This is a genomic window from Pseudomonas sp. NY15372 (assembly GCF_048068215.1).
GTDB classification, from domain to species: Bacteria; Pseudomonadota; Gammaproteobacteria; order Pseudomonadales; family Pseudomonadaceae; genus Aquipseudomonas; species Aquipseudomonas guariconensis_A.
Window position 1 is genome coordinate 1 of the sequence record NZ_JBLUPY010000007.1, and the last position, 55,286, is coordinate 55,286.

The 55,286-nt window shown below is 64.0% G+C and carries 54 protein-coding genes and 1 pseudogene (1 of these 55 running past the window's edge); 31 read left to right on the top strand and 24 right to left on the bottom strand.

Annotation, left to right across the window (positions count from 1 at the left end; translation table 11 throughout):
• Positions 1–373 precede the first annotated feature (373 nt).
• Positions 374–1,576, top strand: a complete 1,203-nt coding sequence (locus ACNFG0_RS07585; RefSeq protein WP_416764384.1) for an ATP-binding protein — start codon at positions 374–376, stop codon at positions 1,574–1,576.
• A 3-nt stretch (positions 1,577–1,579) separates the two neighbouring features.
• On the opposite strand, the gene ACNFG0_RS07590 is transcribed toward ACNFG0_RS07585, so the two are convergent.
• The 7 genes from ACNFG0_RS07590 to ACNFG0_RS07620 all read right to left on the bottom strand — a co-directional run bounded on the left by ACNFG0_RS07590 (position 1,580) and on the right by ACNFG0_RS07620 (position 6,430).
• Positions 1,580–2,449, bottom strand: coding sequence for an efflux RND transporter periplasmic adaptor subunit (locus ACNFG0_RS07590; protein ID WP_416764385.1), 870 nt, complete (start codon positions 2,447–2,449; stop codon positions 1,580–1,582).
• 12 nt (positions 2,450–2,461) lie between these two features.
• Positions 2,462–2,668, bottom strand: coding sequence for a DUF1656 domain-containing protein (locus tag ACNFG0_RS07595; protein ID WP_416764387.1), 207 nt, complete (start codon positions 2,666–2,668; stop codon positions 2,462–2,464).
• The gene (locus ACNFG0_RS07600; RefSeq protein ID WP_196146887.1) at positions 2,655–4,643 is read right to left on the bottom strand and encodes an FUSC family protein; all 1,989 of its coding nucleotides are present in this window, start codon (positions 4,641–4,643) and stop codon (positions 2,655–2,657) included. The genes ACNFG0_RS07595 and ACNFG0_RS07600 overlap by 14 nt, the downstream gene beginning before the upstream one ends.
• 193 nt (positions 4,644–4,836) lie before the next feature.
• Entirely contained in the window at positions 4,837–4,953 is a 117-nt protein-coding gene (gene ccoM, locus ACNFG0_RS07605; RefSeq protein ID WP_301178464.1) for a cytochrome c oxidase subunit CcoM, read from the bottom strand.
• A gap of 135 nt (positions 4,954–5,088) precedes the next feature.
• Positions 5,089–5,247, bottom strand: coding sequence for a hypothetical protein (locus ACNFG0_RS07610; RefSeq protein WP_196146888.1), 159 nt, complete (start codon positions 5,245–5,247; stop codon positions 5,089–5,091).
• A 61-nt stretch (positions 5,248–5,308) separates the two neighbouring features.
• On the bottom strand, positions 5,309–5,635 hold the full coding sequence (locus ACNFG0_RS07615) for an aspartate-semialdehyde dehydrogenase (protein WP_416764388.1): 327 nt from the start codon (positions 5,633–5,635) through the stop codon (positions 5,309–5,311).
• A gap of 99 nt (positions 5,636–5,734) precedes the next feature.
• The gene (locus ACNFG0_RS07620) at positions 5,735–6,430 is read right to left on the bottom strand and encodes a M949_RS01915 family surface polysaccharide biosynthesis protein (protein WP_196146890.1); all 696 of its coding nucleotides are present in this window, start codon (positions 6,428–6,430) and stop codon (positions 5,735–5,737) included.
• 123 nt (positions 6,431–6,553) lie between these two features.
• Between ACNFG0_RS07620 and rapA the strand changes: the two genes are divergently transcribed.
• Positions 6,554–9,400 carry an RNA polymerase-associated protein RapA gene (rapA, locus tag ACNFG0_RS07625; RefSeq protein WP_196156371.1) on the top strand — a complete coding sequence of 949 codons (2,847 nt, stop codon included), beginning with the start codon at positions 6,554–6,556 and terminating at the stop codon, positions 9,398–9,400.
• A gap of 273 nt (positions 9,401–9,673) precedes the next feature.
• Positions 9,674–11,938, top strand: a complete 2,265-nt coding sequence (locus ACNFG0_RS07630; RefSeq protein ID WP_416764389.1) for a putative bifunctional diguanylate cyclase/phosphodiesterase — start codon at positions 9,674–9,676, stop codon at positions 11,936–11,938.
• Here the strand turns inward: ACNFG0_RS07630 and ACNFG0_RS07635 are convergent.
• Both ACNFG0_RS07635 and ACNFG0_RS07640 read right to left on the bottom strand, forming a co-directional pair.
• Positions 11,838–12,725 carry an NAD(P)-dependent oxidoreductase gene (locus ACNFG0_RS07635; protein ID WP_196146893.1) on the bottom strand — a complete coding sequence of 296 codons (888 nt, stop codon included), beginning with the start codon at positions 12,723–12,725 and terminating at the stop codon, positions 11,838–11,840. The two genes, ACNFG0_RS07630 and ACNFG0_RS07635, sit on opposite strands and share 101 nt — an antisense overlap.
• 233 nt (positions 12,726–12,958) lie before the next feature.
• Complete coding sequence (locus ACNFG0_RS07640; protein WP_196146894.1) at positions 12,959–13,264, bottom strand: DUF2288 domain-containing protein; 306 nt, start codon at positions 13,262–13,264, stop codon at positions 12,959–12,961.
• Between the two features lie 356 nt (positions 13,265–13,620).
• On the opposite strand from ACNFG0_RS07640, the gene ACNFG0_RS07645 reads away from it, so the two are divergent.
• The 8 genes from ACNFG0_RS07645 to nhaA all read left to right on the top strand — a co-directional run bounded on the left by ACNFG0_RS07645 (position 13,621) and on the right by nhaA (position 22,951).
• On the top strand, positions 13,621–14,739 hold the full coding sequence (locus ACNFG0_RS07645; protein ID WP_196146895.1) for a branched-chain amino acid ABC transporter substrate-binding protein: 1,119 nt from the start codon (positions 13,621–13,623) through the stop codon (positions 14,737–14,739).
• A gap of 186 nt (positions 14,740–14,925) precedes the next feature.
• A complete protein-coding gene (gene livH, locus ACNFG0_RS07650; protein ID WP_084856094.1) occupies positions 14,926–15,849 on the top strand; it encodes a high-affinity branched-chain amino acid ABC transporter permease LivH in 924 nt (307 codons plus the stop codon).
• Positions 15,846–17,102, top strand: a complete 1,257-nt coding sequence (locus ACNFG0_RS07655) for a high-affinity branched-chain amino acid ABC transporter permease LivM (protein WP_416764390.1) — start codon at positions 15,846–15,848, stop codon at positions 17,100–17,102. The genes livH and ACNFG0_RS07655 overlap by 4 nt, the downstream gene beginning before the upstream one ends.
• Positions 17,099–17,866 carry a high-affinity branched-chain amino acid ABC transporter ATP-binding protein LivG gene (gene livG, locus ACNFG0_RS07660; RefSeq protein ID WP_084856089.1) on the top strand — a complete coding sequence of 256 codons (768 nt, stop codon included), beginning with the start codon at positions 17,099–17,101 and terminating at the stop codon, positions 17,864–17,866. Before ACNFG0_RS07655 ends, livG begins: the two co-directional genes overlap by 4 nt.
• Complete coding sequence (locus tag ACNFG0_RS07665) at positions 17,867–18,568, top strand: ABC transporter ATP-binding protein (RefSeq protein ID WP_416764392.1); 702 nt, start codon at positions 17,867–17,869, stop codon at positions 18,566–18,568.
• A 444-nt stretch (positions 18,569–19,012) separates the two neighbouring features.
• Positions 19,013–19,687, top strand: a complete 675-nt coding sequence (locus ACNFG0_RS07670) for a COG3650 family protein (protein ID WP_196146960.1) — start codon at positions 19,013–19,015, stop codon at positions 19,685–19,687.
• Between the two features lie 103 nt (positions 19,688–19,790).
• A complete protein-coding gene (locus ACNFG0_RS07675) occupies positions 19,791–21,404 on the top strand; it encodes an NAD(P)/FAD-dependent oxidoreductase (RefSeq protein WP_416764393.1) in 1,614 nt (537 codons plus the stop codon).
• 353 nt (positions 21,405–21,757) lie between these two features.
• Positions 21,758–22,951, top strand: a complete 1,194-nt coding sequence (gene nhaA / locus ACNFG0_RS07680; RefSeq protein WP_196146958.1) for a Na+/H+ antiporter NhaA — start codon at positions 21,758–21,760, stop codon at positions 22,949–22,951.
• A 65-nt stretch (positions 22,952–23,016) separates the two neighbouring features.
• On the opposite strand, the gene ACNFG0_RS07685 is transcribed toward nhaA, so the two are convergent.
• Positions 23,017–23,481 carry a glycine zipper 2TM domain-containing protein gene (locus ACNFG0_RS07685; RefSeq protein ID WP_084856081.1) on the bottom strand — a complete coding sequence of 155 codons (465 nt, stop codon included), beginning with the start codon at positions 23,479–23,481 and terminating at the stop codon, positions 23,017–23,019.
• Between the two features lie 146 nt (positions 23,482–23,627).
• On the opposite strand from ACNFG0_RS07685, the gene ACNFG0_RS07690 reads away from it, so the two are divergent.
• Complete coding sequence (locus ACNFG0_RS07690) at positions 23,628–23,861, top strand: hypothetical protein (RefSeq protein ID WP_416764394.1); 234 nt, start codon at positions 23,628–23,630, stop codon at positions 23,859–23,861.
• On the opposite strand, the gene pdxH is transcribed toward ACNFG0_RS07690, so the two are convergent.
• The 5 genes from pdxH to dinG all read right to left on the bottom strand — a co-directional run bounded on the left by pdxH (position 23,858) and on the right by dinG (position 31,398).
• Entirely contained in the window at positions 23,858–24,505 is a 648-nt protein-coding gene (gene pdxH, locus ACNFG0_RS07695; RefSeq protein ID WP_196146956.1) for a pyridoxamine 5'-phosphate oxidase, read from the bottom strand. The two genes, ACNFG0_RS07690 and pdxH, sit on opposite strands and share 4 nt — an antisense overlap.
• Before the next feature lie 19 nt (positions 24,506–24,524).
• On the bottom strand, positions 24,525–25,481 hold the full coding sequence (locus ACNFG0_RS07700) for an OmpA family protein (protein WP_196146955.1): 957 nt from the start codon (positions 25,479–25,481) through the stop codon (positions 24,525–24,527).
• 99 nt (positions 25,482–25,580) lie between these two features.
• The gene (locus ACNFG0_RS07705; protein ID WP_196166140.1) at positions 25,581–26,726 is read right to left on the bottom strand and encodes a serine hydrolase domain-containing protein; all 1,146 of its coding nucleotides are present in this window, start codon (positions 26,724–26,726) and stop codon (positions 25,581–25,583) included.
• 207 nt (positions 26,727–26,933) lie between these two features.
• Positions 26,934–29,174, bottom strand: coding sequence for a beta-galactosidase (locus ACNFG0_RS07710; RefSeq protein ID WP_416764395.1), 2,241 nt, complete (start codon positions 29,172–29,174; stop codon positions 26,934–26,936).
• 79 nt (positions 29,175–29,253) lie between these two features.
• Positions 29,254–31,398: an ATP-dependent DNA helicase DinG gene (gene dinG / locus ACNFG0_RS07715; protein ID WP_416764396.1), complete on the bottom strand. Its 2,145-nt coding sequence runs from the start codon at positions 31,396–31,398 to the stop codon at positions 29,254–29,256.
• Between the two features lie 98 nt (positions 31,399–31,496).
• Here dinG and ACNFG0_RS07720 point away from each other — a divergent pair, with 98 nt between their 5' ends.
• Positions 31,497–31,961, top strand: coding sequence for a CopD family protein (locus tag ACNFG0_RS07720; RefSeq protein ID WP_196156364.1), 465 nt, complete (start codon positions 31,497–31,499; stop codon positions 31,959–31,961).
• 995 nt (positions 31,962–32,956) lie between these two features.
• Here the strand turns inward: ACNFG0_RS07720 and ACNFG0_RS07725 are convergent.
• From ACNFG0_RS07725 to ACNFG0_RS07735, 3 genes are all read right to left on the bottom strand, one after another.
• A complete protein-coding gene (locus tag ACNFG0_RS07725; RefSeq protein ID WP_196144212.1) occupies positions 32,957–33,232 on the bottom strand; it encodes a DUF1145 domain-containing protein in 276 nt (91 codons plus the stop codon).
• A gap of 93 nt (positions 33,233–33,325) precedes the next feature.
• Complete coding sequence (locus ACNFG0_RS07730) at positions 33,326–34,042, bottom strand: OmpA family protein (RefSeq protein ID WP_196155467.1); 717 nt, start codon at positions 34,040–34,042, stop codon at positions 33,326–33,328.
• A gap of 86 nt (positions 34,043–34,128) precedes the next feature.
• On the bottom strand, positions 34,129–34,821 hold the full coding sequence (locus ACNFG0_RS07735) for an OmpA family protein (protein ID WP_416764398.1): 693 nt from the start codon (positions 34,819–34,821) through the stop codon (positions 34,129–34,131).
• A 147-nt stretch (positions 34,822–34,968) separates the two neighbouring features.
• Between ACNFG0_RS07735 and ACNFG0_RS07740 the strand changes: the two genes are divergently transcribed.
• The 7 genes from ACNFG0_RS07740 (at position 34,969) to ACNFG0_RS07770 (ending at position 41,053) form a co-directional block, all read left to right on the top strand.
• Positions 34,969–35,463: a DUF6231 family protein gene (locus tag ACNFG0_RS07740; RefSeq protein ID WP_196144215.1), complete on the top strand. Its 495-nt coding sequence runs from the start codon at positions 34,969–34,971 to the stop codon at positions 35,461–35,463.
• A 4-nt stretch (positions 35,464–35,467) separates the two neighbouring features.
• Positions 35,468–35,944, top strand: coding sequence for a YchJ family protein (locus ACNFG0_RS07745; RefSeq protein WP_196144216.1), 477 nt, complete (start codon positions 35,468–35,470; stop codon positions 35,942–35,944).
• A gap of 2 nt (positions 35,945–35,946) precedes the next feature.
• On the top strand, positions 35,947–36,423 hold the full coding sequence (locus tag ACNFG0_RS07750) for an LEA type 2 family protein (RefSeq protein WP_196144217.1): 477 nt from the start codon (positions 35,947–35,949) through the stop codon (positions 36,421–36,423).
• 7 nt (positions 36,424–36,430) lie between these two features.
• Positions 36,431–36,631 carry an SEC-C metal-binding domain-containing protein gene (locus ACNFG0_RS07755; protein WP_023379046.1) on the top strand — a complete coding sequence of 67 codons (201 nt, stop codon included), beginning with the start codon at positions 36,431–36,433 and terminating at the stop codon, positions 36,629–36,631.
• A gap of 251 nt (positions 36,632–36,882) precedes the next feature.
• Complete coding sequence (locus ACNFG0_RS07760) at positions 36,883–39,324, top strand: penicillin acylase family protein (RefSeq protein WP_416764399.1); 2,442 nt, start codon at positions 36,883–36,885, stop codon at positions 39,322–39,324.
• A 112-nt stretch (positions 39,325–39,436) separates the two neighbouring features.
• Complete coding sequence (locus ACNFG0_RS07765) at positions 39,437–39,778, top strand: hypothetical protein (RefSeq protein ID WP_416764401.1); 342 nt, start codon at positions 39,437–39,439, stop codon at positions 39,776–39,778.
• Between the two features lie 159 nt (positions 39,779–39,937).
• Positions 39,938–41,053: a succinylglutamate desuccinylase/aspartoacylase family protein gene (locus ACNFG0_RS07770; protein WP_416764402.1), complete on the top strand. Its 1,116-nt coding sequence runs from the start codon at positions 39,938–39,940 to the stop codon at positions 41,051–41,053.
• A gap of 13 nt (positions 41,054–41,066) precedes the next feature.
• On the opposite strand, the gene ACNFG0_RS07775 is transcribed toward ACNFG0_RS07770, so the two are convergent.
• Entirely contained in the window at positions 41,067–41,297 is a 231-nt protein-coding gene (locus tag ACNFG0_RS07775) for a hypothetical protein (RefSeq protein ID WP_084856050.1), read from the bottom strand.
• A gap of 97 nt (positions 41,298–41,394) precedes the next feature.
• Entirely contained in the window at positions 41,395–41,961 is a 567-nt protein-coding gene (gene dcd / locus ACNFG0_RS07780; protein WP_043213075.1) for a dCTP deaminase, read from the bottom strand.
• 330 nt (positions 41,962–42,291) lie between these two features.
• Between dcd and ACNFG0_RS07785 the strand changes: the two genes are divergently transcribed.
• Complete coding sequence (locus tag ACNFG0_RS07785) at positions 42,292–42,501, top strand: cold-shock protein (RefSeq protein WP_003254922.1); 210 nt, start codon at positions 42,292–42,294, stop codon at positions 42,499–42,501.
• A gap of 159 nt (positions 42,502–42,660) precedes the next feature.
• On the opposite strand, the gene apbC is transcribed toward ACNFG0_RS07785, so the two are convergent.
• Positions 42,661–43,755: an iron-sulfur cluster carrier protein ApbC gene (gene apbC, locus ACNFG0_RS07790; protein ID WP_084856048.1), complete on the bottom strand. Its 1,095-nt coding sequence runs from the start codon at positions 43,753–43,755 to the stop codon at positions 42,661–42,663.
• A 158-nt stretch (positions 43,756–43,913) separates the two neighbouring features.
• Between apbC and metG the strand changes: the two genes are divergently transcribed.
• From metG to ACNFG0_RS07830, 8 genes and pseudogenes are all read left to right on the top strand, one after another.
• Complete coding sequence (metG, locus tag ACNFG0_RS07795) at positions 43,914–45,953, top strand: methionine--tRNA ligase (RefSeq protein WP_416764403.1); 2,040 nt, start codon at positions 43,914–43,916, stop codon at positions 45,951–45,953.
• Positions 45,954–46,043: 90 nt separating this feature from the next.
• Positions 46,044–46,586: an Rnf-Nqr domain containing protein gene (locus ACNFG0_RS07800; RefSeq protein ID WP_416764404.1), complete on the top strand. Its 543-nt coding sequence runs from the start codon at positions 46,044–46,046 to the stop codon at positions 46,584–46,586.
• Positions 46,583–47,410 (top strand): annotated as a pseudogene (locus tag ACNFG0_RS07805) (RnfABCDGE type electron transport complex subunit B); the annotation flags it as partial. The gene ACNFG0_RS07800 and the pseudogene ACNFG0_RS07805, both read left to right, overlap by 4 nt.
• Before the next feature lie 4 nt (positions 47,411–47,414).
• Positions 47,415–48,386: an RnfABCDGE type electron transport complex subunit D gene (locus tag ACNFG0_RS07810; RefSeq protein ID WP_416764405.1), complete on the top strand. Its 972-nt coding sequence runs from the start codon at positions 47,415–47,417 to the stop codon at positions 48,384–48,386.
• The gene (locus tag ACNFG0_RS07815; RefSeq protein ID WP_416764406.1) at positions 48,383–48,985 is read left to right on the top strand and encodes an RnfABCDGE type electron transport complex subunit G; all 603 of its coding nucleotides are present in this window, start codon (positions 48,383–48,385) and stop codon (positions 48,983–48,985) included. The genes ACNFG0_RS07810 and ACNFG0_RS07815 overlap by 4 nt, the downstream gene beginning before the upstream one ends.
• On the top strand, positions 48,978–49,502 hold the full coding sequence (locus tag ACNFG0_RS07820) for an Rnf-Nqr domain containing protein (RefSeq protein ID WP_416764407.1): 525 nt from the start codon (positions 48,978–48,980) through the stop codon (positions 49,500–49,502). Before ACNFG0_RS07815 ends, ACNFG0_RS07820 begins: the two co-directional genes overlap by 8 nt.
• Positions 49,503–49,506: 4 nt before the next feature.
• Positions 49,507–50,145 (top strand): endonuclease III, encoded by a 639-nt coding sequence (gene nth, locus ACNFG0_RS07825; RefSeq protein ID WP_196144228.1) that lies wholly within the window; start codon positions 49,507–49,509, stop codon positions 50,143–50,145.
• Between the two features lie 104 nt (positions 50,146–50,249).
• On the top strand, positions 50,250–50,426 hold the full coding sequence (locus ACNFG0_RS07830) for a PA3496 family putative envelope integrity protein (protein WP_196144229.1): 177 nt from the start codon (positions 50,250–50,252) through the stop codon (positions 50,424–50,426).
• Between the two features lie 42 nt (positions 50,427–50,468).
• On the opposite strand, the gene ACNFG0_RS07835 is transcribed toward ACNFG0_RS07830, so the two are convergent.
• Positions 50,469–51,101 carry a response regulator transcription factor gene (locus ACNFG0_RS07835; protein WP_196144230.1) on the bottom strand — a complete coding sequence of 211 codons (633 nt, stop codon included), beginning with the start codon at positions 51,099–51,101 and terminating at the stop codon, positions 50,469–50,471.
• Positions 51,102–51,465: 364 nt separating this feature from the next.
• Here ACNFG0_RS07835 and ACNFG0_RS07840 point away from each other — a divergent pair, with 364 nt between their 5' ends.
• The gene (locus tag ACNFG0_RS07840; RefSeq protein WP_416764408.1) at positions 51,466–51,927 is read left to right on the top strand and encodes a hypothetical protein; all 462 of its coding nucleotides are present in this window, start codon (positions 51,466–51,468) and stop codon (positions 51,925–51,927) included.
• A 239-nt stretch (positions 51,928–52,166) separates the two neighbouring features.
• Here ACNFG0_RS07840 and ACNFG0_RS07845 read toward each other — a convergent pair whose 3' ends face one another.
• Positions 52,167–53,384: an argininosuccinate synthase gene (locus tag ACNFG0_RS07845; protein WP_013973956.1), complete on the bottom strand. Its 1,218-nt coding sequence runs from the start codon at positions 53,382–53,384 to the stop codon at positions 52,167–52,169.
• 127 nt (positions 53,385–53,511) lie between these two features.
• Complete coding sequence (locus ACNFG0_RS07850) at positions 53,512–54,477, bottom strand: flagellar protein MotY (protein WP_416764409.1); 966 nt, start codon at positions 54,475–54,477, stop codon at positions 53,512–53,514.
• A gap of 130 nt (positions 54,478–54,607) precedes the next feature.
• On the opposite strand from ACNFG0_RS07850, the gene pyrC reads away from it, so the two are divergent.
• Positions 54,608–55,286, top strand: the 5' portion of a protein-coding gene (pyrC, locus tag ACNFG0_RS07855; protein ID WP_196144234.1) for a dihydroorotase. 368 nt of this gene lie beyond the right edge of the window; only the first 679 of its 1,047 coding nucleotides appear in the window; its start codon is at positions 54,608–54,610; its stop codon lies off the right edge, out of view.

Genomic DNA, 55,286 nt, shown 5'->3' on the forward strand with positions numbered 1-55,286 from the left:
GCTGCGATCTCTCGTAGCGGGAGGCGAATCATACAGCGTTAAAACCTGCTGTCAACTGCCTTTTTCACCGCTGCCGATCTGTGAGACCGAAGCCTTCCGATACTACCTGAAGCGTTCAACTCATTGAATCCCAAGGAGTTTTGCGTTTCGACTGCGTCGGAAGTGGGGCGCATTATAAGGGGATTCAGAAGGGCGTCAACCGTTTATTTCAATTATTTGAAATATTTAGTGTGAGGACCTTAAGGCGAGCAGGCGCTTGCCGGATAGACGCCACAACACTCAGGGCGACCCAAGACCGTTCGCCAACTTTTCGTATCCTGCCTCTGACGCCCCGCTAGACTGATGCTTCTTACCGCCACGGACACTGCATGCCATGGCCAACGCCATCAGCGCCGACATCGCCATCATCGGCCGCATCAGCGCAGTACCCGCCCTCCTCCAGGTCATCTGCGAGACCACCGGCATGCGCTTTGCCGCCGTGGCACGGGTGACCGAGAACAGCTGGACCGCCTGTGCCGTACTGGACAACCTGGGCCTGGGCCTCAAGCCTGGCGACGAACTCGACGTCACCACGACCTTGTGCCAGGAAACCCGCAGCAGCCACCAGACCATCGTGATCGACCAGGCCAGCGAGGACGAACAGTACGCCCGGCACCACGCGCCCCGGCTCTACCGTTTCGAAAGCTATATCTCAGTGCCGGTGCTGCGCACCGATGGCAGTTTCTTCGGCACCATCAGCGCCCTCGACCCCAGGCCCACCTCACTCAAGGGCAGCGCCATCCAACCCATGATGGAGTCATTCGCCCGCCTGCTGTCGATCCAGATAGAAAGCGAGGAAAGCGCCCAGCGCACCGAGCTGGCCCTGCAGAAGGAACGCGCCATGGCGGAGGTACGCGAGCAATTCATCGCGGTGCTCGGCCACGACCTGCGCAACCCATTGTTCGCCATCACTGCCGGGGCGGAGTTGCTCGTCCAGCGCCTTCAGGACGAACGCAACCGCGTCATCGCCCGCCATATCCAGACCTCCGGCAACCGCGCCGCCCAACTGGTGCGCGACATGCTGGACTTCGCCCGTGGCCGCCTGGGCAGCGGCATCCCCATCAACCAGCAACCCTGCCATGACCTGGGCGAGGCCCTGGCCCATGTCGCCTCGGAGCTGCAGCGCGTGCATCCACAGCGGCGGATCCAGCTGAACATCGGCGACATCGGCGGGCTGCACTGCGACCGCGAACGCATCGCCCAATTGCTCTCCAACCTGATCGCCAACGCCCTGGCCCATGGTGCCGCCGAAGAGCCGGTCACCGTCACCGCGACCCTGCACGACGGTATCTTCGTACTCAGCGTGCACAACCTGGGCGAGCCTATCCCGGCGCAGACCCTGGCACAGCTGTTTCAGCCCTTTTCCCGGCCGCTGTCCAGCAGGTCACAGCAAGGACTGGGGCTGGGGCTTTATATAGCCAACCAGATCGCCTTGGCCCACGGCGGTTCCATGGAGGTCGTATCGAACGCCCAGGTGGGGACGTTGTTCAGCTTCCGCCTGCCCGTCGCCTGGTCAACGGCCAGCACGCCCCCATGACGCTCAACGTTCGGCCTGCGCCTCATGCACCTGCACGCTGGCGGTCATCCCGGCACTGAGGATCATGCCCTGGGGAATATGGTCCAGGCGGATACGGACCGGAATGCGCTGGGCCAGGCGCACCCAGTTGAATGTCGGTTCGACCTCGGGCAACAGTTGGCTGTCGGGGTTGCTGTTGCTGTCGGTGATGCCACGGCTGATGCTTTGCACATGGCCGTCGATCGCCGCGCCGGCGCCCATCAGCCAGACTTTCACCGGGTCGCCGACGTGGATACGCGGCAGCTTGGTCTCTTCGAAATACGCCTGGATATAGAAGGTGGCATCATCCACCAGGGCCATGACCGATTGGCCGGTGTTGACGTAGTTGCCCTGGGCCAGGCGTAGGTTGGTAATGTGCCCGCTGCGCGGGGCCCTTACTTCGCTGCGTTCCAGGTTGATCCTGGCCACGTGCAATTGTGCCTGCGCCTCATGCAACTCGCCCCGGGCGACGGCAGCGTTGATCTGAGCGTTCTCGCGCAGTTCGGCGCTGATCGCATCCGGGCCCAAGGCCGTGCGCCGCGCCGCCTCGCGCTCGCGCAGGCGCAACTGATGGGCACGGGTCTCGGCCACGGCGTTGGCCTGGTCGAAAGCGGCCTGGAAACGCTCGCGATCGATGATCATGAGCAGATCGCCGGCCCTTACTTGCTGGTTGTCCTGGACCTTGAGCTCACGCACCCAACCGGACACATCCGGGGCGATCACCACCACATCCGCGCGCACCCGCGCATCGCGGGTCCAGGGCGTGAGCATGTAGTACTGCCACAAGTGATAACCGGCGAACACGGCGATGGCCACCACGCAGAGGGTAACGAAGGCACGTACGGCTGTACGCATGGGTATCACTCCTTACAAAGGCCCCAGGAAATGCACCACCAGGGACAGGACACAAACGAACAATGCCGCATCGAACAGCGCCTCGTGCCAGATCCACCGCCCCAGCGGCGTGGCCTGCACCACCAGGCGCAGCAGGCCGGTAAGCAGCAGCGCCAGCAATGCATAGATCAGAAACGGGCTGAGCAGCACACCGCCCAGCGCCCATTCACGCAAGCCCATGGATTTCCTCCTGGCGACCGCACCACTTGCCCCAGCTGCTACGCAATTGCAACGCCGCGCCAACAGCCAGGCGCAGCGGGTCGCTAGGTGGCTGACGATGCAGCGCCTCGATGAATTGCTCGGTCGCCGCATCCAGGCGCTGGCTACGCCCTGGTGCAGGCCCACTGGCCAGCACGGCTTCCAACTGCTGCAGGTAATGGCGTTCGGCTGGCCCCAACGGCGCCTGGGCCACGGCCAGACACATGCGCAGGTGCACCAGCTCGTCACCGATGTCCAGTGCATGCACACCATCGTCCCAGCGCTTGCGCTCGGCCTCGGGCAATTCGCTGGCGTGCCGGGCCAGTTGCATCAGACGATCGGCCATACGTCCACCGAACCAGCTGTCGGCACCGCGCAGGTCGCGCCGGGTCAGGCGCACCAGGTCGCTCTGGGTCGCCGCCCGCAGGCGACGCCCGAGCCAGGCCGGGTGGCGCAGCACCACCAGACGGAAGGCCATCACCGCGGCCCCGACACCCAGCAGCATGGCCTGGGCGCTGTTGAGCATGGTTGCGACATCGAACTGCATGGTATTGAGCGGCGCCACCAACACGATGAAATGCAGGCAATAGGACGTGGCGGTTGCACCGGTGCGCGGATGCGCCATGCCCAAGGCGCCCAGGAACAGCGGTACGCCCATCCCCAGGCAGAGCATGGCGAAACTGCTCCATTGCGGCAGCAGGATCTGCCCGACCAAAAAGGCCACGGGAATGGCGAGCAGGATGCCGCGCAGGAAACTCAGGCCGATCTGCGCGCCATTCTCGCGGCTGGCGAACAGGCTGCAGACGACGCAAGTCAGCACCAACCCGCCCGGTGCCGCCGGCCACGCGGTGGCCAGCCAGAAACCGGCCATGGTCAGGAACGCCAGGGCGCTGCGTGAGCCGAACAGCAATGCCAGCGGTAAGTCGCGGTGCGCGGCCAGGCCCTGGGGCACGTCTTTCGGCGCCCTGCCCTGTTCGGCGTCCTGCAAGGCCTGGGTCGCGGCCATGGCGATATCCAGCAACAGGGCCATGCGCGCCAGGCAATAGTGTTCGGCCGAGCTGATCTGCTCATCGTGGGCCGCATCCCAGATGCGCTGGCGCAACAACAGCAGGCTGGGCGAGTCGGGCTCGGCCAGTTGTGCGCGCACCTCGTTCAGCCAAGGCGCCAGCCGATCGGCCTCGGCTTCATCGAGCTGACGCCATTGGCGGCGCACCGAGCGTGAAATACGCAACAACACCATGAGCTTCTGGCTCAGCCCACGAATCGCCCTGGCCCGCTGGCGGCCACGGTTGCCTTCGAACCAGGCGTGTTCACGCTGAGCATCGATGGCGACGATCCGCCCGAGGATTTCCAGCAAGCCCTTGCGCGCCTCGTCCTCGCCGCCCAACATGGCGCTGGAGGCCTGCAAGCCGTTGTGCCAGGCCTGGCGCGCTTGGCCTGCAAGCTGTTGCTCGACCCGCATCGGCCAGAGCAAGGCGCTGGTGGCCGTGGCGCAGACAATCCCCAGACAGATCTCGGTGCAGCGTGCCACCGCCTGGTCGAACACCTGCAGAGGGTGGTTGATCGATGGCAAGGCGATGATCGCCACGGTGTAGCCCGCCAGTACGAACGAGTAGGCCCACGCGCTGCGCAATTGGGTGGAGGCCGCTGTACACAGCGCCAACCACAACGCCAGGGTCAACAGGAACAGCCAGGGTGCCTGGGCGAACAGGCCGATGAACACCACCGACATGAACGTGCCCACCAGCGTGCCGGCCAGGCGGGCCAGGCCCTTCTGCACGACCATGCCCGAAAGCGGCTGGGCGACGATGAACGCGGTCATCAACGCCCATGAAGGTTGTTCCAGCCCCCAACGCATGGCCAGCCACAACGCCAGGCCACCCCCAAGCACGGTCTTGATGGCGAACTTGAGGGCGAGGTTGCTGGGTGCGAACAGGGCCTGGAGGGTAATGGGCACGAATCGGACCTTGCGGGCGGTGATGGTTAGAAAGATAGACAACGGCGCAAGGATAAAGAGTGATGAATTAATTAGCTAGCTAAGCATCATTTTGAGCCACACACCCGCCGCCAAGGCGTTGATAATTCCAGGCAAAAAAAATGGGCGACCGAAGTCGCCCTAAATGCCTTGCGTGCTCATGAATCGGGAAGGATCAGCGCGGCTTGCGCTTGCTTGAGTCCTTCCAGATGAAAATGCCCAGACCGGCGAAGAACACCAACATCAACCCGACCGTTACCACACCGGCGATAACCACATTGTCGAAGAACATGTCGGCCTCCCGTTTCGTCTGCCGTTGTCCGATGGGTGCAAGGTAGCGAATACGGGGGAAGAGAAAATTGACCGGAGTCAATGGTGCCCTGGAGCGGGCACGCGAGGCGGGCGCAGGGTTGACCTGCGTCAAGTTTCAGCGCTTCTTCGGCTTGCCCTTGGGCTTTTTCTTCGGCTTGCCCAGCGGCATAGCCTGCTCGAACGCCTGGCGTACTTCGTTCAGGCGTTTTTCCTTGAGGTCATGGATGCGTTTGGTGCGTTCGGCACCGAAATCGATCAGGTTGTCTTGGCTCATGGGCAGGCTCGACTGACAGCAGAGACTTGCATGATGAAGCCTGGCGCCCGTGCTGACCAGCTCAGACTTCGATGTCCACCAACAACCCCTGGCGGGTGCGTTCGCCCAGAGGAGCCACCGGCACGGTGTTGTCGGCGTTGAGCTCGTCGCCGGGCAAGGCGTTGTAGCGCTCGTCCTGGTCCTTCTGCCGACGTTGCTGCTGGCGACGCTGCTCCTCGCGCAGCAACAGGGCCTGCTCCTGAGGGTCGCGCTGGTGCTTGAGGTCCACGGTGCCATCAGTGGAAGCAGGCTGCGCCGGGACCACCGGAGGGATATCCGGAGTCGGTTTGACCGGGTCCTGTTGCGAAGTCACCGGTGCGGCACTGAGCGGGATGATCGGCGGCAGCATGGAAGGGTCTCCTGTGGCCACTGTATCGGCCGGTCATCGCTTGGACTTGAGCACCGGCCGATCGGAGTGTGCGGTGCATCACAACCTGGCGGGCGGGTTTTACTCGAGGTCTTCGCCCAACGGCTCGTCGGGCGGCGGGCTGGCTTCGCTCCAGGGCCGCTTGTAGACCTGCTGCCACACCGCATCCATATGTTCGCGTATCACCTGCGGTGCATTTTTCAACGATGCACTGTCTTCCCGCTCGCCGCCAATCGGCTCTTCGCCGGCCGGGGTGATCAGCGACTGGCCGGTGATGGTGTAGGCCGCCTGGCCTTCGCGCATCTCGATGGCGATGTCGTGCGGGTCGATGCCACCGCCACAGAAGGCATGGCTGGCCACGGTGAGTTCGGCGACACCGTCCTTGTTCAGGTCGCTGGCGTCGCTGACATCGGTGTAGAAGTCCACGTCCAGGTCCAGCCCCGGGCAGCTGGTTTCCTGCTCGATTTGCCAGCGCGGGGTGAACACGTCCGACTCGGCATTGCGCCCATACAGGGTGGCCTTGAGCATGACCTTGTCCACTTCTTGCTCGGTCTCGGCATCGGTGGCCTGGCCATCGACCCGGCTGAGCACCAGCAACCCTTCGCCGTCACGGTCACGGAAGTGCACGCTCTTGAGCGGCGTACGCACACCCAATACCTCCAGCTGTTCAGCCGGGATCGCAGGCAGGGTTTCGAAGTTCTTCTGTTCACAGGCGGCCAACAGCAGCAAGCTGCCCATGGCCAGGGAGGCGTTCAACCAGCGGTGCTTTGCAGCCATGTGGTATGGGCCCTCGTCGCAGCACGTTGTTCGTCGATGAAGCAGCTAGACTCTAGATTCTTTGGTCTACCGGCCCCTATCCGTTAACATAGTCGGCTTTTTCATCGCGGGAGTTCAGGCAGTATGGCGCAGCAGTATCAACCGGGGCAACGCTGGATCAGCGACAGCGAAGCCGAGCTCGGCCTGGGGACCATCCTGGCGCAGGATGGCCGCCTGTTGACCGTGCTCTACCCGGCCACTGGCGACACCCGCCAGTATTCCCTGCGCAATGCGCCGCTGACCCGCGTGCGTTTCTCGCCGGGCGATCAGATCACGCATTTCGAAGGCTGGAAACTGACCGTACGCGAGGTCGAGGATGCCGATGGGCTGCTGGTCTACCACGGCCTCGACGGGCAGAACCAAGCCCGCGTGCTGCCGGAAACCCAGCTTTCCAACTTCATCCAGTTCCGCCTGGCCAGCGACCGCCTGTTCGCCGGGCAGATCGACCCGCTGTCCTGGTTCTCCCTGCGCTACAACACCCTGCAACACACCAGCAAGCAGATGCTGTCGACGCTCTGGGGCCTGGGCGGCTGCCGCGCGCAACCTATCGCCCACCAGTTGCACATCGCCCGCGAAGTCGCCGACCGGATCGCGCCGCGCGTATTGCTGGCCGACGAAGTGGGCCTGGGCAAGACCATCGAAGCCGGCCTGGTGATCCATCGCCAGCTGCTCAATGGCCGCGCCAGCCGCGTGCTGATACTGGTGCCGGAAAACCTCCAGCACCAGTGGTTGGTGGAAATGCGCCGCCGCTTCAACCTGCAGGTGGCGTTGTTCGATGCCGAGCGCTTCATCGAAAGCGACGCCAGCAACCCGTTCGAGGACGCCCAGCTCGCCCTGGTGGCGCTGGAATGGCTGGTGGACGACGAGAAAGCCCAGGACGCCCTGTTCGCGGCGGGCTGGGACCTGATGGTGGTCGACGAAGCCCACCACCTGGTTTGGCATGAAGAACAGGCCAGCCCGGAATATACCCTGGTCGAGCAACTGGCCCAGGTCATACCTGGCGTGCTGCTGCTCACCGCGACCCCCGAGCAGCTGGGCCAGGACAGCCACTTCGCCCGCCTGCGCCTGCTCGACCCCAACCGCTTCCATGACCTGGCCGCCTTCCGCGCCGAGAGCGAGCACTATCGCCCGGTGGCAGAAGCCGTTCAGGAACTGCTCGACGAAGGCCGCCTTTCGCCCAAGGCCCATGCCACCATCGCCGGCTTCCTTGGCGCCGAGGGCGAGGCGCTGCTAGGCGCGGTCAGTGACGGCGACAGCCAGGCCAGCGCACGGCTGATCCGCGAACTGCTCGACCGCCATGGCACCGGCCGCGTGCTGTTCCGTAACACCCGTGCGGCGATCCAGGGCTTCCCCGAGCGCCAGTTGCATCCCTACCCGCTGCCCAACCCGCAGCAATACGTCGACCTGCCGAGCGGCGAACGTGCCGAGTTGTACCCGGAAGTGGCCTTCCAGGCCCAAGGCGAAGCCGGCGACGACGAACGCTGGTGGCGTTTCGATCCGCGGGTGGACTGGCTGATCGACACCCTGAAGATGCTCAAGCGCACCAAGGTCCTGGTGATCTGCGCCCACGCCGAGACCGCCATGGACCTGGAAGACGCCCTGCGCGTACGCTCCGGCATCCCGGCCACGGTCTTCCATGAAGGCATGAGCATCCTCGAGCGCGACCGTGCCGCCGCCTACTTCGCCGACGAGGAATTTGGCGCCCAGGTACTGATCTGTTCGGAAATCGGCAGCGAAGGCCGCAACTTCCAGTTCGCCCATCACTTGGTGATGTTCGACCTGCCGGCGCACCCGGACCTGCTCGAGCAGCGTATCGGCCGCCTCGACCGGATCGGCCAGAAGCACACCATCGAACTGCATATCCCCTACCTGCAGGACAGCCCGCAAGAGCGCCTGTTCCAGTGGTACCACCTGGGCCTGAACGCCTTCCTCAACACCTGCCCGACCGGCAACGCGCTGCAACACCAGTTCGGCCCGCGTCTGTTGGCGTTGCTCGAGGGCGGCGATGCCAAGGCCTGGGATACGCTGGTGGGCGAGGCACGAACCGAGCGTGAACGCCTGGAAGCCGAGCTGCACACCGGCCGCGACCGCTTGCTGGAGCTCAACTCCGGCGGTGCCGGCGAAGGCCAGGCGCTGGTCGAGGACATTCTCGAGCAGGACGACCAGTTCGCCCTGCCGATCTACATGGAGACCCTGTTCGACGCCTTCGGCATCGACAGCGAAGACCATTCGGAAAACGCCCTGATCCTCAAGCCGAGCGAGAAGATGCTCGACGCCAGCTTCCCGCTGGGCGACGACGAAGGCGTGACCATCACCTACGACCGCAACCAGGCGCTGTCGCGCGAGGACATGCAGTTCCTGACCTGGGAGCACCCGATGGTCCAGGGCGGCATGGACCTGGTACTGTCCGGCTCCATGGGCAACACCGCCGTGGCGCTGATCAAGAACAAGGCGCTCAAGCCCGGCACCGTGCTGCTCGAGCTGCTCTATGTCAGCGAGGTGGTAGCCCCGCGGAGCCTGCAGCTGGGCCGTTATCTGCCTCCGGCTGCCCTGCGCTGCCTGCTCGATGCCAACGGCAACGACCTGGCCCCGCGCGTGGCCTTCGAAACCCTCAACGACCAGCTGGAAAGCGTGCCCAAGGCCAGCGCCAACAAGTTCGTCCAGGCTCAGCGTGACGTGCTGGCCAAGCGTATCGCCGATGGCGAGGCCAAGGTCATGCCGACCCATGTCGAGCGCGTGGCCGAGGCCCAGCGCCGCCTGGCAGCGCAGGCCGACGAAGAACTGGCTCGCCTGACCGCACTCAAGGCCGTCAACCCGAGCGTGCGTGACAGCGAGATCGATGCCCTGCGCAAGCAGCGTGAAGACGGGCTGGCCATGCTCGACAAGGCCGCCCTGCGCCTGGAGGCGATCCGCGTGCTGGTCGCCGGCTGATTGCGCGGTAAAAAGGGCTGCTTTGCAGCCCATCGCGGCACAAGGCCGCTCCTACAAGGACGGCCCTCGCCTCCTGTAGGAGCGGCCTTATGCCGCGAAAGGGGCGTAAAACGCTCCCGCGCCTTAGAACGCCCCGCTATCAAGCCAATATCCAAATGGTTGAAATCAAAATGCCATTAACCAGGCTGACTTAAACGCTCATTCCTATACTGCTGCTGAACGGTCTCCTCCGGCTTTTTGGGGACGAGTGAGAACTCGACGAAGAGGCGAGCAATGGAGTGGTTGGGACTGCACCTGTTCGACACGCTGCCGGCAACCGGCCAAATCATCCTCGACTGCCGCCACGATCCCCTCTTGGTGCTGCTTGCCTATGGGATTGCGTGCATCGCGTGCTTCGCGACCCTGGACATGACCGAGCGCCAGAGCCAAAGCGAAGACCCCACCGCCCGTCGACAATGGCGTGTGCTTGGCGCTTGTTGCCTGGCGGCTGGCATCTGGGCGCTGCACTTCACTAGCCTATTGGCCCTGCAAGCACCGGTGGACGTGCGCTACGACGTGCCCTTGACCGGCCTGTCGCTGCTGATCGCCCTGCTCACCGCCTGGCTGACGATGAACAGCCTCGATCGCGTCGACATGCGCCCTCGCCATTACGTGAAGGGTGCCCTGTTCATCGGGCTGGGCGTCACGGTAATGCACTACGTGGGCATGGCAGCGCTGAACACCAGCGCACGCCCGTACTATCACCCCGAACTGTCATTGGCTTCGCTGGGCATCGCCATGGCGGCCAGCCTCGCGGCCTTGGTGATGGCGCGCTTTTTCAGCAAGGGCAGCGGCACCCTGCACCTGGCCAGCAAATACGCGGCCAGCCTGCTCATGGGCGGCGGCCTGCTGCTGACCCACTTCGCCAGCATGGCTGCGATGACCCTGGTGGTGCCGGCCGGCAGCGCCCTGCACCTGCCTTCGGTCGACAACAGCCTGCAACTGGCCCTGACCGTGGCCTTCATCACCCTGTTGATCAGCGGCAGCAGCATCAGTGCCGCCCTGGCGGACCGCAAGCTGCAAAGCAAGGAGCACGACCTGCGCCGGGTCAACATGCTGCTCAGCCAGCTGGACCAGGCCCGCGCTTCGTTGCAACAGGCGGCTCATTACGATGCCCTGACCAACCTGGTCAACCGCCGTGGGTTCAACCAGGTATTCGCCGAGCGCCTGGCCGAACTCTCGGTCAACGAAAGCATGCTGGCCGTGATGTTCCTCGATATCGACCACTTCAAGCGCATCAATGACAGCCTCGGCCATGCCGCGGGCGATGAATTGCTCAAAGTGATTGCCGGCCATATCAAGGCCGCTACCCGCAACCACGACCTGGTGGCACGCTTCGGTGGCGACGAATTCTGCATCGTCACCAGCCTCAACAGCCGTGACGAGGCACGCCACCTGGCGCAGCGCATCATGCAGCGGATGAAGGACCCGATCGACCTGGGGGGCCGGCGCATGGTCATGACCACCAGCATCGGCATCAGCATCTTCCCCGATGACGGGCGCACCGCCGAGGAACTGCTCAAGAACGCTGACCTTGCGCTTTACCAGTCCAAAGGCTGCGGTCGCAACAGCCTGAACTTCTTCAACAACAGCCTGAAGACCCGCGCGACGCTAGAGTTGCAACTGGAGGAGGAGCTGCGGATCGCGCTGCTCGAAGAGCGTGGCTTGTGCGTGCACTACCAACCGATCTTCGACCTGCACAACGGCCAGGTGGCCAAGCTGGAAGCCCTGGTGCGCTGGCAACACCCCCAGCATGGCCTGCTGAGCCCGGACCGCTTCATCGGCATCGCCGAGGCCAATGGCCTGATCGCCGACCTCGACCTTTGGGTGTTGCACCGCGCCTGCAAGGACCTGGCCTCGCTGCATCGCCAGGGCCACGCCAACCTCAAGGTCACGGTCAACTGCTCGGCCGTGACCCTGGGCCGCGAGGTATTGCCCAACGAAGTGGAAATGGCCTTGTTCGAGGCTGGCCTGGCTCCAAGGTACCTGGAGTTGGAGGTCACCGAGAATGCGCTGATGGGCGATATCCAGCGGGTCGTCAGCCTGCTCAAGCGGGTACGCGCACAGGGCGTTGCCTTGTCGATCGATGATTTCGGCACGGGCTATTCATCGCTGGCTTACCTCAAGCGTCTGCCCCTGGACGTGCTGAAGATCGATCGATCGTTCATCCAGGAAGTACCCGGCAGCCAGAAGGACCGCGAGATCGTTCAGGCCATCATCGTCATGGCCCACACCCTGCACCTGCAGGTGGTAACCGAAGGCGTCGAGACCCTCGAACAACACGCGTTCCTCGCCGCCCATGGTTGCGATTACCTGCAGGGCTACCTGCTCAGCCGCCCGGTGGCGCTGGCCGAGCTGCGATCGCCCCTCGAGCGGCTCGACTGCCAGGCCGCAGGCTTCAATCCTTGTTGCGATACAGTTCGACCAAGGTCGCTGGATCTTTTTGCAGATACCCCTGGCTACCATGCAAGCGCATCAGTTGCGCGGCAAGGCCACTGACCGGGGTCGCCGAACCCTGCTCGCGGGAAAACTTCACGGCGGTATCCAGGTCCTTGAGCAATGTGCGCACATGCCATTTGATCGGCTCGAAGCGGCTCTCGGCCATCTGCGGCGCGAGGATCTGCAACGGCTTGGAGTCGGCGAAGCCTCCGGCCAGGGCCTCGGCGATCAACCGCGCATCCACACCGGACTGCTCGGCCAGGGCCACCACCTCGGCAATCACCAGAGCATTGCAGGCGACAATCATCTGGTTGCAGGCCTTGGTCACCTGGCCTGCGCCGACGGCGCCCATGTGGGTCACCCGCTGCCCGAGCGTCAACAGCACCGGGCGGGCGCGCTCCAAGTCCTGCTGCTCGCCGCCGACCATGATCGCCAGGGTGCCGGCCTCGGCCCCCGGGGTGCCACCGGAAACCGGGGCATCCAGCCAAGCCATGCCGCACAGCGCCGCCAACTCGGCGGCCATCTCGCGAGTGGCTGTCGGCTCCAGGCTGGAGAAGTCCACCAGCAACTGCCCTTCGTGCCCACCTTCGGCGACACCTGCCTCGCCGAACACCACCTCGCGCACCACCGCCGTGTCAGCCAGGCACAGCAGCACCATGTCGGTATCGCGGCACAACTCGGCAGGGGTCGCGGCCAGCCGTGCGCCAGCGGCCACCAGTTCGGCACATTTTTCCGGGCTACGGTTCCATACCGTCAAGGGGTAACCCGCCGCCAGCAAGCGCCGACACATCGGCAACCCCATCAGGCCGATCCCGGCGAACCCCAGCGAAGGCAATGCAGTACTCATGAGCGACTCCATAACAGATGAACAAGAAGCACGGAGGCGGATCATACATCGCCGTGCTGTCGCGCATGGCACACAGGCCCATGCGTAACGAACAGAGCCTGATTACGCATATCGTAAACTGTTACCGCAGTGCCGAATTCCCAGCCACTGTTACCAACGGCCACCTTGGCTGAACGCCGACAAGCATCCGTTGCCCTGCTCTGTGCATTTTCACGCACCAAAACGGAGCAGCATCACTGGGCTTTCTTTTCTTGCATCACCACGAACGGCGAAACCACCACCGCCCAGATCGGCGGATCACGGCGCTGGAAGTCGAGCGCCTGCTCCGCGGAAACGGGCGCGACAGTGCCATCATCACGCCACTTGGCGAAGATCTCGCTGCGATTCTCGGCCATTGCCTCGGCAACGGCGATGAGGTCCAGGCTCGGGTCGACCCAAATCAGGTCACCCTTGGCCCAGAAACGCTCCAGTGCCTTCCACTCGATGGTTGCCGTCTCGCCGAGCAATTTGGCATAGAGGGTGCTTACTTGATCGGTCATGGGTTGCTCCAAAAAAATTCGGCCAGGAAAAAAGGCCGGCATTTTTGCAGAAAAACCCGGTTTCAAATATGTAATTTGATCGATTAACCCCGAAGTTGTGGGGTGGGGGCAAAGATGCAGGCAAAGTAATGGCGCTTTTCTGTATCTTTGTTTCGATCAGGCGACACCCTGGGGAACTGGCACTTTTCGCCCGCTTTTCAAGCGCTCGAAGGGCGCTCTACACTGTACCGGTACAGTTCCGGGACATGTTCCGGGGAAGGTGGGCTTGCGACATGGCGTGGCCGTGCCGGAGACCACCCGATCTGTAGCCCTGGCCGCCAGGACTATAAGAATTACAACAGAATGAGTGGAGCACTATGATCAAGATTTCCAAGCTGTTCGCCGCAATGGTACTGGCCGGGGTTGCCAGCCATTCGTTTGCCGCCGATACCATCAAGATCGGTATCGCCGGGCCCAAGACCGGTCCGGTCACCCAGTACGGCGACATGCAGTTCGTTGGCGCCAAGCAGGCCATCAAGGACATCAACGCCAAGGGTGGCATCGACGGCAAGATGCTCGAAGCCAAGGAATACGACGACGCCTGCGACCCTAAACAGGCCGTGGCCGTCGCCAACAAAGTGGTCAACGACGGCGTCAAGTTCGTGGTCGGCCACCTGTGCTCCAGCTCCACCCAGCCTGCGTCCGATATCTACGAAGACGAAGGCGTGATCATGATCACCCCGGCTGCCACCAGCCCGGAAATCACAGCCCGTGGCTACAAGCTGGTGTTCCGCACCATCGGCCTGGACAGCGCCCAGGGCCCTGCCGCCGGCAACTACATCGCCGATCACGTCAAGCCGAAGATCGTCGCGGTCCTGCACGACAAGCAGCAGTACGGCGAAGGTATCGCCACCGCGGTCAAACAGACCCTGGAAGGCAAGAACGTCAAAGTCGCGGTCTTCGAAGGCCTGAACGCCGGTGACAAGGACTTCTCCTCGATCATCCAGAAGCTCAAGCAGAACAATGTCGACTTCGTCTATTACGGCGGCTACCACCCAGAGCTGGGCCTGATCCTGCGCCAAGCCCAGGAAAAAGGCCTGAAGGCCAAGTTCATGGGTCCGGAAGGCGTCGGCAACGACTCCATTTCGCAGATCGCCCAGAATGCCTCCGAAGGCCTGCTGGTCACCCTGCCCAAGTCGTTCGACGCCGACCCGGCGAACAAGGCCATCGTCGACGCCATCAAGGCCGACGGCAAGGACCCGAGCGGTCCGTTCGTGTTCCCGGCCTACTCCGCCGTCCAGGTGATCGCTGACGGTATCAAGGCCGCCGGCTCCAGCGACGACGCCGAGAAAGTGGCCGAGGCAATCCACAAGGGCACCTTCAAGACCCCGACCGGCGACCTGTCGTTCGACGACAAGGGCGACCTCAAAGACTTCAAGTTCGTGGTCTACGAATGGCACTTCGGCAAGCCGAAGACCGAAGTCTCCCCTCAGTAACTGCGTGACTAATAGCTGACCGTAAAAGCCCACTGTGCGAGCAGTGGGCTTTGTTTTACGAGGTTCATGGGCCTGATCCCCGCGATCCGGGGGCGGGCCCACCTGAAAATCTTAAAACCGTCACCCGCGGTTTCCTGGCCGTACCCCTGCCAGTGAAATGCAAATCAGGTTTTTAGGAGCGCTGTAATGCCTGAGATCTACCATTTCTTCCAACAACTGGTTAATGGATTGACCATCGGCAGCACCTATGCCTTGATCGCCATCGGCTACACCATGGTGTACGGCATCATCGGCATGATCAACTTCGCCCACGGCGAGGTGTACATGATCGGTTCCTACGTGGCCTTCATCGCCCTGGCGGGCCTGGCCATGATGGGCATCGATTCGCTGCCCCTGCTGATGACCGTGGCCTTCATCGCCACCATCGTCGTGACCAGTGCCTATGGCTACAGCATCGAACGGGTTGCCTACCGCCCCCTGCGCAACAGCAACCGCCTGATCCCGCTGATTTCCGCCATCGGCATGTCGATCTTCCTGCAGAACACCGTCCTGCTTTCGCAGGATTCCAAGGACAAGTCCATCCCCAACCTGATTCCCGGATCCATCTCCTTCGGGCCAGGCGGTGCCGAGGAAGTGCTGGTGTCCTACATGCAGATCCTGGTGTTCGTGGTCACCCTGGTAGCCATGACCTGCCTGACCCTGTTCATCTCCCGTTCCCGCCTGGGGCGCGCCTGCCGTGCCTGCGCCGAGGACATCAAGATGGCCAACCTGCTGGGCATCAACACCAATAACATCATCGCCCTGACCTTCGTCATCGGTGCCGCGCTGGCGGCGGTGGCGGCCGTGCTGCTGAGCATGCAGTACGGGGTGATCAACCCCAACGCGGGTTTCCTGGTGGGCCTGAAGGCCTTCACCGCGGCGGTTCTGGGCGGCATCGGCAGTATCCCGGGCGCCATGCTCGGTGGCCTGGTGCTGGGCGTGGCCGAAGCCTTCGGCGCCGACATCTTCGGCGACCAGTACAAGGACGTGGTGGCATTCGGACTCTTGGTTCTTGTCCTGCTGTTCCGGCCGACCGGCATCCTGGGCCGTCCGGAGGTTGAAAAAGTATGAACAGAAATCTCAAACAGGCGCTGTTCAGCGTCGCCCTGGTCTGGGCCGTGGCCTTCCCGGTGCTGGGCCTGAAGCTCAGCATCGACGGCATCAACCTGGTGGTTCACAGCCAGGGGCCGTTCACCCTCTCGATCATCGCCATCTGCTCGGTGCTGATGTTCTTGCGCGTGCTGTTCGACAAGCAGTGGAGCGCAATGATGCGCGGGCGCTCCGACCGCAAGCTGGTTCCGGCGTCGGTCACCCACTACCTGACCCTGCCCAAGACCCAGCGCTGGGTCATCATGGGCCTGATCGTGGTGGCGCTGGTCTGGCCGTTCTTCGGCTCGCGGGGCGCGGTCGACATCGCCACGCTGATCCTCATCTACGTGCTGCTGGGCCTTGGCCTGAACATCGTGGTGGGCCTGGCGGGCCTGCTGGACCTCGGCTACGTCGGCTTCTACGCCGTCGGCGCCTACAGCTACGCCCTGCTGTCGCACTACTTCGGCCTGAGCTTCTGGATCTGCCTGCCGATCGCCGGCCTCATGGCGGCGACCTTCGGCTTCCTGCTCGGCTTCCCGGTGCTGCGCCTGCGGGGTGACTACCTGGCGATCGTGACCCTGGGCTTTGGCGAGATCATCCGCCTGTTCCTGCGTAACCTTACCGGCCTGACCGGTGGCCCCAACGGCATCAGCAACATCGAGAAACCGACCTTCTTCGGCCTGACCTTCGAACGTCGCGCCGCCGAAGGGATGCAGACCTTCCATGAGTTCTTCGGCCTGCAGTACAACTCGATCAACAAAGTGATCTTCCTCTACCTGGTCGCCCTGTTGCTGGCGTTGCTGGCGCTGTTCGTGATCAACCGCCTGCTGCGCATGCCGATCGGCCGCGCCTGGGAAGCGCTGCGCGAGGACGAGATCGCCTGTCGTGCACTGGGCCTGAACCCGACCGTGATCAAGCTGTCGGCCTTCACCCTGGGTGCCTGCTTCGCCGGTTTCGCCGGCAGCTTCTTCGCTGCGCGCCAAGGGCTGGTAACACCGGAGTCGTTCACCTTCATCGAGTCGGCGATCATCCTCGCCATCGTCGTGCTCGGCGGCATGGGCTCTCAGTTGGGCGTGATCCTCGCGGCCATCGTGATGATCCTGCTGCCGGAGCTGATGCGTGAGTTCAGCGAGTACCGCATGTTGATGTTCGGTGCGCTGATGGTGTTGATGATGATCTGGCGTCCGCAGGGCCTGCTGCCCATGCAACGTCCCCATATGGAGCTGCGTCGATGAGCCGCGAAATTCTGCAAGTCAGCGGCCTGAGCATGCGCTTCGGCGGCTTGTTGGCGGTCAACGGCGTGGGCCTGACCGTCAAGGAAAAACAGGTGGTGGCATTGATCGGCCCCAACGGTGCAGGCAAGACCACCGTGTTCAACTGCCTGACCGGCTTCTACAAGCCCAGCGGCGGCACCATCCTGCTCGATGGCCAGCCGATCCAGGGCCTGGCCGGCCACCAGATCGCCCGCAAGGGCGTGGTACGGACTTTCCAGAACGTGCGCCTGTTCAAGGAGATGACCGCGCTGGAAAACCTGCTGATCGCCCAGCACCGCCATTTGAACACCAATTTCTTCGCCGGCCTGTTCAAGACACCGAGCTTCCGCCGCAGCGAGAAGGAGGCCATGGAGCGCGCGCAGTACTGGCTGGAGAAGGTCAACCTGACCGAGTTCGCCAACCGTACCGCCGGCACACTGGCCTACGGCCAGCAGCGCCGCCTGGAAATCGCCCGCTGCATGATGACCCAGCCCCGGATCATCATGCTCGACGAACCCGCCGCCGGCCTGAACCCCAAGGAGACCGAGGACCTCAAGGCCCTGATCGCCTACCTGCGCGAATCCCACAACGTGACCGTGCTGCTGATCGAGCACGACATGAAGCTGGTGATGAGCATTTCCGACCACATCGTGGTGATCAACCAGGGCACGCCCCTGGCCGATGGCACGCCGGAAGAGATTCGCGGCAACCCTGATGTGATCAAGGCCTACCTGGGGGAGGCGTAAATGCTGAAGTTCGAGAACGTTTCCACCTTCTACGGCAAGATCCAGGCGCTGCACAGTGTCAACGTGGAGATCAACCAAGGCGAGATCGTCACCCTGATCGGCGCCAACGGCGCCGGCAAGTCGACCCTGCTGATGACCCTCTGTGGCTCACCACAGGCTCACAGTGGCAGCATCAAGTACCTGGGTGAGGAGCTGGTCGGCCAGCCCTCTTCGCACATCATGCGCAAGAGCATCGCGGTGGTGCCGGAAGGTCGCCGAGTGTTCGCCCGCCTGACCGTGGAAGAGAACCTGGCGATGGGCGGCTTCTTCACCAACAAGGGCGACTACCAGGAGCAGTTGGACAAGGTCCTGGAGCTCTTCCCTCGCCTGAAGGAGCGCTACGTGCAGCGTGGCGGCACCATGTCCGGCGGCGAGCAGCAGATGCTGGCCATCGGCCGGGCGCTGATGAGCAAGCCCAAGCTGCTGTTGCTCGACGAACCGTCCCTGGGCCTGGCACCGATCATCATCCAGCAGATCTTCGACATCATCGAACAGCTGCGTCGCGACGGCGTGACGGTGTTCCTGGTGGAGCAGAACGCCAACCAGGCGTTGAAGATCGCCGATCGCGCCTATGTGCTGGAGAACGGCAAGGTGGTGATGCAGGGTACCGGCGAAGCATTGCTGGTAGACCCGAAAGTGCGCGACGCCTACCTGGGCGGTTGAGCAACACGGGTTGGAGAAAGGGCCTTCGGGCCAATGCCAGTCAGTTAAGCCTTATCGGCTGCACTTGGGGCTGCTACGCAGCCCATCGCCGGCAAGCCCGCGCCCCCAGGGGCAGCCCGGGCCGCCCGGCTGACGCGGTTCGTGTGGGAGGCCGCGTGCCGGGGGGCCCCCCCCCCCCCCCCCGCCGCCCCGCGGCCCCCCCCGGGCCCCGGGCCCCCCCCCCGGCGCCGGGGTTCGGGGGGGCCGCGGGCCCCCCGGCGATGGGCGTGCAGCGCCCCATGTCCTTAACTGACAGGCATTAGCCTTCGGGCCCTTTTTTCTGCCTGGTGGTTATGCGGCGCCTGCCCCGGCACCATCGCGGGGCAAGCACCACAGAAACCTTGTGATCCCCTCCGAGGCTGGGTAACGTGCCCCTTCATTTTGCTGAATGCTGGAGCCCGCCCCATGCGCCTCACCCCTCCCCTGCTGCTCGCCACCCTGCTGCCTCTGTTCGCGGGCTGCCAGTTGCTGGCGGACAAGCCTGCCGACCCAAACATCGGCACCCTGCGCATGCAAGGCGAACTGAGCGCCGGGGGTGGCAAGCTGCTATTCAAGCCTTGCACCGAGGCCCGCCGCTTCGTGGTCAATGACGCCGGTGCCACAGGCCTGTTGCAGGAAGCCGCCAATCTAGCCGACGACGCAGGCGACAAACTCTTTGCCGATGTGCGTGGGCGCCTGGCCGGCAGCAAGCAGGCCGACAACGATGGCCGCCTCGACGTGCAGCGCCTGTATCGCCTCGAACCCTCCACCCGCGCCTGCGAAGACCCCAACTTCAAGCAATTGACCCTGCGCGCCGATGGCCACGAACCCGACTGGGCGATCAAAGCCAGCGGCAACGGCATGATCATCGAGCGCCCCGGCAAAGACCCGCTACCCCTGCCCTTCCTCGAAGAAGAAGTGCCCGGCGGCGGCCTGACCCTGAGCAGCGAAGCCAACGGCCAGCACATCGAACTCTGGGTTGCCCCACAGCGCTGCGTCGACAGCATGAGCGGCGCCGTGCGCCACTTGCGCGCCGAACTGCGCATCGACGGCCAGACCCTGCAAGGCTGTGGCTACTACGGCGGCGCCCGCGACAACTGATCGCCTGGGCGCTTTTATCCTCCAGCCGAGGCGGCTAACAGCTTATACTTGGCGGTTTGTGTAAAGCCGCCGGCCGCCCATGGCCGGGATACTGGACCCTGCCATGCTACGAATCACCGAACTGAAGCTGCCCCTGGACCACGCCGACGAAGCGCTGCGCGAGGCCATCGTGCAACGCCTGGGCATCACCGATGAACAGCTGCTCGGCTTCACCCTGTTCAAGCGCAGCTATGACGCGCGCAAGAAGAACAGCGAACTGCTGTTCATCTATACCATCGACCTGGAAACCAGCAACGAAGCCGAGCTGCTGCGCAAGTTCGCCGACGATCGCAACATCGGCCCGGCCCCGGACGTGACCTACACGTTCGTCGGCCAGGCCCCGGTCGACCTGCAGGAGCGCCCGATCGTGGTCGGCTTCGGCCCCTGCGGCATCTTCGCAGGCCTGCTGCTCGCGCAGATGGGCTTCAAGCCGATCATCCTCGAGCGCGGCAAGGAAGTGCGCCAGCGCACCAAGGACACCTGGGGCCTGTGGCGTAAAAGCGTGCTCAATCCCGAGTCCAACGTGCAGTTCGGCGAAGGCGGCGCCGGGACGTTCTCCGACGGCAAGCTGTACAGCCAGATCAAGGACCCGAACCACCACGGCCGCAAGGTCCTGGAAGAATTCGTCAAGGCCGGCGCGCCAGAAGAAATCCTCTACATCAACAAACCGCACATCGGTACCTTCCGCCTGACCGGCATGGTCGAACAGATGCGCCAGGACATGATCGCCCTGGGCGCCGAAGTGCGCTTCCAGCAGAAGGTCACCGACCTGCTGGTCGAAGACGGCCAGCTGACCGGCGTGGTGTTGGAGAGTGGCGAACAGCTGCATTCGCGTCATGTGGTCCTGGCCCTGGGCCACAGTGCCCGCGACACGTTCCGCATGCTTCACGCCAAAGGCGTGTACATGGAAGCCAAGCCATTCTCGGTCGGTTTCCGCATCGAGCACCCACAGACGCTGATCGACAAGGCGCGCCTGGGCAAGTACGCCGGCCACCCGAAACTGGGCGCTGCCGACTACAAGCTGGTGTACCACGCCAAGAACGGTCGTTCGGTGTACAGCTTCTGCATGTGCCCGGGCGGCACCGTGGTAGCGGCCACCAGCGAGCCAGGCCGGGTCGTCACCAACGGCATGAGCCAGTATTCGCGTAACGAGCGCAACGCCAACTCCGGCATCGTCGTCGGCATCGACCCGGAGCGCGACTACCCGGGCGGCCCACTGGCCGGTATCGAGCTGCAGGAGCGCCTGGAAGCCCACGCCTATGTCATGGGCGGCAGCAACTACCAGGCACCGGCACAGCTGGTCGGCGATTTCGTCGCGGGGCGTGCCTCCACTGAACTGGGTAGCGTCGAGCCCTCCTACAAACCCGGCGTCACCCTGGGCGACCTGGCACCCAGCCTGCCGGACTTCGCCATCGAAGCGATCCGCGAGGCCCTACCGGCGTTCGACCGCCAGATCAAGGGCTACAACCTGCACGACGCGGTGCTGACCGGCATCGAAACGCGCACGTCCTCGCCGGTGCGCATCACCCGGGGTGCGGACTACCAGAGCCTCAACCTCAAAGGCCTGTATCCGGCCGGTGAAGGGGCCGGTTATGCAGGCGGCATTCTTTCCGCCGGCGTCGATGGCATCCGCATCGCCGAAGCCGTGGCCCGTGACATGCTGGGGCTCGATGGCTGAGTAGCTGGGCTGTAGCACATACAACCAGCCATCATCCCTGTGGGAGATTACCCAGCCCTTCGGGCTGCGCTGTCGCGCAGAGAACAAGCGGCTAGCGCCCCCCGCTCCCACAAGGCCCGCAAAATCAGATAGTTATGCGTTGTTCTATGAGAGCCTGCTCCCACAGGGGGCAGCGCGCCCCCCTGTGGCAAAAACCATGCAAAAAATCAGAAAAACCCCCTCATCCCCCTTCCCAAAGTTCTCTAGGCTTCGCGAGTCAGGCAGTAAAACCTTATGACAAAAGCGCCGGGCGTTTTGGTTTCAATACCGATGCCGCCACGCTAGGGTTTATCTTTTTCAAACCAAACCTGCTCATGGAGACCCGTTTGGCCGTGCGTACCCTTATTTCCCGTTTCCTCCAGCTGGAAGCCGCGGGTGGCTTGTTGCTGATCGCCGCCGCCGTGCTCGCGTTGATCATCAACAATTCACCCCTTGCCTACCTCTATGGCGGCCTGCTCGACGTGCCGGTCGCGGTCCAGGTCGGTGCCTTGCAGATCGCCAAGCCACTGCTCCTGTGGATCAACGATGGCCTGATGGCCCTGTTCTTCCTGCTGATCGGCCTGGAGGTCAAGCGCGAGGTCGTCGAAGGCCACCTGTCCAAGCCCTCGCAGGTAGTGCTACCCGCCACTGCTGCCATCGGTGGCATGCTGGTGCCGGCACTGATCTACTGGTACATCAACCGCGACAACCCCGCCGCCATCGCCGGCTGGGCCATCCCCACCGCCACCGATATCGCCTTCGCATTGGGCGTGCTGGCACTGCTCGGCAAGCGGGTGCCGGTGTCGTTGAAGCTGTTCCTGATGACCCTGGCAATCATCGATGACCTGGGCGCCATCGTCATCATCGCCCTGTTCTACTCAGGCAGCCTGTCGAGCCTGTCGCTGATGCTGGCCGCTGCCTGCCTGCTGGCGCTGCTGGCCATGAACCGGCTCGGGGTGGTGAAGCTGACGCCCTATCTGCTGGTGGGGCTTGTGCTGTGGGTCTGCGTGCTCAAGAGCGGTGTGCATGCGACTTTGGCCGGCGTGGCCCTGGCGCTGTGCATCCCGCTGCGCACCCGGCCTGCCGAGCCGTCGCCCCTGCTGCGTCTCGAACACGCCCTGCATCCCTGGGTCGCCTATGCCATCCTGCCGTTGTTCGCCTTCGCCAATGCCGGCGTGTCCCTGGCAGGCATGACTGTGGACAGCTTCACTCACCCGGTCCCCCTGGGCATCGCCATCGGCCTACTGGCGGGCAAGACGCTCGGTGTGTTCGGCCTGACGTGGGTCGCGGTCAAGCTGCGCCTGGCCGCCCTGCCCTCTGGCGCGAATTGGGGGCAAGTACTGGGCGTGGCCGTTCTTTGCGGCATCGGCTTCACCATGAGCCTGTTCGTCGGCTCCCTGGCCTTCGTGCCCGGCGCCAGCGACTTCGCCGGCATGGACCGCATGGGCATCCTCACCGGCTCGCTGTTCGCTGCGTTGTTCGGCTATGGGATCACCGCGATGGCAAGCCGCAAGTCGCTGGGCAACTGATCGCCAGGCCATAAAAAACCCCGACCGGCCTAGCCATGTCGGGGTTTTCATTTTGCCTGCGCCGATCAGTGGGTAACGCGGCTGGTGCCATCGACCGTCAGGATGCGAACACGCTCGCCGACGCGGAAGATCTCGTTCTGCTGCACTTGCTGTACATAGGCGCGCATGCTGCCGTCGTCTTCACGTACGGTGATCTCCACACCCTGGGTACGGGTCAGGCCTTCCTCGGCGGCGGAACCTGCCAGGCCGCCGGCAACAGCGCCGATCACCGCGGCAACGATGCTGCCGCGACCGCCACCGATGGCGCTACCGGCCACACCACCGACCACGGCGCCTGCACCGCCGCCGATCGGGGTCTTGGTGCCTTCGATCTTCACCGGACGCAAGGATTCGATGGTGCCCATGCGCACGGTCTGTACACGGCGGGCCTCGTCTCGGGAATAGCTGTCACCGGACAGGTTCGACGCACAACCGCCGAGCAACAGCGACAGGGTGGTAAAACTGGCCACCAGCAAAACGGATTTACGCATGGGAAACTCTCCATAAGTCAGGTGTCCATTAGACCCCGCGCGTTGGCGACTGTCACGACACATACGGTATAAAACTGTTTTTATTCAGCTTGGGTACAGCCTGCATCCACCTGCGGCAGGCCTGTTCATCGACATCAAGGATAGCCATGGATTACTTCATCGTCGTGGTGACGACCGTCGCGGGCCTGTATTTCCATGGGTGGCTGTACGTGCGCATGCGGCGCTGGATGGACCGGGACCTGGCGCTGTCATTGGCAGGCACTGACCCGGCCAAGCGCACCTATATGCTCGAATGCCTCGCACAGGCGCGGGGGCAGAAGATCAAGCGAACGGAGCTGGCGGCCTGGCTCGAGCGCCAGGCCGCAGCCTACAAAGGTTAGGGCGCCAAGCGCTCACGCAGCCACTGGCCGTCCACCTTGCGGTAGTTCAGGCGGTCGTGCAGCCGGCTGGCCCGCCCTTGCCAGAACTCGATGCGCTCGGGCAGCAGGCGGTACCCGCCCCAATGCTCGGGACAATGGGGTTGGGTGTCGGAAAAGCGCGCCTCGGTGGCCTTGACCAGCCCTTCGAGTTCCTCGCGACCGGCGATGACCCGGCTCTGGGGCGAAGCCCAGGCCCCCAGGCGGCTGCCCAGCGGGCGCACCTGGTAGTAGTCGTCGGACTCCTTGGCCGTGACCTTTTCCACCCGCCCTTCGATACGCACCTGGCGTTCCAGTGCCGGCCAGAAGAACGTCAAGGCGGCAAAGGGGTTGGCCAGCAAATGCTGGCCCTTGGCGCTGTCGTAGTTGGTGAAGAAGGTGAAGCCACGCTCGTCGAGCCCCTTGAGCAACAGTACCCGGCAATGCGGACGACCTTCGCCATCGACGGTGGCGAGGGTCATCGCATTGGCCTCCACCGGTGGCTGCTCGGTCTTCACCGCCTCGCCGAACCATTGGTGGAACAGGGCGAACGGCTCGCCCGGGGCCTGGTCTTCGGCCAGGCCATCGCGGGTGTAGTCGCGGCGCATATCGGCCAGGGACTGGGTCATGACAGCGTATCCTTAACGGTCAGTTGGTCTTGGCAGAGGCAACTTTCTTCTCGGTAGTGGCCTTCTTGGCAGTCGGTTTTGCCGCGGCCTTCTTCTTCGCGGTGGTTTTGGCCGGAGCCTTGGCCTTGGCGGTGGTTTTTTTCGCGGCAGGCTTGGCGGCGGCCTTCACTGCCGGCTTGGCAGCCGGTGCCTTGTCCTGGACAGCGACCATCGAGGCCGGTGCTGGAGCCGGTGCAGCCTGCTGGTACTTGGCCAGCAGCGCAACCATGGTGTTCTGCGGGGTCAGCAGCATTTCCACACGGCGGTTCAGAGCACGGCCTTCGGCGCTGTCGTTGGCAGCACGAGGCATGACCGAGCCCATGCCCTTGAGGGTCAGGCGGTCACGCTGCAGGCCGCTGAGGCGGAAGATCGCCGACACCGAGGCAGCGCGCTCGAGGCTGAGCTTCTGGTTGGCTGCTGCGGCACCGCTGGTGTCGGCATGGCCCAGGACCAGCACGGCGGTCTTGGGGTCTGTCTCAACGGTCTTGGCCACGCGGGTGATCGGGCCCAAGGTCATCGGCAGCAGCATGTTCGGGCGGTCCGGGTTGTACGAGCCATCCACCGGGATGGTCACCGCCAGTACGTTGTCACGGCGCTCGAGCTCGAACTGGCTGCCCTTGATCGCTTCGCGCACCTTGGGCTCGTACTCGTCCAGCCAGGCCTGGGTGGCCTTCTGGTCGATCTTCGGCACCACCGGGCCCTTGGCCTGCTTGTCGTCGCCCCCGAACGGCCACCACCAGCGGCTGGCGCTTTCGGATTTGGCGTCGGCCTTGGCCACCTTCTCGGTCACGGCCTCCTTCACTTCCTGCTCGGCGACTTTGTCCGAGCCGAAGGGCCACCAGCTGTTGCCCGCGTCGCTCGACGCATTCTGCGAGTGCTGGGCGCAACCAGTCGCGGCCAGACACAGGGCGAGTGCTAAGGTTTTATGTGAAGACATCAGCGATACACCATGAATTAGAAAGAGATTTTGCCCACACACACCAGGCGTTGGCGTTGAGGATAGTCAAAGGGTCCGGGCAATACCCGCATTACCCGATCAAAGGCAACTGGCAAGGACACGCACCAGTTTCTGGGCCCGAGGGTCCATCAATACATAGGGGCCAAGGGTATTGGTGACGAAACCGAAGGCCACGTCGTGCTCGGGGTCGGCGAACCCGACCGAACCACCGGCGCCTGGGTGACCAAAGGCACGCGGCCCCAGGCCGAAGGTGGCATTGGCCACTTCGGGTTGGTCGAGCATGCAGCCCAGGCCGAAGCGGGTCTGGGTCAACAGGGTGCGGTCCTGGCCGAGGCTATGTTCACGGGTCAACTCATCGAGCAGCTCCGACTCCAGCAGGCTGCCGTCGAGCAGGCCGGCATAGAACCCTGCCAGGCTACGTGCGTTGCCGTGACCATTGGCCGCTGGTTGTTGCATCCGTCGCCATTCGGGCTTGTTGGTGCTGGTGAGGATGGCCGGCGGGTTGGTGAACGCTCGGGTCGACAAGGCCTCGGGCTCGCGCAGGGTGACCTGCAGCAGGCGCTGGGCGGCGGCATCGCCGGGGTTGCCCTTGCCACGGGCGATGTGCGCCACGCGGTGGAATTCTTCGTCAGCCAGGCCTACATGGAAGTCCAGGCCCAACGGCCGGGCGGTGCGCGCCACGATGGATTCCCCCGGGCCACGACCGTCGACACGGCGGATCAGCTCGCCAATCAGCCAGCCGTAGGTGATCGCGGCATAGCCATGCTCGGTACCGGGCGCCCACCAGGGTGCTTCGGCCGCCAGGGCATCGACCATGACCTGCCAATCGTACAGCGCTTCGGCCGGCAGTAGCTCGCGGATAGCCGGCAGGCCGGCGCGGTGGCTGAGCAGTTGGCGCAGGGTCACGGCCTCCTTGCCGGCCTGGGCGAATTCAGGCCAGTAGCGGGCCACGGGGGCGTCCAGGGCCAACTTGCCCTCGCCTACCAGTTGCAGGGCCGTCACGGCAGTGAACGTCTTGGTGCAGGAGAACAGGTTGGCGATAGTGTCGCTGTGCCAGGCTTCCCGGCCGTCCTTGTCGGCGCTACCAGCCCACAGGTCGACCACGGTTTCGCCGCCGACTTGGATGCACAACGCCGCACCACGCTCCTGGGGATCGTCGAACAACGCGGCGAAGGCCTCGCGCACCGCCTCGAATTTCAGCTCATAGTGACCCTGGATCTGCACCCGACCGCTCTCCGTACGACTTTTCTCAACAAAGTCGTGCATTGTTCCAGTAGTTGGCCGATTTGCAAACTGAATGTGGCCGGATGGTCGTGTAGGGCGACCATCATCGTTTGGCCTCATCGCGGGACAAGCCCGCGCCCACACGCAGCGACGCGGCATTTCGCGGGCGGCATGCCTGTGGGGCGAGCTTGGGGCGAACGGCCACGTTTAGTGTTGCGCTGGCTGCTCCAGCGCCTCGCGTAGGTGTTCCATGACCTGCAGGTTGCTTTTGCGCACCGCCTCCACGAACCCGGGATACGGTACGTCGGTTATGGCCACCAACCCGAGGTGGCCGTTCTCACCATCCAGCAGGCGGCCGGTGGCCGGCTGGTCGAGGTACTGGAACCAGTGCGCCCCGACGATCGTCGGCTGGGCCAGGGCAGCCTTGAGGAAAGTGCCGTAGGCAGGCCCACGGTCCTCTTCGCGCGCGACTTCCAGCGGCCCCGGCCAGAACGGGCCGCGGTCACGGGAACCGAACTGGAACTCCGACACCAGCACCGGCTTGTCCAGCTCGGCCAGGCGGGCGAAGTCGTAGCCGTCTTCAGGCTTGAGGGTATAGAAGTTGAAGCTCAGCACGTCGCAGAACTCGGCGCAGGCCTTGACCGCCTCCGGTGTGCTGACCGCGTAACGACCACCCAACAGCAGGTGGTTGGGGGCGTGCCATTTCAAGGCATCGGAAATGGTCTTGAAATAGGTCTCGGCGAACACCTGCTGGAAATGCTGGTAGTCGCGCTCGATTTCGGGATGCTCGGGGCTGGGCAATGGCGCTTCGAAACCAGGGTCTTCCATCAGCTCCCATGCCTGCAGGTCGATGCCCCAGGCCTTGGACAACCCTTGCTGGTTGCGGTACTTGTCGCGCAACTGTTTGAGGAAGGCGCGCTTGGCGGGTACGTCGGTGGTCAGGCGCAGGGTGCCGTAGGCCAGGCCGTAGCGGGCCTTGGGGTCATCACCAGGCGCAGCCCAGGCCAGTTCGTTGTCGGCGAAGTAGCCGATCAGCCAGGGGTCGTCACGGTGGTCACGGGCAGCAATGGCCACGGCGCGCTCGGTGGCCATGGCGAAGCGCGGGTCGAACGGGTCGGGCATGCGTCCCCACCAATCCATGCCGGTGCTGATGCTGGTGTAGTCACCGACGATCGACAGCGGCAAGGTGTAGGGCATCCGCCGGGCCTTGCCCAACGCCGGGTCGCTCCAGTTGCCCAAGGTATTGAAACCCCAGGCCTGCAGGCGATCCAGGGCATGGGCCTGCCAACGTGGCGCATCCACGGTCGCTGGCGGACAGGCGACCGCTGGCTGGCCCTTGGGGCTTGCCGGGCATGGCTGGCCATAGGTGCGCTGCAGGTTCGCCGCATAGAAGTCGAACCAGCGGCCTTGCTTGAAGTTGCGCCCCTGGGACGAAGCATTGCCGTCATCGTTGTTGCCCTGGCCATAGAACGCGGCCAGCGGCTCGCCCTCGCCCGGCAAGGCCTTGAACATACCCTCGCGGCCTTGCACATAGGTTCGCCCGCCATCGGCAGCTACGGCATTGACACCCAGCGAGTAGAACGGATGGCCATCCGGGGTGACCAAGTACCAGCGACCGTCGCGCTTCTCGGTGCGGAAGAAGCCTTTGGCTTCGAATGCAGGCCCGGCCAGCAGGCCGCCATAGGCATCCAGCTTGTGCTTGCCACGCTCGGCGAGCCAGCCCTTGAGCTGTTGTCGCTCACGGCTGTCGGCGGCCTTGAGCTGTTCGTCATTGGCGATCTTTTCCGGCCAGCGCCCTCGGGTCGACTGGCCGTACGCATCGAGCAAACCTTCGTAGGCAGCCTTGAACGCCTGGTCGTCGTCCTGGATGCCGACCTTCTCGATGAGCAGGTTCTGGGCGACTTTGGGGTTGGGAATGCTCAGGCTGACGGCGACCACCTGCTTGAGGTCGATGTCCCCGGCACTGCTGGTCAGCAACAGGCGCTGCCCTTCGTATACCCAGGGCATGGGTGGCCCTGCGCGCATGCCTTGGCTCAAGGGCGAGCGCGCCGAAAGCGGCACCATCACGGTCTGCGCGGGCCCTGCGGGCAGGTCGACCCGGCTGGTCAGGGTGCGCCCGTCGCTGCTCTGTACCGTGACATCCACTGTCAAGGCCCAGTCCATGGCGCTTTGCAGGCGCAAGGTCAGGGCTTGGCCGGTAGACCAGTCCCAGGCGCCGGTTTGCGGGCTCAGGCGCAGGGTCGGCTGTTGCACGGGGTCGAACACCACGCGCCGCAGTACCTCGCCTTCGGCTGTCTGCTCGGCGTTGTACTGCGGCATACGGGCACCGACGGTAGTCACGTTGACCACCGAAGCCGGGCGCACGAAGCTGAACAACGTCTGTTGCCCAGCCAGCAAGGGCGGGCTGAGCAACAGGGCAAACACGGCAGGCAGGGTACGGCGGATCATAGGGTTGCAGCTCTCCTTCAGGGCACTGGGGCCCGCGACAGGTCATAGACAACGGGGCCGGAGCTTCGTGCTCCGCCCGTCAGGAAATCTCTCGCCGGAACGGCGGCAGCGCATTGAGGATAGCCTTGCCATAGCGCTGGGTGACCAGACGACGGTCGAGCAAGGTGATGACGCCACGATCCTGCTCGGTCCGCAGCAGGCGGCCGCAGGCCTGGATCAGGCGCAGCGAGGCGTCGGGCACGGCGATCTCCATGAACGGATTGCCGCCACGGGCCTCGATCCATTCGGCCAGTGCCGCTTCGACCGGGTCGTCCGGCACGGCAAAGGGGATCTTGGCGATCACCACGTGTTCGCAATAGGCACCTGGTAGGTCGACCCCTTCGGCGAAGCTCGCCAGGCCGAACAGCACGCTGTGCTGGCCATCGTCCACCCGCGCCTTGTGCTTGTTCAGGGTTTCCTGCTTGGACAAGTTGCCCTGGATCAGCACCAACTTGCGCCAGTCCCGGTCCAGGCCGTCGAAGACGTCCTGCATCTGCTTGCGCGACGAGAACAACACCAGCGCGCCGCGGGCCTCCTCGAGCATGTTCGGCAGCTCACGGATGATCGCCGCGGTGTGGCCCGGCACATCACGTGGGTCGGCCCCCAGGTCGGGGACCCGCAGCAGACCGGCGTCGCCATGGACGAACGGGCTGGGCACCACGCATGTGACCGCGTCGCGGGGCAGCCCCGAGCGCATGCGGAACCGGTCGAACTTGCCCAGCGCGGTCAGGGTCGCGGACGTCACCAGGGCGCCATGGGCCACGTTCCAGAGGCTGCGGCGAAGCATTTCGGCCGCCAGGATGGGGCTGGCATTGACTTCGATATCGAATAGCGCGCCGCTCTCGGCCAAGGTGAGCCAGCGAGCCATGGGCGGGCTGTCTTCAGGGTCTTCGGCGGTAAAGGCGGTCCACAGCTCCCAGTTGCCTTGGGCACGGCTCACCAGGCTGCCGAACAGCGGATACCATTCTTCGGCCTGGTGGCTGGCGATGCCGATGTTGACCTCGCCATCCATGCCTTCCTTGAGCAGGTCGGCCAAACGGGTGAACAGGTCGTTGAGGCGGGCGAAACCTTTTTTGAGCTCGATGCCGACCTCACGGATCTGCTCCGGCACCACGCCGCCTTCGAAACGGTAGCGAGGGCGCTCGCGGCCCTCCATGTCCTCGCCGGGGCGGAAGTCCGCCACCTGCTCGCACAGGGTGAACATGAATTGCTGCTGGGTGCGTACTTCCCGCGCCAGCTCCGGCACCTGTTCGATCAGCTTGCCCAAGTCGCCCGGCAACGGGTGCTGGGCCAGCAGCTTGGTCAGGTTCTTGGCCGTCTGCTCCAGCCAGTCGGCGGTGGAACGCAGGCGCGAATAGTGAGCGAAGTGGCCGATGGCCTTGTCGGGCAGATGGTGGCCTTCGTCGAAGACGTACATGGTGTCGCGCGGGTCGGGCAGTACGGCCCCGCCACCCAGTGCCAGGTCGGCCAGGACCATGTCGTGGTTGGTGACGATGACGTCGACCTTGCCCATGCCCTCGCGGGCCTTGTAGAACACGCATTGCTGGAAGTTCGGACAGTGGCGGCCGGTGCACTGGCTGTGGTCGGTGGTCAGGCGTGCCCAGTCCTGGTCCTCCAGGGCCTCGGGCCAGCTGTCACGGTCGCCGTCCCAACGGTTGCCGGCGAGCTTCTCGATCATGCTGTTGAACAGCTTCTGGCTCCTTTCATCGACCTCGATGCGAAAGCCCTCCTCCTCGAAGAGCTGGGCGGTGGCCGACTGGGCGTGGCCTTCCTGCAGCAGGATGTCGAGCTTGGACAGGCACAGGTAACGACCGCGGCCCTTGGCCAGGGCGAAGCTGAAGTTCAGGCCGCTGCTGCGCATGAGGTCGGGCAGGTCCTTGAAGACGATCTGCTCCTGCAGGGCGACGGTGGCGGTGGCGATCACCAGGCGCTTGCCGGCTGCCTTGGCGGCCGGGATCGCGGCCAGGCTGTAGGCGACCGTCTTGCCGGTACCGGTACCGGCCTCCACCGCGACCACGGCGGGCTCACCGGCGCGGCGCCCTTCGTCGTCGCAGGCGATGTCGCCGAGGACCTTGGCCACTTCGGCGATCATCAGGCGCTGGCCGTAGCGGGGCTTGAGGCTCTTGGCTTCGAGAAAACGCGAATAGGCGCCCTGGATGGTGGCTTTGAGTTCGTTGCTGATCATGGTCTGCAGGCGCCCGAAGGGCTGGATGAATTTTCAGTGTTTCGCATGGGCCGGCTATCATACCCCGCTATCGACCTTTATGCCCCATGGAGAACCACATGCTTGCCTTTGCCCTGCCCTACACACTGCATGTCCTGGCAGCCCTGGTCTGGGTCGGGGGCATGTTCTTCGCCTGGCTGGTGCTGCGCCCAGCAACGGTTGCAGCGCTGGAGGGGCCGGCGCGGCTGAAGCTGTGGGTGGAAGTTTTCCGACGCTTCTTCGGATGGGTCTGGCTGGCGGTGGCGGTCTTGGCGATCAGTGGTATCGGGATGTTGCACATGCGCTTCAACGGCTTCGAGACCGCGCCACGTTATATCCACGTGATGATCGGCGGGGGGATCGTCATGTTTGCGTTGTTCATGCGGGTCCAGGCGCTTTTGCTGCCGCAATTGCGGGCGGCGGTGCAGGCCGAGGACTGGGCGACGGGGGCATCGGTGCTGGGGCGGATCCGGCGGATGGTCGGGGTCAACCTGGTGGTGGGGGTTCTGGTCGTGGGGGTGGCGAGTTCGCGGGTTTGGGTTTGAGGGTTGGGCCTTGGGCCTTGGGCCTTGGGCCTTGGGCCTTTAGATAGCATGAGCATTCATTTCTGGCGGTGGCGCCACTGGCGCTTTTCGCCTTTACGGCGACCTACTTTTGCTCTTGGGCAAAAGTAGGCAAAAACCGCTGGCTCCTGCATCCGGCCCCTGCGCTGCGCTCCGGGGTTCCCTCGCTCCGGCATTACTCCCGGTGGGGCGCGGCGAAGGGCCATCCATGGCCCTGCGCCGCTTGCCGGGCATCCATGCCCGGCACCCACCTCCGTAATGCCTCCACTCGGCCTCCTGACGTCGCGTTTGGCGGCGCCTGGGCTGTTGCGCATCACAAGCAAAAGCAAAAGCAAAGGCAAAGGCAAAGGCAAAGGCAAAGGCAAAGGCAAAGGCAAAAGGTAATGCCGGTCGATTAAGCTACTTGGGACATTTCATTGGGGCTGCTATGCAGCCCATCGCGGCACAAGGCCGCTCTCATAGAACAACGCATAACTATTTGATTTTGCGGGCCTTGTGGGAGCGGGCTTGTCCCGCGATTGGGCCGGGCCGGAATCACCGTCGCCAGGCAAGGGCTGCGCCCTTGATCGCGGGGCAAGCCCGCTCCCACAGGGGGCGGCGCTAGCCACTTGTTCTTTGCGCGACAGCGCAGCCCGAAGGGCTGGGTGATCGCCCACGGACCATGCAAATCTGGCCAACGGCGGGTTTCCTGTAGGAGCGGCCTTGTGCCGCGATGGGGCGCGTAGCGGCCCCAATTGTTTAACTGGCCGGTTTTAAGCTATTTACAGCACCAGTGACATGATCCTACCAAGCAGTCTGCCTTTGCTTGTGCTACGCAATAGCCCAGACGCCGCCAAACGCGACGTCAGGCAAAAAGTGACCCGCCGTAAGGGCGCAAAGGTGATTCAGTGTCACCACCGCAAACGAACTGCTCGATTAAATCAATACCAACGATTGAACAAACATCTTTACGGCAACGGCACTACTGTTCGTCTCCATTATGGGTTTGATGTCGTATTCAACGGCTTGGGAATAGACATCACATGGAAAATGCCGGTCAGCAGGATCTGCAGGCGATCGAACCAGCGATGGCTACGTCCACGCAGGCTGCCGTTGAAGAACAGCACCTCCAGGCAATGCAGCCCCAGCAGGGCAATGCCCGCAGCATTGATCAGCAGATTGAACGGCAGTGGCTGGGGCATGAACAGGTTCACCAACACCACCCACCAGAACACTACCGTCAGGGCCTTGCCCAGGCCCAGGATGAATTTCATACCCCCGCCCTCTGTCTTGTCGTCATGGCGCGCGGCCCGTTCGAGCGGGCCGCTGCCAACACTAAACCCATGCCAGGGTAGGCGCCAGAGGCGTCAGTTCAGGTGCAACTCCACCCGCCGATTGCGCGCCTGGCCTTCGTCGGTGTCGTTGTCGGCCACCGGCTCCGCTTCCCCGCGCCCTTGGCTGGTCACCTTGGCCGGGGCCAGGCCCTGGCTGATCAGGTATTCGGCAACGCTGCTGGCACGGCGCTCGGACAGCGCCTGATTGTAGCTGTCCGAGCCGACGCTGTCGGTGTGGCCAATGACCTTGACGCTGGTCACCGAGGGGTCGTTGAGCTTGGGCAACAGGCTTTGCAGGCGCTGCTGGGCGCCAGCGGTCAGCTCGGCCGAGTCGAAGGCGAATAACACCTGCCCTTGGTCGTCGAGGGTGATCACCTCGGGTGTCGGCGCCGGTTCCGCGGCCTTGGCAGGCGGGTACTGCGGCAAGGGGCAACCCATATGGTTGACCGGGGTATTGGCCGGCGTGTCCGGGCAGCGGTCGCGGCGGTCGAATACACCGTCGCCATCCTCGTCGCCGTCCTGGGCATAGCAGATCAGGCCGCCGGCAATCGCACCGGCAGCGCCGGCGCCGGCCGCCCAGGCGGAACTCTCGATGGCCCCCAGGCCACCGCCGACCAATCCGCCCAGCAGGCTGCACAACGGCCAAGTTCGTTGATTGAGGGGCGCGCTGCCATCGCTGTGGGTGGCACAACCGCCCAGCAAGCTCGTGACCACCAGCAGCGGCAATGCCGCCTTCGACATGACACCCATGATGAATGCTCCTGTGTCACCGGCCGCGGCCGGTCACTTGTATGAGGGCGCGCCCATGCCACTGCTCAAGGCATGGGCGCAGGCCGTCAGCGCTCGATCTTGATTTCAGTGCGACGGTTCATGGCGCGGCCATCGGCGGTCGCGTTGTCGGCCACCGGCTGGGTCTCGCCAGCACCTACCACCGAGACGAAGCTGCTGCGAGGTACGCCGCTTTCGACCAGGTAGTCGGTCACCGAGTGGGCGCGGCGCTCGGACAGTTTCTGGTTGTAGCTGTCGGAGCCGACGCTGTCGGTATGCCCGGTCACGGTCAGGCGGGCGCTCGGCGCTTCCTGTTTCAGGCGCGTGGCGATGGTATTGAGGCGCTCCTTGTCGGTCGCGGTCAGGCGCGCGGAGTCGAATTCGAAGTGCACGTCACGGATGACGATGACTTCTTCCTTCTGCACCACCACCTCCTCGACCACCGGGGCCGGCTCTGGCGGGCAGCCATTGGCGTCGACCTGCACCCCGGGCGGGGTACCTGGGCACTTGTCGCGGCTGTCCGGCACGCCGTCGCCATCCTCGTCGCCATCGCCATGGGCCCAGCAGTAGCCCGCCGCCAGGCCACCGCCCAGCAACGCGCCCCACCCAGCCCAGCTGGAGCTCTCGATGGCGCCCAGGGCAGCGCCGCCCACACCCCCGACGGCAGCACACTTCTGCCAGTCGGTTTTTTGCAAACCTGCACATCCAGTCAACACACTGGTGAGCAGGACCAGGGGTATCGCTGTGCGTACTATGCTCATCTTGTAGCTTCTCCTAGGGGGAATCGGCATAAGACCGATCCTTCGGAGTAAAGACCGCGCATTCCCTCTCTGCCAGCAATGAGCCATACCTCTTTGCCGACCGCCCCGGGCCCGCTAGTCTAGGGCCCACCTGAACGAGGATTGGCAATGACCGACGGTTTTTCCCAGCGCACCCCGCAGCAGGCCCTCGCCGCCCTGCTCGAGCGCTTCACCCCCCAACGCCTGTTGTTGGTGGGCACGCGTTTTCCGGCCCTGGAGGCATTTGCCCAGGCCCACCCCGAGGTGCACATCGAAACGGTCGCACCGGGCCCGCTACCGCCTCTGGCCGCCGCCCAGCGCTTCGACCTCGCGGTACTGGTGGACTGCCTCGAACATCTGCCCAAACGCACCGGCCTGGAGCTGCTCGGCGGCATCCGTAACCTCAATGCCAGCCGGGTCGCCGTGCTGGCGGACCTGCAGGCCTGCGGCTGGCTCGACACCGATTTCTTCGCCCTGGCGCTGTCGGCCAGTGAGAAATTTCGCCGGGACGACCAGGTGCTGAGCCTGTTCACCTATGATCTACATGACTATAAGCAGGTCCCGGACTGGCTCAACGCCAAGTTCTGGGCCAACCCTGAAAACTTCGGCAAGTACTGGTGGTGATGGAATGAGTGTCTCGGTCTGCCCTTGCGGCAGCGGCAACCTGCTCGACGCCTGCTGCGGGCATTATCACGCCGGCACCCCGGCCCCGGACGCCCAGGCGCTGATGCGTTCGCGCTACAGTGCCTATGTGCTGGGCCTGGTGGACTACCTGGTGGCGACCACCCTGCCCGCCCAACAGGCAGGCCTGGATCGCGCGGCCATTGCCGCGTGGAGCGCCCAAAGTACCTGGCTGGGCCTGGAGGTCGAGCGCGCCGAGGTGCTCGGCGGCCAGCCCGAGCATGCCTTCGTCAGCTTCACCGCGCGCTGGCACGATCAGCAAGGCGACCACCAACACCATGAACGCTCCGCCTTCGTCCAACACGACGGCCGTTGGTATTTCATCGACCCGACCGTGGGCCTCAAGGCCGGCCGCAACGACCCCTGCCCCTGCGCCAGCGGGCAGAAGTTCAAGAAATGCTGCGCCAGTTATATCGGTAGCTGACCATGATCGCCACGGCCCGCCTGCTCGTCCTCACCCTTTCATTGGCACTGTTGGCGGGCTGTGCCGGCTGGGGCGGCGATAGCTGGCGCGAGCCGCAGATTCGGCTGGTCAGGGTCGAGACCGTCAAGGCCCGTCTGCATCAGCAGGAGTTCGTGCTTCACCTACGGGTGGACAACCCCAACGACAGCCGCCTGTTCATTCGCAACCTGGCCTATTCGGTGCGGCTCAACGAGCTGATGCTGGCGCAGGACGAGGCCAGCCTCTGGCGCAGCGTCGGCGGCCATGCCACGCGCACCTTCAAGATCACTGCGCGGACCAATCTGTGGCAGCACCTCAAGCCCCTGGCCAAGCTGCTCAAGAGCGAGCAACCTCTGCATTACCGCCTGCAGGGTGAACTGAACACCGGGCTGATCGTCCACCGGGGCCTGCACTTGTCGCGCAGTGGTGAGATAATCCCCGGCGATCTTCAACCGGAGTAACCCCGCAATGACCCAACAACCCCATGTCCATGGCCCCGACTGCAACCACGGTCACGACCACCATGACCACGACCACGGCCATGTGCACGGCCCGCACTGCAACCACGGCCACCAGGAGCCGGTGCGCAATGCCCTGAAGGACGTCGGCCGCAACGACCCATGCCCGTGCGGCAGCCAGAAGAAATTCAAGAAGTGCCACGGGGCCTGATCCCCGGCAGTCCAGTCCTGCGGGCCGCTTCGCGGTCATCGCGGGACAAGCCCGCTCCCACAGGGACCCGCGCAGACGTTGCAAGCCTGTGTGGGAGCGGGCTTGCCCCGCGATGACCATCCCATCCGTTTTAATCTGAACAGCCGCTGGGCAGCCCCTGAAAATAAAGCCTCTAGCCACCTTGCACGGCGACCGCGCGCTCACTAACGTAGCGCCTTTGAACCCCCGCCACGCCTAGCAGGAGCCTCGTCATGGCAGCCCCCGCCCTTCCCCCCTTCCGCCCCCGGTTCGGCACTGCCGCCGCATTGTTCGGCATGCTCGGCCTTGCCGGTTGCCAGACGGGCGGCTACCAGGACAGCGTGCCCCCCACTACGGGGGTGCAACCGCTCAAGGGGCTGGCGCAGAACGTCTCGGTGCGCCGCAACGCCATGGGCGCCCCCCTGATCGAAAGCAGCAGCTTCCATGACGCGCTGTTCAGCCTGGGCTATATCCATGCGGGTGACCGTATCGAGCAGATGGTCGCCATGCGCCTGCTGGCCCAGGGCCGCCTGGCCGAGTTGGCAGGCTCCGAGGCCCTGGACATCGACCGCCTGATGCGGGCCGCCAACCTCAAGCAAAGCGCCGGGCAGCTGTATGCCGATGCCTCGCCGCGCCTGAAGCGCTTCTTCGAGGTCTATGCCCGCGGGGTCAACGCCTACCTGTTCCGCTACCGCGACCGACTGCCGGCAGAACTCGCCCGCAGCGGCTACCGCCCGGAATACTGGAAGCCCGAGGATTCGGCGCTGGTGTTCAGCCTCTATGCCTTCAGCCAGTCGGTGAACCTCCAGGAAGAGCTCGCGGCCCTGGTCCTGGCGCAAAAGGTCGGCGCCGACAAGCTGGCCTGGCTGCTGCCGGGTGCGCCAGACGAACCGCTGGCCGAAGCCGAACTGGACAAACTCAAGGGCCTGAACCTGGCAAGCCAGCTGCCGGGCCTGGATGCCCTGGCCAGTGCAGGCCAGAAACTCGCTGACCTGGGCCTGCTCGGCACCCCGGGCTCAGCCAACCTGGCCCTGGGCCCGCAGCGCAGCCGCAGCGGCAAGAGCCTGCTGGCCAGCGACAGCCGCGCCAACTGGGCCCTGGCCCCGGTTCAAATCCACACCAGCAAGTACCAGGTTGCCGGCCTGTCGCTGCCGGGCCTGCCCATCGTGCTGGCCGGGTACAACGGCAAGCTGGCCTGGAGCAGCAGCGCGGTCATGGCCGACAACCAGGACCTGTACCTGGAACAACTGCGCCGCCAGGGTAACCAACTGAGCTACCTGGCCGATGGCAAGTGGCTGCCGGCGCGGGCACGCAGCGAAACCTTCTTCGTACGTGGCCAGCGCCCGCAGCGCGAAGTCATGTACGACACACGTCACGGCACTCTGCTCAGCCAGCCGGCCAGCGCTGGCCTGGGCCTTGCCCTGAACCTGCCGCAACTCAAGGGTGACGCCAGCCTGGACGCGTTGTTCAACCTGACTCGCGCGCCGTCGGTAGAGCGAGCCTTCGACACCACCCGCGAAGTCGGTGCCGCGGCGCTGAACTTCGTCTTCGCCGAACCCCAGCACATCGGCTGGCAGGTCAGCGGCCGTTACCCCAACCGCCGCGAAGGCCAGGGCCTACTGCCCTCGCCAGGCTGGGACGGGCGCTACGACTGGGACGGCTATGCCGACCCGATGCTGCACCCCTACGACCAGGACCCCACCGCCGGCTGGATCGGCCACGCCAACCAGCGCAGCCTGCCCCGAGGCTACGGCATGCAGCTTTCCAACACCTGGTATTACCCCGAGCGCGCCGAGCGCCTGGCCCAGCTGGCCGGCAACGGTCGCCATGACAGCCGCAGCCTGATGGCCTTGCAGAATGACCAGGTCACCCTGCTGGCGGACAAGCTCAAGCAGATGTTCGACGCACCGGGCATGGCCCAGTCCCTCGCCCAAGCCATCGACGCACTGCCCGCCGCCCAGCGCCCCCAGGCCCGCGAGGCCTTGGCGACGCTCAAGGCGTTCGATGGCCGCCTGAGCCCAGTCTCGGCCGATGCCGCGCTCTACCAGCTGTTCCTCCAGGCTGTGGCGCGGCAGACCTTCCTCGACGAACTCGGCCCGGAGTCCAGCCCGGCCTGGCAAGCATTCGTCGGCAACGCGCGCCTGTCCTATTCGGCCCAGGCCGACCACTTGCTCGGGCGCGAGGACAGCCCGTTCTGGGACGACCGCAGCACGACACAAACAGAAGACAAGCCCACCATCCTCGCCCGCAGCCTGGCGGCCGCGATGGAAGCTGGCGTTGCGCAACTGGGTGCTGACCGTCGCGCCTGGCAATGGGGCCGGCTGCACCAGTATCGCTGGCCGGCACCGGCCTATCATGGCCTGGGCGATGCCGTCAGCCGAGCGCCCATGGCGGCCGGCGGTGATTTCAGCACCCTGGCCCTGACGCCCTATGCCTGGGGCAGCAGCTTCGACACCAGCCTGCCGGCCTCGGCGCGCATGATCGTCGATTTCGGCCAGGCCGAACCGCTGCAGGTACTGACCAGCAACGGCCAGTCCGGCAACCCGGCCAGCCGCCACTACAGCGATGGCCTGAACGCCTGGTTCCAGGGCCGCTTCATGAGCTTGCCCCTGCAGCAGGCGAATTTCTCCCGGGCCTACGGCAGCCAGCGCCTTACCCTGGTGCCGGGTCGCTGAGGTCGGGCGCCTTTCCCTCTGATCGCCAGCAGCCGACGCTCGTAGCATCTCCCTCGACCGCGACGTCCATGGTGGACGTCCGCGGCCCACCCATTCGAGAAAGGATGCCATCATGAGCACTGAAACATTGCAGATAGAAATTTCCTGGCCCGAGTCGCTGCACGTTCCAGCGGGGGCGACTGCGAACGTCCAGCTTTGGGTCGGTAACGAAATTTCGTTTTATCGAATGCTATCGGACGGCGACGTCTCGGTCCCTGCCAGCTCGTCGCCAGCTGTCCTGGAAATCGCCTACGACCCGCAGGATCTGGTGCCGGACGACAGTACCGTCACCTGGGACCACTTCCACACCGCGCCTTACCTGATGCATGACGGCAAGCGCCTGAACATTGCCAGAACGGTCAAGGTCAGCATCGACAAAGCCAAGCGCGACGGTTGGAAGATCGCCCTTTCCTGATACTCCTCCGGGCGGCCCAGCTTGGGCTGCCCGGGGTTCCCTTCGCACGTCCTGTCCCAGGGGCCAGGCCAAGAGAGGCTGCGCAACGGCCGAAGTTATGCTTCTATCTTTGTGCCGACTGTTATCGCAGACCGTTTTCGCCACTCAGCCAGGACCACCATGCATCATTCGACCCACGACCTGCTGTCCCCCGTCCCGGGTATTGCCCGTCAGCTTCACAGCTTCCACTTTGGCCCGCGCGGTGGCGGCAAGGTCTACATCCAGGCCTCCCTGCACGCCGACGAATTGCCCGGCATGCTGGTGGCCTGGCACCTCAAACGCCGCCTGGTCGAGCTGGAACAGCAAAGCCGGCTGCGCAAAGAAGTGATCCTGGTGCCGGTGGCCAACCCCGTGGGCCTGGAACAGGTGCTGCTGGATGCGCCACTGGGGCGCTTCGAGTTGCAGAGCGGGGAAAACTTCAACCGCAACTTCGTCGACCTGTCGGACAGCATCGGCGACCAGATCGAAGGCCACCTGACCCAGGACCCGGCGCACAACCTGGCGTTGATCCGCGAATACCTGCGTCGCGGGCTGGACGCCCATCCTGTACGCACGCCGTTGCAGTCCCAGCGCCTGAACTTGCAGCGCCTGGCCTGCGACGCCGACATCGTGCTCGACTTGCACTGCGACTTCGAAGCGGTGGAACACCTGTACACCACGCCTGAGGCCTGGCCTCAGGTCGAGCCCCTGGCACGTTACCTGGGCGTGCAGGCCAGCCTGCTGGCCACCGATTCAGGGGGGCAGTCGTTCGATGAATGTTTCAGCCTGGTGTGGTGGCAATTGCAGCAGCGCTTCGGCAAGCAGTTCCCGATCCCCCTGGGCAGTTTTTCGGTGACGGTCGAGTTGCGCGGCCAGGCCGATGTCAGCCATGAGCTGGCGGCCAAGGACTGTCAGGGCATCCTGGATTTCCTGACCCATGCCGGGGTCATCGAAGGCCAGGTCAAGGCATTGCCGCCCCTCGCCTACCCAGCAACGCCACTGGCTGGCGTGGAACCGGTAATGGCCCCATTAGGCGGGTTGCTGGTGTTCCACGCCAAGCCCGGGCAGTACCTGGAAGCCGGCCAACTGATCGCCGAAGTGATCGACCCGCTCAGCGATCGAGTGACGGCCGTGCGCAACGCCCAGGCAGGCTTGCTGTATGCACGCAGCGTAAGGCGCATGGCCACGGCAGGCATGGTCATCGCGCATGTGGCGGGCGAGCAGGTCTGCCGCAGCGGTTACCTACTGGCCAACTGAGACCGCGTGGCCTTCAGGCCACCGGCGAGGGAGGCGGCTCGTCCGGCAAGGTGGGCTCGCCCGGCTCCATAGGGGGTGATTCGCCTGGTTCGGGGGGTTGTGGGGTATCAGGGTCTGGCTGGTGGGGCACACCACCGGCCTGCACTGGCGTGGGGGGATGCGCCAGCAGGGACCATGCCAGCAACCCGATCTGGTTGGGCTGGAGGACGGCCAGCTTCGCGCTGATAGCGGGATGGAGTTTCATTGGCTGCTCCTGGCGATAGCCGATGCGCGTCATGCGCACCGGACCGTTCTGAGCATTGGAGTGCCTGGAGCGCGAGGAATTCCCCGCGCTCGTCGCCTCAGGTGCGCGGCAGGGTGACGCCGCGCTGGCCCTGGTACTTGCCGCCACGATCCTTGTAGGACACTTCGCATTCTTCATCGGACTCGAGGAAGAGCATCTGCGCCACGCCTTCATTGGCGTAGATCTTGGCCGGCAGGGTGGTGGTGTTGGAGAACTCCAGGGTCACGTGGCCCTCCCACTCCGGTTCCAGCGGGGTGACGTTGACGATGATGCCGCAGCGGGCGTAGGTGCTCTTGCCCAGGCAGATGGTCAATACGTTGCGCGGAATGCGGAAGTATTCGACGGTGCGGGCCAGGGCGAAGGAGTTCGGCGGGATGATGCACACGTCGCTCTTGACATCGACGAAGCTGCCGGCATCGAAATTCTTCGGGTCGACGGTGGCCGAATTGATGTTGGTGAACACCTTGAATTCGTCGGCGCAACGCACGTCGTAGCCGTAGCTGGAGACGCCGAAGGAAATGACCCGGCTGTCTTCGCCGCCGCGCACTTGGCGCTCGACGAACGGTTCGATCATGCCGTGTTCCTGCGCCATGCGGCGAATCCACTTGTCCGATTTGATGCTCATGGCGGGAGTGTCCTGAAGAGTGCAAGGTGAAAAACGAGACGCGCATCTTACCGGTCCCGGCGCCTGTGGCAAAGTTCCATCCCGCAATCCCTCGCCGGACGGGAGTTGCAGCCGCCGTCGATCCGAATTTCGACAAAGCCGTCATTGACCATTGGCAGGTCGGGGAAAGTGGGTTAAGGTGGCGCCACTGTGCTGCACGTGACACCGAGAATCTCTAGTTTGATGCACGATTCCAATCGGCCCATCGCTGAATTTTCTGCTCTCTTTGCGCTCAGTCCCGGCCAGGGCGTTTCCTGTGCCGAAATCTACTTTGTCCAAGGAGACAGAAACATGTCCAATCGCCAATCCGGTGTTGTCAAGTGGTTCAACGATGAGAAGGGCTACGGCTTCATCACCCCTCAGTCGGGTGACGACCTGTTCGTACACTTCAAAGCCATCCAGGCTGACGGCTTCAAAACCCTGAAAGAAGGCCAGGCTGTTACTTTCGTCGCTACCCGCGGCCAGAAAGGCATGCAGGCTGAAGAAGTTCAAATCGCCTAAGTCGATTGCTTCCTCGCTTTCAAAAAAACCCGCCTCTGGCGGGTTTTTTTATGCCTGACCGAATGCCGGCGCTCTCCCTGTAGGAGCGGCCTCGCGCCGCGAAAGGGCCGCGCAGCGGCCCCTGGCTATCAGCAAGAACACGAAAAACCGGAGCGGGCGTCAATCTTCGCTAATGGTGATGTTCGGCATCGCCGGCGCCGCCGCTTCCTGCAACACGATGCGCGCCCCCACCTGGCGGGCCAGCTCCTGGTAGATCATGGCGATCTGGCTTTCCGGCTCGGCGATGGCCGTCGGCTTGCCGTTGTCGGCCTGCTCGCGGATCAACATCGACAGTGGCAGGGAAGCCAGCAGCTCGACCCCATACTGGGCGGCAAGCTTCTGGCCCCCCCCTTCGCCGAACAGGTGCTCGGCATGGCCGCAGTTCGAGCAGATGTGCACGGCCATGTTCTCGACCACGCCCAGTACCGGGATGTTGACCTTGCGGAACATCTCCACACCCTTTTTCGCATCCAGCAGGGCCAGGTCCTGCGGGGTGGTGACGATCACCGAGCCGGCCACCGGCACCTTTTGCGCCAGGGTCAGCTGGATGTCGCCGGTGCCCGGCGGCATGTCGATCACCAAATAGTCGAGGTCGTCCCAGGCGGTCTGGGTCACCAGTTGCAACAGCGCGCCGGAGACCATCGGGCCACGCCAGACCATCGGTGTGTTGTCATCGGTGAGAAAGGCCATGGACATGACTTCCACCCCATGGGCCTTGATCGGCACGAACCACTTCTGCTCGCGCACCTGCGGCCGGGTGCCCTCGGCGATGCCGAACATCACGCCCTGGCTCGGGCCGTAGATATCGGCATCGAGGATACCCACCCGGGCACCCTCGCGGGCGAGGGCCAGGGCCAGGTTGGCGGCGGTGGTGGACTTGCCGACACCGCCCTTGCCCGACGCCACGGCGATGATGTTCTTGACGTTGGCCATGGCCGGCACCTGGGCCTGGCCCTTGTGGGTACCGACCACGCAGTCGATCGAAACCGTAGCCGCGCTCACGCCGTCGAGGTTTTCGATGGCGGTGCCCAGCACCTGCGCCCAGCCGTTCTTGAACAAACCGGCGGCATAGCCCAGTTGCAAGCGTACGTTGACCTGCCCGCCCTGGATGTCGATGGCGCGCACGCAACCGGCGCTGACCGGGTCCTGGTTCAGGTAGGGGTCGGTGTACTGGCGAAGCACGCCTTCGACGGCGGCATGTGTGACGGCACTCATGGACACTCCCAATGGCAAACGAATATGGAACAGGCGCCTATGCTAACCGTCAATCGTCAGCAGATGCGTCCTTGGGGTGAAATATATTCGCCAGCCCTTTATAGTGGCCGATCTTCTTCATTTTCCATCCCGTTGCCAGATCAAGTAGCCAAGCCACCATGTCCGAGCCACGCCAGATTCTCGTCACCAGCGCCCTGCCCTATGCCAATGGTTCCATCCACCTTGGCCATATGCTCGAGTACATCCAGACGGACATGTGGGTTCGCTTCCAGAAGCTGCGCGGCAACCAGTGCATCTATGTCTGTGCCGACGACGCCCACGGCTCGGCCATCATGCTGCGCGCCGAGAAGGAAGGCATCACCCCGGAACAGCTGATCGCCAACGTCCAGGCCGAACACAGCAGCGACTTCGCCGATTTCCTGGTCGATTTCGACAACTTCCACTCGACCCACTGCGAAGAAAACCGCGAGCTGTCGAGCCTGATCTACACCCGCCTGCGTGAAGCAGGGCACATTGCCACCCGTTCGGTCACCCAGTACTACGACCCCGAGAAGGGCATGTTCCTGGCCGACCGCTTCATCAAGGGCACCTGCCCCAAGTGCGCGGCCGAAGACCAGTACGGCGACAACTGCGAAAAATGCGGTGCCACCTACGCACCCACCGAGCTGAAGAACCCCAAGTCGGCCATTTCCGGTGCCACGCCGGAGCTGCGCGACTCCCAGCACTTCTTCTTCAAGCTGCCTGATTTCCAGGCGATGCTGCAGCAGTGGACCCGCAGCGGTACCCTGCAGGACGCCGTCGCCAACAAGCTGGCCGAGTGGCTGGACTCGGGCCTGCAGGAGTGGGACATCTCCCGCGACGCGCCGTACTTCGGCTTCGAGATCCCGGGCGAGCCGGGCAAGTACTTCTACGTATGGCTGGATGCGCCGATCGGCTACATGGCCAGCTTCAAGAACCTGTGCGCACGCCGTCCGGAACTGGACTTCGACGCGTTCTGGAAAGAAGACTCCAAGGCCGAGCTGTATCACTTCATCGGCAAGGACATCGTCAACTTCCACGCCCTGTTCTGGCCAGCCATGCTCGAAGGCGCGGGCTTCCGCAAGCCGACCGCCATCAACGTGCACGGCTACCTGACGGTCAACGGCGCCAAGATGTCCAAGTCGCGCGGCACCTTCATCAAGGCGCGTACCTACCTGGACCACCTGCAGCCGGAATACCTGCGCTACTACTACGCCTCCAAGCTGGGCCGTGGCGTCGATGACCTGGACCTGAACCTCGACGACTTCGTGCAGAAGGTCAACTCTGACCTGGTCGGCAAGGTGGTCAACATCGCTAGCCGCTGTGCAGGCTTCGTCCACAAGGGCAATGCAGGTGTCCTGGTAGGCGGCGATGCCGCTCCCGAGCTGAGCGAAGCGTTCCTGGCCGCCGCACCGTCCATCGCCGATGCCTACGAAAACCGCGACTTCGCCCGCGCCATGCGTGAAATCATGGCCCTGGCCGACCGCGCCAACGCCTGGATCGCCGACAAGGCACCGTGGTCGCTGGCCAAGCAGGAAGGTAAGCAGGACGAGGTCCAGGCCATTTGTGCCCAGGGCATCAACCTGTTCCGCCAGTTGGTGATCTTCCTCAAGCCGGTGCTGCCGGTGCTGGCTGCCGACGCCGAGGCCTTCCTCAATGTCGCACCGCTGACTTGGAGCGACCACCTGTCGCGCCTGGAAAACCACACGCTCAACCCGTTCAAGGCGCTGATGAGCCGTATCGAACCGGCCAGGATCGAAGCCATGGTCGCCGCCAGCAAGGAAGACCTTGCCGCCGCCGAGGCTGCAGCCCCGGCTGGCAATGGCGAACTGGCCAAGGACCCGCTGTCGCCGGAGGTCGAGTTCGATACCTTTGCTGCGGTCGACCTGCGCGTGGCGCTGATCGTCAAGGCCGAGGCGGTCGAGGGCGCCGACAAGCTGCTGCGCCTGACCCTGGACATCGGCGACGAACGCCGCAACGTATTCTCCGGCATCAAGTCAGCCTACCCAGACCCGGCCAAGCTCGAAGGCCGTCTGACCATGATGGTGGCCAACCTCAAGCCACGAAAAATGCGTTTCGGCATGTCCGAAGGCATGGTCATGGCGGCGGGCCCTGGCGGTGAGGAAATCTACCTGCTGAGCCCCGACAGCGGCGCCAAGCCAGGCCAGCGCATCAAGTAAGCAGCGCTCCTTGCCCCGGCCCTCGGCCGGGGCATTTCCATCCGCCGTCGCGTGCCATACTGTCGGCAGCTCCCAGCCATCGGCCTTCCCATGAGCGACTACGTCCTGGTACTGGTCAGCGCTGCGCTGGTCAATCACCTGATCCTGCAACAGTCACCGATTTCCCGGGTGCAGCTTCACGTACTCGGCGCTTGCAGCGCCCTGGCGGTCATGTTGGGCCTGATCGTCGGGCAACTGCTGCAGGACCTGATGTTTATCCTGCAAGTACAGGACCTGCAGTTATTCGTGCTGCTGCCCTTGCTGGCACTGCTGGCCTTGGGCCTGCCCAGGCTGCTCGGGCAACTGCACCCCGCCTGGAGGATGGACAACCTGCCGCCTCTGCTACTGGGCAACACCCTGGTGCTAGGCTTGCTATTGCAGCCGGGCTCGCTCGGCCAATGGCTGCCGTCACTCGGCAGCGGCCTGGCCGGGGGGCTGGGCTTCTGGCTTGCCCTGGCCTTGTTCGACGACCTGCGCCAACGTACGGACCACGACGACATGCCCATTGCCCTACGCGGCCTGCCCATCGCACTGATCGGCGCCGGCGTGATGGCCATGGCGTTCTCCGGTTTCAACGGATTATTCACACAATGAGCCTGATTCAACGCATCGACGCCCTGCTTCCACAAACCCAGTGCGGCAAATGCGGCCACGCCGGTTGCCGGCCCTATGCCCAAGGGCTGGCCGCTGGCGAAGCGATCAACAAATGCCCACCGGGCGGCGCAGAAACGATCGCCGCGCTGGCTCGCCTGCTCGAGACCCCGATCATCGACCTCGACCCGAGCAGGGGCAGCGCACCGCCCCAGGTGGCCTATATCCGCGAGGCCGAGTGCATTGGCTGCACCAAATGCATCCAGGCTTGCCCGGTGGACGCCATCGTCGGCGCCGCGAAGCTGATGCATACGGTCATCGCCAGTGAATGCACGGGCTGCGACCTGTGCCTGGCGCCCTGCCCGGTCGACTGCATCGACCTGCTGCCCTTGCCGGACACCCTCATCCCGATCGTTGGCGGGCTGGCCCAGACGCCGCTACAGCAGGCCGCGCGCACCCAACGCCGCGACCACGCGCGCCGTCGCCACGAACAACGCAATGCCCGGCTGCAACGCGATGAAGCACGTCGTCAGGCCGAGCGATTGGCGCGCAACCAGCGCCCGGTCGGCCCTACGGCAGGCAACAGCGATGCCGCGCCAGATCCGATCAAGGCGGCCATCGAACGGGTCAAGGCGCAAAAAGCCGCCAGCAGCGACGCCGCCTTGAAGCAGGCGAAGATCGCTGCCGCCATGAGCCGCGCCCAGTTGAGCAAGGCCCGCAGTGCGTTTGGCAACGCACCGAGCGAAGCCCAGCTCGAGCAACTGCGTCATCTGCAAGAGGCGGCCGAGCAGGCCCAGCGACGCCTTGACGCCCTGCTGGCCGAGCCGGGCCATGCCAGCGCCTGACCCGCGGCTGCGCAATGCCATGGGCTTGGTGCTGCTGGCCTGCGCCCCCGGCTTGCTGACCCTGCTCTGGCTGCATGGCTGGGGTGTGCTGTTCAACCTGTTGCTCTGTGCCAGCACCGCCCTGGCCTGTGAAGCCCTGCTGCTGGCCCTGCGCGGCCAATCGCCGTTGCCGATGTTGAGTGACGGCAGCGCACTGGTCAGCGCCGTGCTGCTGGCCGCAGCCCTGCCCAGCCTGGCACCGTGGTGGTTGCCGGTCGTCGCCACGAGCGTGGCCATCGCCATAGGCAAGCAAGCCTTCGGTGGCGTCGGGCGCAACCTGTTCAACCCGGCAATGGTCGGCTATGCCTTCGTCCTACTGAGTTTCCCCCTGCAGATGAACCAATGGCCAGGCCAGCCGGCTGGCTTGATGGAGAGTGCGCAACATCTGTTCGGCACACCAGCGCACGTCGACGCCTGGGCCATTCCGACGGCGCTGGACGGGCTGCGCCACAACCGCAGCCTGACCCTCGAAGAACTGTTCGCCCAACACCCAGGCTTCGGCGCGATCGGCGGGCGCGGTAGCGAATGGGTGAATCTGGCTTTCCTGCTTGGCGGCCTGTTCCTCTGGCAGCGCAAGGTCATCGCCTGGCATGCCCCAGCAGGCCTGCTGGCGGGCCTGTTCGTGTTCAGCCTGCTGTGTTGGAACGGCTCGGGCTCCGACTCCAACGGCTCGCCGCTGTTGCACCTGTTCTCCGGCTCGACCATGCTGGCGGCGTTCTTCATCGCCACCGAACCGGTATCCGCTCCCCGTAGCGCCTTGGCCCGCCTGGCGTTCGGCTTCGGCGCGGGCTTGCTGATCTACCTGATCCGCACCTGGGGCAGCTACCCCGACGGCACGGCGTTCGCCATCCTCTTGATGAACCTTGCCGTACCCGCGCTGGAACGCCTGGCGGCACGCCGTTCGCAGGCCAGTGCATGAACCGGGCGGCGCGCAATGCCTTGCTGCTGGTGCTGATCGGCCTCTTTTCGCTGGCCAGCACCCTGGCCTGGCGGCACTGGACAGCGCCAACCCGCCTCGAGGCCGAGCGACAGTTGCGCAACCTACACTGGTTACAGGCACTGCCTGCCGGTAGCTTCGACAACCAGCCCTTGCAAGCGCCCCTGACACTGGCCGACACGCACCTGCCCCATAGCCGGCTGCTGGCCGGCTACAGGGCAACCCTGGGCGGCAAGCCGAGCGCTGTGCTGCTGCACAGCCAGGCACAGGGGTACGCGGGGCCGATTGTTCTGGCGATCGCCATCGACCCAACCGGGCGCCTGGTCGGAATCCAGGTTCTGGAGCAGCAGGAAAGCCCTGGCCTCGGGGACCAATTGGTCGATCCCCGGGTTCATTGGCTGGGCCAGTTCGCAGGCCGCACGCAGGCCGGCGCCTGGGCCATCAAGCGCGACCACGGCGACTACGACCAATTAGCCGGAGCCACCGTCACGTCCCGTGCGGTGATCGACGCCTTGCAGGATGCCCTGCGCTATTTCGATGCCCACCGCACCACCCTGCTGGAGGCACGTACCGATGAATAGATTCTGGCTGCCTGGGATCAGCGTGATTCCCCTGGCAGGCGCCACCTCGACCTTGGCACAGGCCATTGCCATTGGGTTGTGCGCCGTGGTGCTCATAGGCCTGCACCAGGCGTTGCTGATACCGCTGCGCCATTGGCTCGCTGGCCCCTGGCGCCTGCTGGCCAGCCTGTTGCTGCTCGCAGCGCTTGCCAGCAGCCTGCAGCTGGGTCTAGAGGCCTTGGCTCTACCGCTGGCCCTTGCACTCGGTCACTATCCCGCCCTGCTCTGCATCCAATGCCTGATGGCGGATCAGCTGTGGCCTGACGGGCTTGGCTGGCGTCGGCTGGGCGTTTTCCTGGGCGGCCTGCTGATGCTGTGCGTATTGCTTGGCGCCTGTCGGCAAGGGTTGGCTGCCGGGGTCGGCGTGCATCTGGCAAGCCTGGCGCCGGGTGGATTGATGCTGCTCGGCGGCTTGCTGGCGCTGTACAATCGCCTGCGTCCGGGGCCAGCCCCCTCACGTCGTCAAGGAAGCCTTTGAGCCCATGAATGCCGCCAAACGCCTGGAGATTTTTCGCAGGCTGCACGAAGACAACCCCGACCCGAAGACCGAACTGGCCTACACCACTCCTTTCGAATTGCTCATCGCCGTCATCCTGTCGGCCCAGGCGACGGATGTGGGGGTGAACAAGGCCACTGCAAGGCTGTACCCCGTGGCCAACACGCCGCAGGCCATCCATGCCCTGGGTGTCGATGGGCTGAGCGAATACATCAGGACCATAGGCCTCTACAACAGCAAGGCCAAGAACGTCATCGAGACCTGCCGCCTGCTGATCGAACGCCACGGCGGCGAAGTGCCCCAGACCCGCGAAGCCCTCGAGGCACTGCCTGGTGTTGGCCGCAAGACTGCGAACGTCGTGCTCAACACCGCGTTCCGCCAACCGGCCATGGCCGTCGACACCCATATCTTCCGCGTCAGCAACCGAACCGGCATCGCGCCTGGCAAGACGGTGTTGGAGGTGGAAAAGAAGCTGCTCAAGTTCGTACCCAAGGATTACCTGCTCGACGCCCACCATTGGTTGATCCTGCATGGGCGTTATGTATGCCAGGCGCGCAAACCCCGTTGTGGCGCCTGCCGTATCGAGGACCTGTGCGAGTACAAACAGAAGACCTCTGACGATTGAGACAACAGAGGGAAATGGTTGTATACGATTGAAAAAATCTTTTTTACCGGAATCAGGTTTCTCGCTATAAGGACGGCCAATGGCCCCTTGGCTTGGAGTAACTCATGAGCACCGATAAAGACGAGCTGTCGATCGACGATGAATTTGCCACCTCGGAAGACGATATCGAGCCCCAGGTGGAAACAGCGAAGACCAACCTGAGCAAACGCCGTACCATCGATAATCTCCTCGAGGAACGGCGTCTGCAGAAACAACTTGCCGACTTCGACTACGACCTGTAGTCCGCCTAGTCTGAAAGCCTCCCTTGCGGAGGCTTTCCTGTTTCAGGGACGCGACAAGCCGTGGCGCTGGGCAAGCTCGATGAGATCGACCAGTGAACGGGCATTGAGCTTGAGCAGCAGGCGTGTCTTGTAAGTACTGACCGTCTTGTTACTGAGGAACATGCTGGTGGCGATTTCCTTGTTGCTCTTGCCACTGGCCAGCTCCTTCAACACCATGACCTCCCTGCCGGAAAGGCGCTGGACCATCTCCTCCTCGGTGCCCCCCTTGGCACAACCACGCGCCTTGTGCAGGGCCTGGTTGGGAAAATAACTGTACCCGGACAGCACCGCCTTGATCGCGCTGAGCAGCTCGGTCAGGTCCTGCTGCTTGCACACATAACCCGCCGCGCCCGCCTGCATGCAACGCATGGAGAAATGCCCTGCTGCCTGCGAAGTCAGGACCAGCACCTTGCTGGCCGGGCTGAGGCCCGATAATCGGCCGATGACTTCCAGTCCATCAAGTTTTGGAATGCCTATATCCAACACCACAATGTCGGGTTGATATTCACGGATCAACTGCAAGGCATCCACACCGTTGTCGGTTTCCGCCACGACCTCATACCCATGCCGCTCCATCAGCATGCGTACAGCCAGACGAATAACCGGATGATCATCCACGATAAGCACTTTATTCATGCGATATCCATTGATTCATTATTCTTGCTCCGAGCCACCACGATAACCGAGCACGCCCCTCCATGGCGCGACGGATTGCGGCATATGACCACCTAAAGACGAGACCTACATCAATTTCGGACCTTTCCTACAAGGCGGCCCTTTATAAAATTTTGCATTCCGTACATGTAATGCAAAAAATTAATAAGAATAAATAATTACTTCTTAGACGCAGACACGCGAAGAGCCAGAATGATTAATTCCGTTTCCGAATAACCCGAAAAAGTGACAATGGTTATTTCATGGCGTCCAAGGGAAATATCTCTATCTTCAGCCGGCCACGAAAACAGGCGAGAGATATGCAACTATTTGCGGGCGAAACACCATGCAGCAGACAGAATCCATCAGTCCCTTGGCGATCATCGCCATATTCGCAGGCATCATCGAAGCCTCCGCCCTGGCTTCCCTGCCTTTTCTCAGTGAGAACAGTCAGAAGACCTACACCTGGTTCCTGGTGGGCTTTCCATTCTTCCTGACCATGCTGTTTTTCCTGACCCTGAATTTCAACTACCACTCCCTGTACCAGCCCACCAGAACCGCCGGCCGGAACAAAACCGACGCCCAAACGCCCACCACCCCGCCCGTGGACAAGTCGAGCACGCCGACCATGATCATCACGCTTTCAGGGCCCGACACGCGCAAAATGATCGAGCAGCATGTATTGCGTACCCTCTCTCGCCCTCCCCTCCACGCTCGCCGCTGGGTGCTCGACAACCTCGATACCGGTATTCGCATCAAGCTATCGGTCGAGGCGCTGAGCGCACCCGACGAGACGATCGACCAGTAAGAAAGAAAAAACCCGGCCCAAGGTCTAATGCCGGTCAGTAAAGCAATTGGGGCCGCTACGCGCCCCATCGCGGCACAAGGCCGCTCCTACAGGCAACCCGCCATTGGCAAGGTCACGTGATCCTGTAGGAGCGGCCTTGTGCCGCGATGGGCTGCGTAGCAGCCCCAAGTGCAGCCGATAAGGCTTAACTGACCGGCATTAGCCACAAGGCCGGGTTTTTCAGGGTGCCCTCGCCAGGGTCAGAGCAGCGAGCGGCCCTTGTTGGCGGCAATACGCATGCGCAGGGCATTGAGCTTGATGAAGCCCGCGGCATCGGCCTGGTTGTAGGCGCCGCCGTCTTCCTCGAAGGTCGCGATGTTGGCATCGAACAGCGAGTCGTCCGACTTGCGACCGACAACAGTGACGTTGCCCTTGTACAGTTTCAGGCGGACCACGCCGTTCACGTTGACCTGCGAGGCGTCGATCATCTGCTGCAGCATCAGACGCTCCGGGCTCCACCAGTAGCCGGTGTAGATCAGGCTGGCGTACTTGGGCATCAGCTCATCTTTCAGGTGAGCGACTTCACGGTCCAGGGTGATCGACTCGATGGCACGGTGGGCCTTGAGCATGATGGTGCCGCCTGGAGTCTCATAGCAGCCACGGGACTTCATGCCGACGTAACGGTTCTCGACGATGTCGAGGCGACCGATACCGTTGGCGCCACCGATGCGGTTCAGGTCGGCCAAAACGGTAGCCGGGGTCTTCTCGACGCCGTCGATGGCGACGATATCACCGTTGCGGTAGGTGAGCTCGATGTAGGTAGCCTGGTCCGGGGCGTTCTCCGGGGAGACGCTCCAGCGCCACATGTCTTCCTCGTGCTCGGTCCAGGTATCTTCCAGGACGCCGCCTTCATAGGAAATGTGCAGCAGGTTGGCGTCCATCGAGTACGGCGACTTCTTCTTGCCGTGACGCTCGATCGGGATGCCGTGCTTCTCGGCGTAATCCATCAGCTTCTCGCGGGACAGCAGGTCCCACTCACGCCACGGGGCGATGACCTTGACGCCTGGTTTCAGGGCGTAGGCACCCAGTTCGAAACGTACCTGGTCGTTGCCCTTGCCGGTCGCGCCGTGGGAAATGGCATCGGCACCGGTTTCGTTGGCGATTTCGATCAGACGCTTGGCAATCAGCGGACGGGCGATGGAAGTACCCAGCAGGTACTCACCTTCGTAGACGGTGTTGGCGCGGAACATCGGGAACACGAAATCGCGCACGAATTCTTCGCGCAGGTCGTCGATGTAGATCTCTTTGACGCCCATTGCCTGTGCCTTGGCGCGGGCCGGCTCGACCTCTTCGCCCTGACCCAGGTCAGCGGTGAAGGTCACCACTTCGCAGTTATAGGTATCCTGCAGCCACTTGAGAATCACCGAAGTATCAAGGCCGCCGGAATACGCCAGTACGACCTTTTTTACGTCCGCCATGCCATCACTCCACGGGGTTGTACGGAAAGCGGTTGATTCTACCGGCCCCACTGAAATATTTACAATGGGGCGACAGCTTGTGATGACAAAGCGACAGGAACAGTCAAGAGCGCGACTATCGCCTCAGTCAGGATTTTTTTCCTGCGGGGGCCTGCGTCGGCGCTGGGTCAGGCACCGCTGGGGCTGCGGCAGCGGGAGCCGGGGCGGGCTCTGCCTTGGGCTTTTCCACCGGTTTCTCGACCGGGGCGACACGCTCGAGCTGGATGTTCACCCGGCGGTTGCGCGCCCGGTTGGCGGCACTGTTGTTCCGGGCCAGGGGGTAACGTTCGCCATGGAAGCGCACGGTAATCTGATCCTCCGGCACGCCATGGGCCTTGAGGTAGTCGGCGACCGCCAGGGCCCGGCGGCGCGAGGTGTCGCGGTTGGTCAGGCGGCTGCCGCTGTTGTCGGCGTGGCCATCGAGCTCGATGTGGTTCACCGACGGGTCGGCCTTGAGGTAGTCGAGAATCACGTCCAGGCGCGCCCGAGCCGCGCTGTCCAGCTCGATACCGCGCGGGAAACCGACCTGGGTCTGGCGGACCTGGTCGAAGTTCATCGGCAGCAGCTTGCCGGCGCATGCCTGGTAGTCACCATAGGCCTTGACGAAGCTGACCGGCAATACACGCACCTCCATGGGCCTGCCGCCTTCGCCGGCATAGTTGCGCACCACCGTGCTGCGCCCGTCGAGCAGGCCATTGATCAGCCGGCTGGCCTGCCCCTGGGACGACGTGAACAACACCCCGCTGCGCCCCATGCGCACGGCCCCGAGATTGATGTCGCCTCGACCAGGTTGCCAAGGCGCTGCCGCGGCCAGCAACGTCGCGCTGCCCGCCCCTAGCGCGTTGCTGTCCGAACGCAACCGGAAAACCGCCTGCTCGCCGGCACGGCGGACGAACTCGCCGCTGCCGAAACCGTCGATCGCCTGGGACAGCCGGCATTCGAACGGGTCGCCCTCGACGCTCCAGGCGACATTCTCCACGCGCGTCTGGAAGGTCAACGCCCCGGCCGGCAGGCTGGCAAACAGGGTAAGAAGGGCTAGGTAACGCTGGCGCACGGGTGGCTCCACAGATTCTGACGGCTTACCTGCAGGCTATCGGACGCCAGCGGGAAAACTTGATAGCCGTGCTCCTACCGGGGTTTTCCGGTAGCATTGGCCCTTGAGTTCGACCCGCCTGGAATCCCCAATGTCCGATCGCCTGACCCTTCTGCGTCCCGACGACTGGCACATCCATCTGCGCGATGGTGCCGTCCTGCCCCATACCGTTGGCGACGTGGCGCGTACCTTCGCCCGCGCCATCATCATGCCCAACCTGGTCCCGCCGGTACGCAACGCCGTCGAGGCAGGTGCCTATCGCGAGCGTATTCTGGCCGCACGTCCGGCGGGCAGCCGCTTCGAGCCGCTGATGGTGCTGTACCTCACCGACCGCACCAGCGCCGAGGATATTCGCGCGGCCAAGGCCAGCGGTTTCGTGTATGCCGCCAAGATGTACCCGGCCGGCGCCACCACCAACTCCGACTCGGGCGTGACCAGCATCGACAACATCACGCCAGCCCTCGAAGCCTTGGCCGAAACCGGCATGCCGCTGCTGGTGCATGGCGAGGTGACCCGTGCCGAGGTCGATGTGTTCGACCGCGAGAAACGCTTCATCGACGAGCACCTGGCCCGCGTGGTCGAGCGCTTCCCCACGCTGAAAGTGGTGTTCGAACACATCACCACCGCCGATGCCGCGCAGTTCGTCCTGCAGGCCCCGGCCAACGTCGGCGCGACCATCACCGCCCAGCACCTGCTGTACAACCGCAACCACATGCTGGTCGGCGGTATCCGCCCACACTTCTATTGCCTGCCGATCCTCAAGCGCAACA

Coding starts and splice junctions, on each gene's coding strand:
- ACNFG0_RS07585 (WP_416764384.1), top strand. CDS start 374: ATGGCCAACGCCATCAGCGCCGACATCGCCATCATCGGCCGCATCAGC.
- ACNFG0_RS07590 (WP_416764385.1), bottom strand. CDS start 2,449: ATGCGTACAGCCGTACGTGCCTTCGTTACCCTCTGCGTGGTGGCCATC.
- ACNFG0_RS07595 (WP_416764387.1), bottom strand. CDS start 2,668: ATGGGCTTGCGTGAATGGGCGCTGGGCGGTGTGCTGCTCAGCCCGTTT.
- ccoM (WP_301178464.1), bottom strand. CDS start 4,953: ATGTTCTTCGACAATGTGGTTATCGCCGGTGTGGTAACGGTCGGGTTG.
- ACNFG0_RS07610 (WP_196146888.1), bottom strand. CDS start 5,247: ATGAGCCAAGACAACCTGATCGATTTCGGTGCCGAACGCACCAAACGC.
- ACNFG0_RS07615 (WP_416764388.1), bottom strand. CDS start 5,635: ATGCTGCCGCCGATCATCCCGCTCAGTGCCGCACCGGTGACTTCGCAA.
- ACNFG0_RS07620 (WP_196146890.1), bottom strand. CDS start 6,430: ATGGCTGCAAAGCACCGCTGGTTGAACGCCTCCCTGGCCATGGGCAGC.
- rapA (WP_196156371.1), top strand. CDS start 6,554: ATGGCGCAGCAGTATCAACCGGGGCAACGCTGGATCAGCGACAGCGAA.
- ACNFG0_RS07630 (WP_416764389.1), top strand. CDS start 9,674: ATGGAGTGGTTGGGACTGCACCTGTTCGACACGCTGCCGGCAACCGGC.
- ACNFG0_RS07635 (WP_196146893.1), bottom strand. CDS start 12,725: ATGAGTACTGCATTGCCTTCGCTGGGGTTCGCCGGGATCGGCCTGATG.
- ACNFG0_RS07640 (WP_196146894.1), bottom strand. CDS start 13,264: ATGACCGATCAAGTAAGCACCCTCTATGCCAAATTGCTCGGCGAGACG.
- ACNFG0_RS07645 (WP_196146895.1), top strand. CDS start 13,621: ATGATCAAGATTTCCAAGCTGTTCGCCGCAATGGTACTGGCCGGGGTT.
- livH (WP_084856094.1), top strand. CDS start 14,926: ATGCCTGAGATCTACCATTTCTTCCAACAACTGGTTAATGGATTGACC.
- ACNFG0_RS07655 (WP_416764390.1), top strand. CDS start 15,846: ATGAACAGAAATCTCAAACAGGCGCTGTTCAGCGTCGCCCTGGTCTGG.
- livG (WP_084856089.1), top strand. CDS start 17,099: ATGAGCCGCGAAATTCTGCAAGTCAGCGGCCTGAGCATGCGCTTCGGC.
- ACNFG0_RS07665 (WP_416764392.1), top strand. CDS start 17,867: ATGCTGAAGTTCGAGAACGTTTCCACCTTCTACGGCAAGATCCAGGCG.
- ACNFG0_RS07670 (WP_196146960.1), top strand. CDS start 19,013: ATGCGCCTCACCCCTCCCCTGCTGCTCGCCACCCTGCTGCCTCTGTTC.
- ACNFG0_RS07675 (WP_416764393.1), top strand. CDS start 19,791: ATGCTACGAATCACCGAACTGAAGCTGCCCCTGGACCACGCCGACGAA.
- nhaA (WP_196146958.1), top strand. CDS start 21,758: ATGGAGACCCGTTTGGCCGTGCGTACCCTTATTTCCCGTTTCCTCCAG.
- ACNFG0_RS07685 (WP_084856081.1), bottom strand. CDS start 23,481: ATGCGTAAATCCGTTTTGCTGGTGGCCAGTTTTACCACCCTGTCGCTG.
- ACNFG0_RS07690 (WP_416764394.1), top strand. CDS start 23,628: ATGGATTACTTCATCGTCGTGGTGACGACCGTCGCGGGCCTGTATTTC.
- pdxH (WP_196146956.1), bottom strand. CDS start 24,505: ATGACCCAGTCCCTGGCCGATATGCGCCGCGACTACACCCGCGATGGC.
- ACNFG0_RS07700 (WP_196146955.1), bottom strand. CDS start 25,481: ATGTCTTCACATAAAACCTTAGCACTCGCCCTGTGTCTGGCCGCGACT.
- ACNFG0_RS07710 (WP_416764395.1), bottom strand. CDS start 29,174: ATGATCCGCCGTACCCTGCCTGCCGTGTTTGCCCTGTTGCTCAGCCCG.
- dinG (WP_416764396.1), bottom strand. CDS start 31,398: ATGATCAGCAACGAACTCAAAGCCACCATCCAGGGCGCCTATTCGCGT.
- ACNFG0_RS07720 (WP_196156364.1), top strand. CDS start 31,497: ATGCTTGCCTTTGCCCTGCCCTACACACTGCATGTCCTGGCAGCCCTG.
- ACNFG0_RS07725 (WP_196144212.1), bottom strand. CDS start 33,232: ATGAAATTCATCCTGGGCCTGGGCAAGGCCCTGACGGTAGTGTTCTGG.
- ACNFG0_RS07730 (WP_196155467.1), bottom strand. CDS start 34,042: ATGGGTGTCATGTCGAAGGCGGCATTGCCGCTGCTGGTGGTCACGAGC.
- ACNFG0_RS07735 (WP_416764398.1), bottom strand. CDS start 34,821: ATGAGCATAGTACGCACAGCGATACCCCTGGTCCTGCTCACCAGTGTG.
- ACNFG0_RS07740 (WP_196144215.1), top strand. CDS start 34,969: ATGACCGACGGTTTTTCCCAGCGCACCCCGCAGCAGGCCCTCGCCGCC.
- ACNFG0_RS07745 (WP_196144216.1), top strand. CDS start 35,468: ATGAGTGTCTCGGTCTGCCCTTGCGGCAGCGGCAACCTGCTCGACGCC.
- ACNFG0_RS07750 (WP_196144217.1), top strand. CDS start 35,947: ATGATCGCCACGGCCCGCCTGCTCGTCCTCACCCTTTCATTGGCACTG.
- ACNFG0_RS07755 (WP_023379046.1), top strand. CDS start 36,431: ATGACCCAACAACCCCATGTCCATGGCCCCGACTGCAACCACGGTCAC.
- ACNFG0_RS07760 (WP_416764399.1), top strand. CDS start 36,883: ATGGCAGCCCCCGCCCTTCCCCCCTTCCGCCCCCGGTTCGGCACTGCC.
- ACNFG0_RS07765 (WP_416764401.1), top strand. CDS start 39,437: ATGAGCACTGAAACATTGCAGATAGAAATTTCCTGGCCCGAGTCGCTG.
- ACNFG0_RS07770 (WP_416764402.1), top strand. CDS start 39,938: ATGCATCATTCGACCCACGACCTGCTGTCCCCCGTCCCGGGTATTGCC.
- ACNFG0_RS07775 (WP_084856050.1), bottom strand. CDS start 41,297: ATGAAACTCCATCCCGCTATCAGCGCGAAGCTGGCCGTCCTCCAGCCC.
- dcd (WP_043213075.1), bottom strand. CDS start 41,961: ATGAGCATCAAATCGGACAAGTGGATTCGCCGCATGGCGCAGGAACAC.
- ACNFG0_RS07785 (WP_003254922.1), top strand. CDS start 42,292: ATGTCCAATCGCCAATCCGGTGTTGTCAAGTGGTTCAACGATGAGAAG.
- apbC (WP_084856048.1), bottom strand. CDS start 43,755: ATGAGTGCCGTCACACATGCCGCCGTCGAAGGCGTGCTTCGCCAGTAC.
- metG (WP_416764403.1), top strand. CDS start 43,914: ATGTCCGAGCCACGCCAGATTCTCGTCACCAGCGCCCTGCCCTATGCC.
- ACNFG0_RS07800 (WP_416764404.1), top strand. CDS start 46,044: ATGAGCGACTACGTCCTGGTACTGGTCAGCGCTGCGCTGGTCAATCAC.
- ACNFG0_RS07810 (WP_416764405.1), top strand. CDS start 47,415: ATGCCAGCGCCTGACCCGCGGCTGCGCAATGCCATGGGCTTGGTGCTG.
- ACNFG0_RS07815 (WP_416764406.1), top strand. CDS start 48,383: ATGAACCGGGCGGCGCGCAATGCCTTGCTGCTGGTGCTGATCGGCCTC.
- ACNFG0_RS07820 (WP_416764407.1), top strand. CDS start 48,978: ATGAATAGATTCTGGCTGCCTGGGATCAGCGTGATTCCCCTGGCAGGC.
- nth (WP_196144228.1), top strand. CDS start 49,507: ATGAATGCCGCCAAACGCCTGGAGATTTTTCGCAGGCTGCACGAAGAC.
- ACNFG0_RS07830 (WP_196144229.1), top strand. CDS start 50,250: ATGAGCACCGATAAAGACGAGCTGTCGATCGACGATGAATTTGCCACC.
- ACNFG0_RS07835 (WP_196144230.1), bottom strand. CDS start 51,101: ATGAATAAAGTGCTTATCGTGGATGATCATCCGGTTATTCGTCTGGCT.
- ACNFG0_RS07840 (WP_416764408.1), top strand. CDS start 51,466: ATGCAGCAGACAGAATCCATCAGTCCCTTGGCGATCATCGCCATATTC.
- ACNFG0_RS07845 (WP_013973956.1), bottom strand. CDS start 53,384: ATGGCGGACGTAAAAAAGGTCGTACTGGCGTATTCCGGCGGCCTTGAT.